The sequence below is a fragment of the Cupriavidus taiwanensis genome (assembly GCF_900250075.1).
Lineage (GTDB): Bacteria > Pseudomonadota > Gammaproteobacteria > Burkholderiales > Burkholderiaceae > Cupriavidus > Cupriavidus taiwanensis_C.
Window position 1 is genome coordinate 3253381 of sequence record NZ_LT977070.1, and the last position, 50999, is coordinate 3304379.

General features: G+C 67.9%; 44 protein-coding genes (1 of these 44 running past the window's edge). 10 read left to right on the top strand and 34 right to left on the bottom strand.

The window, feature by feature from the left end; genetic code table 11:
* Together zapD and CBM2588_RS15200 are read left to right on the top strand one after the other, a co-directional pair.
* On the top strand, positions 1–545 hold the 3' portion of the coding sequence (gene zapD, locus CBM2588_RS15195) for a cell division protein ZapD (protein WP_115681185.1). Its footprint begins 214 nt before the window's first position; 545 of the gene's 759 nt are visible here — the last part of the coding sequence; the start codon falls outside the window, past its left edge; it ends in the stop codon at positions 543–545.
* Between the two features lie 17 nt (positions 546–562).
* The gene (locus CBM2588_RS15200) at positions 563–751 is read left to right on the top strand and encodes a DNA gyrase inhibitor YacG (protein ID WP_111519102.1); all 189 of its coding nucleotides are present in this window, start codon (positions 563–565) and stop codon (positions 749–751) included.
* Positions 752–773: 22 nt separating this feature from the next.
* Here the strand turns inward: CBM2588_RS15200 and CBM2588_RS15205 are convergent, their stop codons facing one another.
* The 5 genes from CBM2588_RS15205 to secA form a co-directional block, all read right to left on the bottom strand.
* The gene (locus CBM2588_RS15205; protein WP_115681186.1) at positions 774–2813 is read right to left on the bottom strand and encodes an OPT family oligopeptide transporter; all 2040 of its coding nucleotides are present in this window, start codon (positions 2811–2813) and stop codon (positions 774–776) included.
* Positions 2814–2904: 91 nt separating this feature from the next.
* Positions 2905–3351 carry an NUDIX domain-containing protein gene (locus CBM2588_RS15210; protein ID WP_115681187.1) on the bottom strand — a complete coding sequence of 149 codons (447 nt, stop codon included), beginning with the start codon at positions 3349–3351 and terminating at the stop codon, positions 2905–2907.
* On the bottom strand, positions 3348–4253 hold the full coding sequence (locus CBM2588_RS15215; protein ID WP_115681188.1) for an ATP-binding protein: 906 nt from the start codon (positions 4251–4253) through the stop codon (positions 3348–3350). The genes CBM2588_RS15210 and CBM2588_RS15215 overlap by 4 nt, the downstream gene beginning before the upstream one ends.
* An 85-nt stretch (positions 4254–4338) precedes the next feature.
* Positions 4339–5577, bottom strand: a complete 1239-nt coding sequence (argJ, locus tag CBM2588_RS15220) for a bifunctional glutamate N-acetyltransferase/amino-acid acetyltransferase ArgJ (RefSeq protein WP_115681189.1) — start codon at positions 5575–5577, stop codon at positions 4339–4341.
* A gap of 140 nt (positions 5578–5717) precedes the next feature.
* Positions 5718–8495, bottom strand: coding sequence for a preprotein translocase subunit SecA (secA, locus tag CBM2588_RS15225; RefSeq protein WP_115681190.1), 2778 nt, complete (start codon positions 8493–8495; stop codon positions 5718–5720).
* Positions 8496–8752: 257 nt separating this feature from the next.
* On the opposite strand from secA, the gene CBM2588_RS15230 reads away from it, so the two are divergent.
* Positions 8753–9256: a DciA family protein gene (locus tag CBM2588_RS15230; RefSeq protein WP_111519096.1), complete on the top strand. Its 504-nt coding sequence runs from the start codon at positions 8753–8755 to the stop codon at positions 9254–9256.
* Positions 9257–9325: 69 nt separating this feature from the next.
* Here CBM2588_RS15230 and lpxC read toward each other — a convergent pair whose 3' ends face one another.
* From lpxC to coq7, 18 genes are all read right to left on the bottom strand, one after another.
* Complete coding sequence (gene lpxC / locus CBM2588_RS15235; protein ID WP_018006242.1) at positions 9326–10243, bottom strand: UDP-3-O-acyl-N-acetylglucosamine deacetylase; 918 nt, start codon at positions 10241–10243, stop codon at positions 9326–9328.
* 153 nt (positions 10244–10396) lie between these two features.
* The gene (locus CBM2588_RS15240) at positions 10397–10903 is read right to left on the bottom strand and encodes a peroxiredoxin (RefSeq protein WP_115681191.1); all 507 of its coding nucleotides are present in this window, start codon (positions 10901–10903) and stop codon (positions 10397–10399) included.
* Positions 10904–11379: 476 nt separating this feature from the next.
* Positions 11380–12573 carry a cell division protein FtsZ gene (ftsZ, locus tag CBM2588_RS15245; RefSeq protein WP_092306216.1) on the bottom strand — a complete coding sequence of 398 codons (1194 nt, stop codon included), beginning with the start codon at positions 12571–12573 and terminating at the stop codon, positions 11380–11382.
* A 179-nt stretch (positions 12574–12752) separates the two neighbouring features.
* Positions 12753–13985 (bottom strand): cell division protein FtsA, encoded by a 1233-nt coding sequence (gene ftsA / locus CBM2588_RS15250; RefSeq protein WP_012353950.1) that lies wholly within the window; start codon positions 13983–13985, stop codon positions 12753–12755.
* On the bottom strand, positions 13982–14920 hold the full coding sequence (locus CBM2588_RS15255) for a cell division protein FtsQ/DivIB (RefSeq protein ID WP_115681192.1): 939 nt from the start codon (positions 14918–14920) through the stop codon (positions 13982–13984). Before CBM2588_RS15255 ends, ftsA begins: the two co-directional genes overlap by 4 nt.
* A gap of 24 nt (positions 14921–14944) precedes the next feature.
* Positions 14945–15928, bottom strand: a complete 984-nt coding sequence (locus CBM2588_RS15260; RefSeq protein ID WP_115681193.1) for a D-alanine--D-alanine ligase — start codon at positions 15926–15928, stop codon at positions 14945–14947.
* The gene (gene murC, locus CBM2588_RS15265) at positions 15925–17349 is read right to left on the bottom strand and encodes a UDP-N-acetylmuramate--L-alanine ligase (protein ID WP_115681194.1); all 1425 of its coding nucleotides are present in this window, start codon (positions 17347–17349) and stop codon (positions 15925–15927) included. The genes CBM2588_RS15260 and murC overlap by 4 nt, the downstream gene beginning before the upstream one ends.
* Before the next feature lie 21 nt (positions 17350–17370).
* Positions 17371–18441 carry an undecaprenyldiphospho-muramoylpentapeptide beta-N-acetylglucosaminyltransferase gene (gene murG, locus CBM2588_RS15270; RefSeq protein WP_115681195.1) on the bottom strand — a complete coding sequence of 357 codons (1071 nt, stop codon included), beginning with the start codon at positions 18439–18441 and terminating at the stop codon, positions 17371–17373.
* Positions 18442–18550: 109 nt separating this feature from the next.
* Positions 18551–19792, bottom strand: coding sequence for a putative lipid II flippase FtsW (gene ftsW / locus CBM2588_RS15275; RefSeq protein WP_018006235.1), 1242 nt, complete (start codon positions 19790–19792; stop codon positions 18551–18553).
* Positions 19789–21300, bottom strand: a complete 1512-nt coding sequence (gene murD, locus CBM2588_RS15280; RefSeq protein ID WP_115681196.1) for a UDP-N-acetylmuramoyl-L-alanine--D-glutamate ligase — start codon at positions 21298–21300, stop codon at positions 19789–19791. The genes ftsW and murD overlap by 4 nt, the downstream gene beginning before the upstream one ends.
* Positions 21301–21365: 65 nt before the next feature.
* Positions 21366–22535: a phospho-N-acetylmuramoyl-pentapeptide-transferase gene (mraY, locus tag CBM2588_RS15285; RefSeq protein WP_012353957.1), complete on the bottom strand. Its 1170-nt coding sequence runs from the start codon at positions 22533–22535 to the stop codon at positions 21366–21368.
* Between the two features lie 13 nt (positions 22536–22548).
* Positions 22549–23949 carry a UDP-N-acetylmuramoyl-tripeptide--D-alanyl-D-alanine ligase gene (locus tag CBM2588_RS15290; protein ID WP_115681197.1) on the bottom strand — a complete coding sequence of 467 codons (1401 nt, stop codon included), beginning with the start codon at positions 23947–23949 and terminating at the stop codon, positions 22549–22551.
* A complete protein-coding gene (locus CBM2588_RS15295) occupies positions 23946–25511 on the bottom strand; it encodes a UDP-N-acetylmuramoyl-L-alanyl-D-glutamate--2,6-diaminopimelate ligase (RefSeq protein ID WP_115681198.1) in 1566 nt (521 codons plus the stop codon). Before CBM2588_RS15295 ends, CBM2588_RS15290 begins: the two co-directional genes overlap by 4 nt.
* 10 nt (positions 25512–25521) lie before the next feature.
* The gene (locus tag CBM2588_RS15300; RefSeq protein WP_115681199.1) at positions 25522–27327 is read right to left on the bottom strand and encodes a peptidoglycan D,D-transpeptidase FtsI family protein; all 1806 of its coding nucleotides are present in this window, start codon (positions 27325–27327) and stop codon (positions 25522–25524) included.
* Entirely contained in the window at positions 27327–27638 is a 312-nt protein-coding gene (gene ftsL, locus CBM2588_RS15305; protein ID WP_018006229.1) for a cell division protein FtsL, read from the bottom strand. The genes CBM2588_RS15300 and ftsL overlap by 1 nt, the downstream gene beginning before the upstream one ends.
* Positions 27635–28624, bottom strand: coding sequence for a 16S rRNA (cytosine(1402)-N(4))-methyltransferase RsmH (gene rsmH / locus CBM2588_RS15310; RefSeq protein WP_115681200.1), 990 nt, complete (start codon positions 28622–28624; stop codon positions 27635–27637). Before rsmH ends, ftsL begins: the two co-directional genes overlap by 4 nt.
* Positions 28625–28631: 7 nt before the next feature.
* Positions 28632–29060, bottom strand: a complete 429-nt coding sequence (gene mraZ / locus CBM2588_RS15315) for a division/cell wall cluster transcriptional repressor MraZ (RefSeq protein WP_018006227.1) — start codon at positions 29058–29060, stop codon at positions 28632–28634.
* Between the two features lie 437 nt (positions 29061–29497).
* The gene (coq7, locus tag CBM2588_RS15320) at positions 29498–30121 is read right to left on the bottom strand and encodes a 2-polyprenyl-3-methyl-6-methoxy-1,4-benzoquinone monooxygenase (RefSeq protein ID WP_111519086.1); all 624 of its coding nucleotides are present in this window, start codon (positions 30119–30121) and stop codon (positions 29498–29500) included.
* Between the two features lie 336 nt (positions 30122–30457).
* Here coq7 and CBM2588_RS15325 point away from each other — a divergent pair, with 336 nt between their 5' ends.
* The 4 genes from CBM2588_RS15325 to CBM2588_RS15340 all read left to right on the top strand — a co-directional run bounded on the left by CBM2588_RS15325 (position 30458) and on the right by CBM2588_RS15340 (position 33877).
* On the top strand, positions 30458–31591 hold the full coding sequence (locus CBM2588_RS15325; RefSeq protein WP_115681201.1) for a porin: 1134 nt from the start codon (positions 30458–30460) through the stop codon (positions 31589–31591).
* Between the two features lie 172 nt (positions 31592–31763).
* A complete protein-coding gene (locus CBM2588_RS15330; RefSeq protein ID WP_115681202.1) occupies positions 31764–32765 on the top strand; it encodes a Bug family tripartite tricarboxylate transporter substrate binding protein in 1002 nt (333 codons plus the stop codon).
* A 162-nt stretch (positions 32766–32927) separates the two neighbouring features.
* Positions 32928–33431: a MarR family winged helix-turn-helix transcriptional regulator gene (locus CBM2588_RS15335; protein ID WP_115681203.1), complete on the top strand. Its 504-nt coding sequence runs from the start codon at positions 32928–32930 to the stop codon at positions 33429–33431.
* Positions 33428–33877: a hypothetical protein gene (locus CBM2588_RS15340; RefSeq protein WP_115681204.1), complete on the top strand. Its 450-nt coding sequence runs from the start codon at positions 33428–33430 to the stop codon at positions 33875–33877. Before CBM2588_RS15335 ends, CBM2588_RS15340 begins: the two co-directional genes overlap by 4 nt.
* A gap of 76 nt (positions 33878–33953) precedes the next feature.
* Here CBM2588_RS15340 and CBM2588_RS15345 read toward each other — a convergent pair whose 3' ends face one another.
* The 4 genes from CBM2588_RS15345 to CBM2588_RS15360 all read right to left on the bottom strand — a co-directional run bounded on the left by CBM2588_RS15345 (position 33954) and on the right by CBM2588_RS15360 (position 39794).
* Positions 33954–35636 (bottom strand): long-chain fatty acid--CoA ligase, encoded by a 1683-nt coding sequence (locus CBM2588_RS15345; protein WP_115681205.1) that lies wholly within the window; start codon positions 35634–35636, stop codon positions 33954–33956.
* Between the two features lie 188 nt (positions 35637–35824).
* Positions 35825–36487, bottom strand: coding sequence for a TetR/AcrR family transcriptional regulator (locus tag CBM2588_RS15350; protein WP_115681206.1), 663 nt, complete (start codon positions 36485–36487; stop codon positions 35825–35827).
* A gap of 68 nt (positions 36488–36555) precedes the next feature.
* Entirely contained in the window at positions 36556–37689 is a 1134-nt protein-coding gene (locus CBM2588_RS15355; RefSeq protein WP_115681207.1) for an aminopeptidase, read from the bottom strand.
* Positions 37686–39794 (bottom strand): molybdopterin-containing oxidoreductase family protein, encoded by a 2109-nt coding sequence (locus CBM2588_RS15360; protein WP_115681208.1) that lies wholly within the window; start codon positions 39792–39794, stop codon positions 37686–37688. The genes CBM2588_RS15355 and CBM2588_RS15360 overlap by 4 nt, the downstream gene beginning before the upstream one ends.
* Before the next feature lie 288 nt (positions 39795–40082).
* On the opposite strand from CBM2588_RS15360, the gene CBM2588_RS15365 reads away from it, so the two are divergent.
* The gene (locus CBM2588_RS15365) at positions 40083–41285 is read left to right on the top strand and encodes an ABC transporter substrate-binding protein (RefSeq protein WP_115681209.1); all 1203 of its coding nucleotides are present in this window, start codon (positions 40083–40085) and stop codon (positions 41283–41285) included.
* Positions 41286–41462: 177 nt separating this feature from the next.
* Here the strand turns inward: CBM2588_RS15365 and CBM2588_RS15370 are convergent, their stop codons facing one another.
* The 6 genes from CBM2588_RS15370 to CBM2588_RS15395 form a co-directional block, all read right to left on the bottom strand.
* Positions 41463–42524 (bottom strand): ABC transporter ATP-binding protein, encoded by a 1062-nt coding sequence (locus CBM2588_RS15370; protein WP_115681210.1) that lies wholly within the window; start codon positions 42522–42524, stop codon positions 41463–41465.
* On the bottom strand, positions 42521–43519 hold the full coding sequence (locus CBM2588_RS15375; protein WP_115681211.1) for an ABC transporter ATP-binding protein: 999 nt from the start codon (positions 43517–43519) through the stop codon (positions 42521–42523). The genes CBM2588_RS15370 and CBM2588_RS15375 overlap by 4 nt, the downstream gene beginning before the upstream one ends.
* A gap of 13 nt (positions 43520–43532) precedes the next feature.
* Positions 43533–44465 carry an ABC transporter permease gene (locus CBM2588_RS15380; protein ID WP_062801832.1) on the bottom strand — a complete coding sequence of 311 codons (933 nt, stop codon included), beginning with the start codon at positions 44463–44465 and terminating at the stop codon, positions 43533–43535.
* A gap of 3 nt (positions 44466–44468) precedes the next feature.
* A complete protein-coding gene (locus CBM2588_RS15385) occupies positions 44469–45446 on the bottom strand; it encodes an ABC transporter permease (RefSeq protein ID WP_012353976.1) in 978 nt (325 codons plus the stop codon).
* A gap of 115 nt (positions 45447–45561) precedes the next feature.
* Positions 45562–47148, bottom strand: coding sequence for an ABC transporter substrate-binding protein (locus tag CBM2588_RS15390; protein WP_115681212.1), 1587 nt, complete (start codon positions 47146–47148; stop codon positions 45562–45564).
* Between the two features lie 66 nt (positions 47149–47214).
* Positions 47215–47415, bottom strand: coding sequence for a hypothetical protein (locus tag CBM2588_RS15395; RefSeq protein WP_147298416.1), 201 nt, complete (start codon positions 47413–47415; stop codon positions 47215–47217).
* A gap of 56 nt (positions 47416–47471) precedes the next feature.
* Here CBM2588_RS15395 and CBM2588_RS15400 point away from each other — a divergent pair, with 56 nt between their 5' ends.
* Both CBM2588_RS15400 and CBM2588_RS15405 read left to right on the top strand, forming a co-directional pair.
* A complete protein-coding gene (locus CBM2588_RS15400) occupies positions 47472–48665 on the top strand; it encodes a M20 aminoacylase family protein (RefSeq protein WP_115681214.1) in 1194 nt (397 codons plus the stop codon).
* Between the two features lie 87 nt (positions 48666–48752).
* Entirely contained in the window at positions 48753–49778 is a 1026-nt protein-coding gene (locus CBM2588_RS15405) for a DUF2891 domain-containing protein (protein WP_115681215.1), read from the top strand.
* Positions 49779–49799: 21 nt separating this feature from the next.
* Here the strand turns inward: CBM2588_RS15405 and CBM2588_RS15410 are convergent, their stop codons facing one another.
* The gene (locus CBM2588_RS15410) at positions 49800–50747 is read right to left on the bottom strand and encodes a DUF3047 domain-containing protein (protein WP_115681216.1); all 948 of its coding nucleotides are present in this window, start codon (positions 50745–50747) and stop codon (positions 49800–49802) included.
* Between the last annotated feature and the right edge of the window lie 252 nt (positions 50748–50999).

Genomic DNA, 50999 nt, shown 5'->3' on the forward strand with positions numbered 1-50999 from the left:
CGCCGCTGCGCGCCAATCCGCAGATCGACCAGGACGCGCTCGACTCGGTCATCGGCGAGATCGAGCAGGGCATCGCCATGCTCAACCAGACCGTGGGCAAGGCCGGGCAGCTGCTGACCGACAACGAGTGGCTGACCAGCATCCGCAGCCGCGCCATCATCCCCGGCGGCACCTGCGAGTTCGACCTGCCTGCGTACTATGCCTGGCAGCATCGCCCCGCCGAAGACCGCCGCGCCGACATCCTGAAATGGGCGCGTCCGCTGGTGTCGCTGCGCATGGGCACGACCATCGTGCTGCGGCTGCTGCGCGAAGCCGGCCAGAGCGGCAAGGTGATCGCCACCGGCGGCAGCTACCAGCAGATGCTGTCGGGCCGCAGCTACCAGCTGATGCAGGTCTGGCTGGACGACTCGCTGCTGGCCTTCATCCCCGAGATGAGCGCCAACAAGTACATGCTGTGGGTGCGCTTCACGCAGCAGGACGGCGACCTGCGCCCGCGCTCGGTCGATGCCGATATTCCGTTCCTGCTGAAACTCTGCAATTTCTGAAGCCTGCGCTGAACGCCATGCCTGCTGTCGTCAAATGCCCCACCTGCGGCACCGAGGTGGCCTGGGTAACCGAAAACAAGTTCCGCCCCTTCTGTTCCGAGCGCTGCAAGCAGATCGATCTCGGCGCCTGGGCCTCGGAGAAATACGTAATCGGCGGCAAGCCGGGCGAGACCTCGCCCGACCGGTCCGAAGACGAGGACGACTGAAGGCGCTCCGGCGCCGCCGTGCTCAGTGCGCCGCCGCCAGCACGCGCCGGTAGAAGCCCACACACACCAGCACGAACACCGCCAGGCCCAGCCACTGCGCGGTCGCTTCAAACCCACCACCGACCACGGCCAGCGGGGCATCGCTGCCTGACAGGCCGATCACCGCGGCCAGCATCACGCCGACCAGGCTTTCGCCGACGATCAGGCCGGACGCCAGCAGCGTGCCGCGCCGTTCGGCGTGTTCCAGCGCCAGCCGCACGTCGTCGCCGCGCGCGGTGGCGCGGCGGCGCTCGGCGCGCAGCAACAGCCACGACAGCACCGCCCCCACCACCAGCGCCGAGCTGATCGTCGGCGGCAGGTAGATGCCGATGCCCACCGCCAGCACCGGCAGCCGCGCCGCGCCGCCACGGCGGCGCAGGACCTCGTCGATGGCGATCAGCACCACGCCCAGCCCGATGCCGATCAGGATCATGGTCCAGTTGAGCTGGTGGGTGAAGATGCCGGTGGCGATCGCGGTCATCAGTGTCGCCTGCGGCGCGGCCAGCGCCTGGTTCGGGTCCATGCCGGCGCGCGGCAGCGCGCCGGCGAAGCCATAGGCGTTGTAGAGCAGCTCGAGCACTGGAGGAATCACCGCGGCGCCGACCACGCAGCCGATCAGCAGCGCCACCTGCTGGCGCCACGGCGTGGCGCCGACCAGCCAGCCGGTCTTCAGGTCCTGCAGGTTGTCGTTGGCGATGGACGCCACCGCCACCACAGCGGAGGTGGTGAAGATCGCCAGCGCGATCGCGAACTTGCCGCCCTCGGGCGTGGCCAGCAGGCCGTCGGCCTGGCCCGCCAGCAGGATCAGCAGCGACACCAGGATCACGGCGATGATGCCGATGCCCGAGATCGGGCTGGCCGACGAGCCCACCAGTCCGGCCATATAGCCGCACGCCGCCGCCACCAGGAAGCCGAAGATGAAGGCGAATACCACCGCGTAGACCACCAGGCGCCAGCGCGCCCCGCCACCCAGCGGCGCCGGTGCGAGGAACCAGGCGAACACCGTCACCAGCACCGCCAGCAGCGCCAGCATCACCAGCCCGATCCACTTCGCCGGCATGTCCTGCTGCGTGCGCGGCACGCTGCCCTGCCCCGCCGGGCCGGCCTGCAGCGCGCCGAACGAGGCGCGGATGCCATACAGCATGGGCCTGGCCAATGACAGCAGCGTCCAGATCGCGGCGATGCCGATGGTGCCGGCGCCGATAAAGCGCGCCTGCTGGCTCCACACCATGGTGCCGAAGGCCGACAGCGTGGCGCCGTCCGGGCGCGGCGTGACCGCGGTCAGCCACGGCACCGCGACGCCCCACGTCAGCACCAGCCCGAGCAGCATGGCCAGCCCGCCAACGATGCCGACCAGGTAGCCCGCGCCCACCAGCGCCAGCGAGAAGCCCATCGACAGCCGCACCACCGAGGCGCCCGCCGACAGCCAGAAATTGGCGCCCTCGGCCAGCACGCGCAGCCCGCCGGCGGCGAAGCTGAACAATCCCGCGACCAGCCCCCCGGCCATCAGGTCGGCCAGACCGGTCGCCTGCGGCTTCCGGCCCGGTGCAGCGCCGGCCGGGGCGGCGCTGCCCACGCGCAGGATTTCCGCCGCGGCCACGCCCTCGGGATAAGGCAGCTCGCTCTGCACCACCATGGCATGGCGCAGCGGAATGCTGAACACCACGCCCAGCATGCCGCCCGCCGCGCAGATCGCCAGCGTCTGCCAGAACGGGAAGCCTTGCCAGTGGCCCAGCATCACCAGCCCGGGCAGGATAAAGATGATCGACGACAGGGTGCCCGCGGCCGAGGCCTGGGTCTGCACCATGTTGTTTTCCAGGATGTTGGCGCCGGGGAAAAGCCGCAGCACGGCCATCGAGATCACCGCCGCGGGGATCGCCGACGAGAAGGTCAGGCCGACCTTCAGGCCCAGGTAGATATTGGAGGCGGTGAACACGACCGTGATCAGCGCACCGAGGATGATGCCGCGCAGGGTCAGTTCAGGCAGGGAAACGTCGTCGGCGATACGATCGACACGTAGCATGCAGGTTCCTTTCCTGTGGAACCGGGCCGCTGGCCCGGGCGGCGCACAAGCGGGCGCCGCGGCCGCTTGTCGGTGACGCGGGACGGCAGGGTCAGCCGTTGCGCGCTTCCTCGTCCAGCCACGCCACCACGGGAATGGTGGCCGGCAGCAGCGGCCCCACCGTCACCGGCGTGCCCTGCCACGAGAACGCCTGGCCTTCGCGGCCGACGGGCTCGCCCTGCCAGGCCGTGACCTTGCAGAAATGCAGCCGCACATAGGCGTGCGGGTAGTCATGTTCCAGGATGTGCCAACGCTCGCATTGCGTGACATCAAGCCCTAGCTCTTCATGCAACTCGCGCGCCAACGCTGCCTCCACCGACTCGCCCGGCTCCAGCTTGCCGCCGGGGAATTCCCAGTAGCCTTCGTAGGGCTTGCCGGCCGGACGCTGCGCCAGCAGGAAGCGGCCGTCGGGCTGCACCAGCACGCCGACCGCCACCTCGGTCACCTTGCGCGGCGGGTTGCCGCCGGTGGCGGCAGGGCTCTGCGTCGCCGCGCTCATGCCTTGGCGTCCCCGGCAACATCGGCGATGTACGGCTTGCCGTGCTTGCCGCCCCAGTCGCGCGCGAACTGCCAGGCCACCCGGCCCGAACGCGAGCCGCGCTCCAGTGCCCACACCAGCGCATCGCCGCGCGCGGCGGCGATGTCCTCGTCGGTGCAGCCGAAGTGCCGCAGCCAGTGACCGACGATGGCCAGGTACTCGTCCTGCTTGGGCGGGTAGAACGACAGCCACAGCCCGAAGCGCTCGGACAGCGAGATCTTCTCTTCCACCACTTCGCCGGGATGGATCTCGCCGTCGTCGGTGTGGCGGTAGCTCTCGTTGTCCTTCATGTACTCCGGCAGCAGGTGCCGCCGGTTCGACGTGGCGTAGATAAGCACGTTGTCCGACTGCGCCGCGACCGAGCCATCCAGCGCCGACTTGAGCGACTTGTAGCCCGACTCGCCTTCCTCGAACGACAGGTCGTCGCAGAAGATCACGAAGCGCTCGGGCCGCTGCGAGACCAGCTCGACGATATCGCCCAGGTCACCGAGATCGTCCTTGTCGACCTCGACCAGCCGCAGCCCGTCCCGCACGAAGGCATTGAGGCAGGCCTTGATCAGCGACGACTTGCCGGTGCCGCGCGCGCCGGTCAGCAGCACGTTGTTGGCGGGCAGGCGCTGCACGAACTGGCGCGTATTGCCGACGATGGCATCCTTCTGGCGCTCGATGTTTTTCAGGTCGTCCAGGTGGATCGGCGGCAGCTGGCGCACCGGCTGCAGGTAGCCGATATTGCCGAACAGGCTCTGGCGCTTGCGCCAGCGGAACGCGACCGCCTCCTGCCAGTCCGCGTCGCTCAGTTGCGGCGGCAGCCATTGTTCGAGTCGGGCGAGGAAGTTGTCGAGGCGGGCGGCGAGGTCAGACATGGCAGCGGGGCGTCAGGGAATGTAGGGTGCCGATGGTTTCTTGCTCCCTCTCCCCTCGGCGGGAGAGGGAAGCAAAGCGGCGGTGTCAGGAACGGTAGTCGGCGTTGATCGACACGTAGTCGTGCGACAGGTCGCAGGTCCACACGGTGGCTTCGGCATTGCCGCGGCCGAGCGCGATGCGCACGGTGATCTCGGCCTGCTTCATTACGCGCTGGCCGTCCTCCTCGCGGTAGTCGGGATTGCGGCCGCCGTCGCGGGCGACCCAGACATCGTCCAGCCACAGGTTGACGCGGCCGACATCGAGATCATCCACGCCGGCGTAGCCCACTGCGGCCAGGATGCGGCCCAGGTTGGGGTCCGAGGCATAGAACGCGGTCTTGACCAGCGGCGAATGCGCGACCGCATAGGCGATCTGGCGGCACTCGGCCACGTCCTTGCCGCCTTCGACGCGGATGGTCATCAGCTTGGTCGCGCCTTCGCCATCGCGCACGATCATCTGCGCCAACTCCTGCGCCAGGCCCGTCACCGCTTCGCGCAGCGCGTCAAAGGCCGGACCTTCGGCGCGGTCGATCACGGCGCCCGACTTGCCGGTGGAGATCAGCACGAACGAATCGTTGGTCGAGGTATCGCCATCGATGGTGATGCTGTTGAAGGAGTTGTCGGCGGCGTGCGTCACCAGTGCCTGCAGCACCGGCTGCGCCACGGCGGCATCCATGGCGATGAAGCCCAGCATGGTCGCCATGTTCGGGCGGATCATGCCGGCGCCCTTGCTGATGCCGGACAGCGTGACGGTCTTGCCGTCGATCTGCACCGTGCGCGACGCGACCTTGGGCTGGGTGTCGGTAGTCATGATCGCTTCCGCGGCGGCCAGCCAGTTGTCGGCCCTGGCGTTGGCGATGGCGGCGGGCAGCCCGGCCAGCAGGCGGTCCATCGGCAGCTGCTCGAGGATCACGCCGGTCGAGAACGGCAGCACCTGGCCGGCCTCAATGCCCAGTTGCGCGGCCAGCGCGTCGCAGGTGGCGCGGGCATTGGCCAGGCCCTGTTCGCCGGTGCCGGCATTGGCATTGCCGGTATTGACCACCAGCGCGCGGATGCCCTTGCCGGCCTTGTCCGCAGCCGCCAGGTGCTCGCGGCACACCTGCACCGGCGCGGCGCAGAAGCGGTTGCTGGTGAAGACGCCGGCCACGGTGCTGCCTTCGGCCACGCGCACCACCAGCACGTCCTTGCGGTTGGCCTTGCGGATACCCGCCTCGGCCCAGCCGAGCTCCACGCCGGCGACGGATTTCAGGTTCTCTGCCTGGGGCAGCGGAAGATTGACGGGCATGCAGGACTCCTCGATGTTGCTGCTAGCGACTTGCTGGTCTCAGACGAACATGCCCGCGAAGGGCGGGCATGTTCGATTCCTCTTGCGCCACTCCCGTGCTGCGGGAGCGGCGTCATACCGGATGCCCGGCCTGGCTCAGTTCAACTGAGCTTGCCGTGGCACTGCTTGAACTTCTTGCCCGAGCCGCACGGGCACGGGTCGTTGCGGCCGACCTTGGGCATGCCCGCCAGCGCCAGCTCGGCGGCGGCCATGGCCGTGCCGGTGCGCGGTGACGGCGCCTCCTCGACCGGCTCGCGGCCTTCGGCGAACTCGTCGTGCTTGTACTGCACGTTCTCCAGGTGCGACAGGCCTTCCTCGATCTGCTCGGAAGCCTGTTCCAGTTCTTCCGGCGACTGGATCTGCACATTGAAGGTCACGCGCGTGACTTCGTTCTTGATCACGTCCAGCAGGCGCGCGAACAGCTCGAACGACTCGCGCTTGTACTCCTGCTTGGGATCTTTCTGCGCGTAGCCGCGCAGGTGGATGCCCTGGCGCAGGTGGTCCAGCGCGGCCAGGTGCTCGCGCCAGTGCGTGTCGATGCTTTGCAGCATGACCGAGCGCTCGAAGCCGGCGAACGACTCGCGGCCGACCATGGCCACCTTGCTGTCGTAGCGCTCCGTCGCCGCCTTCATGATCAGGTTGAGCAGCTCTTCGTCCTCGATGCTCTGCGCGCCCTCGATGGTTTTTGCCAGCGGCACTTCCAGGCCCCAGTCCTCGCGCAGGCGCGTTTCCAGGCCGGCGATGTTCCACTGCTCTTCCATGGTGTCGGCCGGCACGTGGTCGCGGAACAGCTCGATCAGCACGCTTTCGCGCAGGTTGGTGACCATCTCGCCGACATCATTGGCCTCGAGCACGTCGTTGCGCAGCTTGTAGATTTCCTTGCGCTGGTCGTTGGCAACGTCGTCGTACTGCAGCAGCTGCTTGCGGATGTCGAAGTTGCGGCCTTCCACCTTGCGCTGCGCCGATTCGATCGAGCGCGTGACGATGCCGGCCTCGATCGGCTCGCCCTCGGGCATCTTCAGGCGCTCCATGATGGCGCGCACGCGGTCGCCGGCGAAGATGCGCAGCAGCTGGTCGTCCAGCGACAGGTAGAAGCGCGACGAGCCCGGGTCGCCCTGGCGGCCGGCACGGCCGCGCAGCTGGTTGTCGATGCGGCGCGACTCGTGGCGCTCGGTGCCGACGATATGCAGGCCGCCGGCGGCCTTGACCTGCTCGTGCAGCGACTGCCATTCATCCTTGAGCTGCTGGATGCGCGCGGCCTTGTCGGCGTCGGACAGGCTGGCGTCGACCTCGATGAAACCGGCCTGCTTCTCGACGTTGCCGCCCAGCACGATGTCGGTGCCGCGGCCCGCCATGTTGGTGGCGATGGTGATCATCTTGGGGCGGCCGGCCTGCGCCACGATCTCGGCTTCGCGCGCATGCTGCTTGGCGTTGAGCACCTGGTGCGGCAGCTGTTCGCGCTCGAGCAGGCCCGACAGGTATTCCGAGGTCTCGATCGAGGTGGTGCCCACCAGCACCGGCTGGCCGCGCTCGTAGCAGTCGCGGATATCGCGCACCACGGCGTCGTAGCGCTCCTTGCCGGTCTTGTAGATCTGGTCCTGCAGGTCCTTGCGCTGGGTCGGGCGGTTGGTCGGGATCACCACCACTTCCAGGCCGTAGATCTCCTGGAACTCGTACGCTTCGGTATCGGCCGTGCCGGTCATGCCGGCCAGCTTCTCGTACATGCGGAAGTAGTTCTGGAACGTGACCGTCGCCAGCGTCTGGTTTTCCTGCTGGACGGTGACGCCTTCCTTGGCTTCCACGGCCTGGTGCAGGCCATCGGACCAGCGGCGGCCGGTCATCAGGCGGCCGGTGAATTCGTCGACGATCACGACTTCGTCGTTCTGCACCACATAGTGCTGGTCGCGGTGGAACAGGCTGTGCGCGCGCAGGGCCGCATACAGGTGGTGCATCAGCGTGATGTTCTGCGGCGCGTAGAGCGATTCGCCCTCGCCGATCAGCCCCAGCTGCGACAGGATGTCCTCGGCCTTTTCGTGGCCGGCCTCGGTCAGGTAGACCTGGTGGCCCTTCTCGTCGACGTAGTAGTCGCCCGGCTTCTCGACCCCGGTGCCGTCGGCCTTTTCTTCGCCGATCTGGCGCTCGAGCAGCTTGGGGATGCCGTTCATGCGCTGGTACAGGTCGGTCTGGTTCTCGGCCTGGCCGGAGATGATCAGCGGGGTGCGGGCCTCGTCGATCAGGATCGAGTCCACTTCGTCGACGATGGCGTAGTGCAACGGCCGCTGCACGCGCTGCAACGGGTCGTAGACCATGTTGTCGCGCAGGTAGTCGAAGCCGAACTCGTTGTTGGTGCCGTAGGTGATGTCGGCGTTGTACGCCGCCTGCTTCTGGTCGTGCGCCATCTGCGACAGGTTCACGCCCACCGACAGGCCCAGGAAGTTGTACAGCCGGCCCATCCACTCGGCATCGCGCTGCGCCAGGTAGTCGTTGACGGTGACCACGTGCACGCCCTTGCCGGTGATGGCATTCAGGTACACGGCCAGCGTCGCGGTCAGGGTCTTGCCTTCGCCGGTGCGCATTTCGGCGATCTTGTTGTCGTTCAGGACCATGCCGCCGATCAGCTGCACGTCGAAGTGGCGCATCTTCATGACGCGCTTGCTGGCCTCGCGGCACACGGCGAAGGCTTCGGGCAGCAGCGCCTCGAGCGATTCGCCACCGGCGTGGCGCTGCCGGAAGGCCTCGGTCATGCCGCGCAGCTCGTCATCGGAGAGCTGCTCGAACTTCGGCTCCAGCGCATTGATCTGCGCCACCGTGCGGCGGTATTGCTTGATCAGCCGCTCATTGCGGCTGCCGAAGACTTTCTTGAGAAGGCCCGTGATCATCGATTGCTTTCACCTGCGCGGAACCGGGTGGCATCCCCAGGGAAGGCGGGCTGCCCCGGTGGCCGGGCGCGGTAATGGATAGATTGGCGCAAAACGCCGAGTTTATCATGTGCCGGGGTCACGCCCGGCGGCGCGGGGCGCTGGCGCGGGCCCTGCTGCAAGCAGTTTGGGATGGTTGCGCCGGCTTCAATCCGGCCGCCCTCGCTTTCGGCCCGCGCTGCCTGCGTGCATGCGCTGCCCCTTGCTAGAATGGACCCATGCGCCGCTTCACCCATCCCGCCCTGCAGACCCCCGCCGCCAAGCCGCTCAACGACTGGCTGGACAAGGCCGGCCCGGTGTCGACGCTGCTCCAGACCGCGCGCCAGCTGTCGGTGCTGGAGGCGGAAGTACTGGCGCTGCTGCCGGCCGGCATGCGCGCCGGCCTGGCCGTGGCCGGCATCAAGCGCGACCCGTCCGACCCCAACGGCCAGGTGCTGCTGTTGCTGGCGGCTCACGGCGCGGCCGCGGCGCGGGTGCGTCAGGTCGTGCCGACGCTGCTCGGACGCCTGCAGCAGCGCGGCTCGCCGGTCACCTCGATCCGCGTGCGGGTGCAGCCCGAGGTGCAGCGCCATTCCGACTGGGAGGTGGAGCCGGTGGCACGGCCGCGCACCAGCGGGCGCATGACGCCGACCGGGCTCGCCAATCTCGACCAGCTCGCGCGCAGCCTGCCCGATTCGCCGCTGCGCGACGCGCTCAATACGCTGCTGTCCCACCACCGCTGAGCGCCCGCGCCGCGTTCAAAGCAAAAGAGCCGACCTGTGCAGGTCGGCTCTTTTGCTTTGCGAGGCCGTTCAGGCGAAGGCCGGCTGGGCTTGCGGCAGGAACGCCGCCGGGGCTTCCTCGACGCGCTCGAAGGTGACCAGCTCGTACGCTTCCTGGTCCGCCAGCAGCGCGCGCAGCAGCTGGTTGTTCAGGCCATGGCCGGACTTGTTCGCCACATAGGCGCCGATCAGCGGATGGCCGACCACGTACAGGTCGCCGATCGCATCGAGGATCTTGTGGCGCACGAACTCGTCGCCGTAGCGCAGTTCCTCGTTGTTGAGCATGCGGTGCTCATCCAGCACGATCGCGTTGTCCAGGCTGCCGCCGCGCGCCAGGCCCATCTCGCGCAGGGCCTCGACCTCGTGCGCGAAGCCGAAGGTGCGGGCGCGGGCGATCTCGCGCACATAGCTGGTATCGGCGAAATCGATCGAGAAGGTCTGGCCGGTCTTGTCGACCGCCGGGTGGCGGAAGTCGATGGTGAACGACAGCTTGAAGCCGAAGAACGGCTCCAGCCGCGCCAGCTTGTCGCCTTCGCGCACTTCCACCGGCTTCTTCACGCGGATGAAGGTCTTGGGCGCGTTCTGTTCTTCGATGCCGGCCGACTGCAGCAAAAACACGAAGGACGCCGCGCTGCCGTCCATGATCGGGATTTCTTCGGCGTCGACGTCGACATAGAGGTTGTCGATGCCCAGGCCGGCGCAGGCGGACATCAGGTGCTCGACGGTGGAAACGCGCGCGCCATCCTTCTGCAGCACCGACGCCAGGCGCGTGTCGCCGATGGCCGACGCGGCCACGGGAATCTCGACGGCCTCGGGCAGGTCGACGCGGGTGAAGACAATGCCGGTACCCGCCGGCGCCGGTCGCAGCGTCAGCGTGACCTTGCGGCCGGAGTGCAGGCCGATGCCGACGGTCTTCACCAGGGATTTGATCGTGCGCTGTTTGAGCATGACAGCCTCAACAATTATAAAAATCTATCGTGTTATTTTTTTGATTAAGGGATTTTACCACCACATCCGGGACGCTGCAGCCGGCTTTTGTTTCCGGCTGTTAACACGCCTGTCACAAGTTACGTATTATCCACGTTTACCCGGATGACTGTGTCAGCCGCGCAACGCCGCCAGCACCGCCTCGGCGCTGCTGACACGGAATTCGCCCGGCGCCTCGACATCGAGCCGGGTTACCACGCCGTCCTCGACCACCATGGCGAAGCGCTTGGCCCGCACGCCCATGCCGCGTGCGCTCAGGTCCTGGTCCAGGCCAAGCGCGCGGGTCCACTCGGCGCTGCCGTCGGCCATCATGCGGACCTTGCCGGCCACCTGCTGGTCGCGGCCCCAGGCGCCCATCACGAAGGCATCGTTGACCGAGACGCACCAGACCTCGTCCACGCCCGCCTCGCGCAGTGCCTCGGCATGCTGCACGAAGCCCGGCACATGCTTGGCCGAACACGTCGGCGTGAAGGCGCCGGGCAGGCCGAACACCACGATCTTGCGCCCGCGGACCAGGTCGGCCACCTTGAACGCATTGGGGCCGAGCGCGCAGCCGTTGCTTTCGGTCTCGAAGAATTCCTGCAGCGTGGCGTCGGGGACGCGGGAACCGACAGTGATCATGGCTTTCCGGTTTTCCTTGGGTGTCTGGGCGGGTCTATGAAGGATAGGACGAATGCGGGGCCGCATGGCGGCGCGTTGCCACTGGGCAACCTAACGATCATAGGCGCCCGGCCCGCGCTGCCAAAGCCGGATCACATCCGCTTACGGTCGAACCAATATTCGGACGAATTCCGATACACCTGAAGACGCTACAAAGACGTCCGCGCGGCGCACTTTTTGGGTGCGCCGCGCGGACGGCGATACATCCCGACCGGGAAGGCGGGAAACCAGTCCGGGGAGGCGGCCAGCGGCACGCCCGAACCCGGCAACGGGATGCGGGTGAAGTCAGTCCGGCGCAGGCGCGGCGCCGCCGGCAGCCCGGCGGTTCACGTCAGCCATGCAAGGCACGCGCGGATGGGGAGCGCACGTGCATCGCGACCAGGCGACGCGTTCCGTCAGGCGGCCGGTGGAGGCACCGATGCCGCGCCAGGCAGGCTTCAGTCTGCCTGCTTGCGCAGGAAGGCCGGGATATCGTACGTATCCACACCCTTTTCCTGCAGCGCCGCCACGTGGGCCGATGCCGACTCACGCGAGCTGCGCCACACTGCCGGCGTATCGAGGTTGCTGTAGTCCGGCGAACTGTGCTGCGCGGCGGTGGCGGCCATGTTGGCCATCATCTGAACCGGCATGTTGTCGGTGCCGGTCTTGAGCAGCGTCATCGGCTGTTGCTTCTTGGCCGAACGGCCCAGGCCGGTCGCGACCACGGTCACGCGCAGCGCATCGCTCATCGAATCGTCGTACACCGTACCGAAGATCACGGTCGCATCTTCCGCGGCGTAGCTGCGGATGGTGTTCATGACTTCCTTGGTTTCCGACAGCTTCAGCGAACGGCTGGCGGTGATGTTGACCAGCACGCCGCGCGCGCCGGACAGGTCCACGCCTTCCAGCAGCGGGCTGGCCACGGCCTGCTCGGCCGCCAGGCGGGCGCGGTCGACGCCCGACACGGTGGCCGTCCCCATCATGGCCTTGCCCTGCTCGCCCATCACCGTCTTGACGTCTTCGAAGTCGACGTTCACCAGGCCGTCAACGTTGATGATCTCGGCAATGCCGGCCACCGCGTTGTGCAGCACGTCGTCGGCGCACTGGAAGCACTTGTCCATCTCGGCGTCGTCGCCCATCACTTCGAACAGCTTCTCGTTGAGCACCACGATCAGCGAGTCGACGCTCGATTCCAGCTCGCTGGAACCGTGCTCGGCCACCTTGGCGCGGCGCGCGCCTTCGAAGTCGAACGGCTTGCTGACCACGCCCACGGTCAGGATGCCCATCTCCTTGGCCACCTGCGCGACGATCGGCGCGGCGCCCGTGCCGGTGCCGCCGCCCATGCCGGCAGTGATGAAGACCATGTGCGCGCCGCGCAGCGCGTCGGCGATCTGCTCGCGGGCCTGATCCGCGCAACCGCGGCCGACTTCCGGCTTGGCGCCAGCGCCCAGGCCCGTATTGCCGAGTTGAAGCACGCGCGAAGCGGTGGAACGCTTGAGCGCCTGGGCGTCGGTATTCATGCAGATGAATTCAACGCCCTGGACACCGCGGCTGATCATGTGCTGCACGGCGTTACCGCCCGCGCCGCCCACGCCGACCACCTTGATGATGGTGCCGTCCATCACTTCCGTTTCGATCATGTCAAAGTCCATCACTGCCTCCGAGAAAAATCAGTCCCCAGACGATGCGGCCTCCCCGCCGCAACCCCTGGTTTCTGAACAAGAAACCAAAAAAAGAAAATCAGAAAACTTCCATCCGGCACGCCGGCCTGTCCGGTAGACCGCCCTGCCCGCGCGCCGTTGCATCGTTAGCGCGTCAATTTCCGCATCGATCAGAAATTGCCGACAAACCATTCCTTCATGCGGGTCCACACCTGCTTGACCGACCCGCTCTGCACCGCCACCTTGCGCCCGCGCATGCGCTGCACGCGGCCTTCCAGCAGCAGGCCCATCACCGTCGCGTAGCGCGGACTCTTCACCACCTCGTGCAGATTGCCGCGATACTCGGGCACGCCGACGCGCACGGGCTTGAGGAAAATGTCCTCACCCAGCTCGACCATGCCCGGCATCATCGCGGTCCCACCGGTGATGACCACGCCCGACGACAACAGTTCTTCATAGCCGGACTCGCGCACCACCTGGTGCACCAGCGAGTACAGCTCTTCGATGCGCGGCTCGATCACCGCGGCCAGCGCCTGGCGGCTGAGCGTGCGCGTGCCGCGGTCGCCCACGCCGGGCACCTCGATCATGTCTTCCGGGTCGGCGATCGCCTGCTTGGCGATGCCGTACTGGATCTTGATGTCCTCGGCGTCCGGTGTCGGCGTGCGCAGCGCCATCGCGATATCGTTGGTGATCTGGTCGCCGGCGATGGGGATCACGGCGGTATGGCGGATCGCGCCTTCGCTGAAGATGGCGATGTCGGTGGTGCCGCCGCCGATGTCGACCAGCACCACGCCCAGTTCTTTCTCGTCCTCGGTCAGCACCGCCAGGCTCGACGCCAGCGGCTGCAGGATCAGGTCGTGCACTTCCAGCCCGCAGCGGCGCACGCACTTGACGATGTTCTGCGCGGCGCTGACGGCGCCGGTGACGATATGCACCTTCACTTCCAGGCGGATGCCGCTCATGCCGATGGGCTCGCGCACGTCTTCCTGGCCGTCGATGATGAATTCCTGCGTCAGGATGTGCAGGATCTGCTGGTCGGTCGGGATATTGACCGCCTTGGCGGTCTCGATCACGCGCGCCACGTCGGTCTGCGTGACCTCCTTGTCCTTGATCGCCACCATGCCGCTGGAATTGAAGCTGCGGATATGGCTGCCGGCAATGCCGGTGAAGACCTCCGAAATCTTGCAGTCGGCCATCAGCTCGGCCTCTTCCAGCGCCTTCTGGATCGACTGCACGGTGGCCTCGATGTTGACCACGACCCCTTTCTTCAGACCCTTGGACTCAGACTGGCCCATCCCGATCACCTCGTAGCTGCCGTCGGGGCGCAGTTCCGCCACCACGGCCGCCACCTTCGAGGTGCCGATATCGAGACCGACCAACAGGTCCTTGTATTCCTTGCTCATCGGGTTTTCTCCGCGTTCTTGCTCTTCAGTCGCGTCGGATTGTTGTTGGATGTACCTGAAACCGTTGCGGCCGCCCCCGGCCGGGCGGCGCTGGTCGCCGCGCTCGCCGCCTTCGCCTTGGCCGCTCGCTCGGCCTTTTCGGCCCGCACCGCCGCCGCGATCTGCGCCTCGGTCAGGAAGCGCGCGTTGGCGGCACGGATGGCAAAGCCGTTGGGATAGCGCAGGTCGGCATATTCGATCTGGCTGCCCCATTGCTGCGTAACCTGCGGCCAGGCCGCGACGAAGCGGCGCACGCGCTGGTCCATCGCGGTGCGGTCCTCCTCGTTCTGCTCCCGGCCCAGCTCGACCTCCATGCCGTTGGACAGGCGCGCGCGCCAGGCGTAGCGACCGGACAGGGCCACCGCCAGCGGCTCGGCCTTGAGCGGCTTGAACCACTGGCGCATGACCTCGAGCTTCTCGATCACATCGCCTTCGCTGTCCGGCGGACCGTCCAGCGCCAGCAGCTGCGCGTCCTCTTCCGCCTCGGCGGTGTTGGCGACAAAGATCTCGCCATAGGTGTTGATCAGGCGGCCGCTGTCGGGTGCGCCCCAGGTGCCCAGCGCCTCGTGCTCCTCGACCTCGACCGCCAGGCCGTTGGGCCATTCGCGCCGCACGCTGGCGCGCCGCACCCACGGCACCGACTCGAACGCCTGGCGCGCCGCGTTGAGGTCCAGCGTGAAGAAGTTGCCGCTCAGCTTGCCCAGCGCGCTGGCGCGCACGCTCGGCGCATTCACGTGGCGCAGGGCGCCGCCGTCCATCGGGCCGATCTCCACGTGCGTGATGGCAAACACCGGCCGCTGCGCCAGCCATAGCAGGCCCGCCGCGAGCGCCATCAGCGCCACCACCGCATACAGCGTGGAGGCGATCAGGTTGAGCAGGCGTGCGTTATGCCACATGGTCCGGTGCGGTCTCGGGTGAAGTTATTCGGGTTTCCAATGCTCGTTGGGATGCAGGTCCAGCGTGGCGGCGGCCACCACCTGCAGCACGAAGTCCTCGTAGCTGATGCCGACCGCGCGCGCCGCCATCGGCACCAGTGAATGGCCGGTCATGCCGGGCGAGGTATTCATCTCGAGCAGGAAAGGCGTGCCGTCGGCGCGCAGCATCACATCGGCGCGCGCCCAGCCGCGGCAGCCCAGCACGCGGTAGGCCTGCACCGCCAGCGCCTGTACCTGCCGTTCGACTTCGGCATCCAGGCCCGACGGACACAAGTATTGGGTATCGTCAGTAAAGTACTTATTTTGATAGTCGTAGTTGGCTTCGGGCGCGACGATGCGGATCACCGGCAGCGCTTCGGCGGTATCGCCCTCGCCCACCACCGGGCAGGTCAGTTCGGCGCCGTCGACAAAGGTCTCGGCGATGACGTCGTTGTCCAGCGCCGCGGCCTTGTCGAAGGCGGCGCGCATCTGGTTCGCGGCGGTGACCTTGGTCAGGCCGATCGACGAGCCTTCGCGCGCCGGCTTGACGATCAGCGGCAGGCCCAGGTCGGCCGCCACGGCGTCAAAGTCGGTGTCGGCATGCAGCATGGCGAAGCGCGGCGTGGCCAGGCCGTGCGTCATCCACAGGCGCTTGGTGGCCTGCTTGTCCATGGCCAGCGCCGAGGCCAGCACGCCGCTGCCGGTGTACGGCACGCCCAGTTGCTCGAGCAGGCCCTGGATGGTGCCGTCCTCGCCGTAGCGGCCGTGCAGCGCGATGAAGACGCGGTCAAAGCCGGCCGCCGCCAGTTCGGCCACGCCCTGCAGGCCGGGGTCGAAGCCGTGCGCGTCGACGCCGCGCGACTGCAGCGCGGCCAGCACGCCGTTGCCCGACATCAGCGAGATCTCGCGCTCGGCCGAGCGACCGCCGAGCAGCACGCCGACCTTGCCCAGCGACTTGGGATCGATATTGGGATGGGCGACGAAGCTCATGCCTGGCTCCCTTGCAGCGGTTGCTGGTGCGACACCAGTTGGCCGGGCACACCGCCGATCGAGCCCGCGCCCATGGTCACGACCACATCGCCGGGCCGTACGGCATTCAGGATGGCCTGCGGCATCTCTTCCATCTGCTCCACGAAAACGGGTTCGACCTTGCCGGCCACGCGCAGCGCGCGGGTCAGCGCACGGCCGTCGGCGGCGACGATCGGGGTCTCCCCGGCGGCATAGACCTCGGACAGCAGCAGGGCATCGACCGTGCCCAGCACCTTGACGAAGTCTTCAAAGCAATCGCGCGTCCGGGTAAAGCGATGCGGCTGGAACGCCAGCACCAGGCGGCGCCCGGGGAAGGCGCCGCGCGCGGCGGCCAGCGTGGCGGCCATTTCCACCGGGTGGTGGCCGTAGTCGTCCACCAGCGTGAAGGTGCCGGCGCCGTCCGGCGTAGCCACCTCGCCGTAGCGCTGGAAGCGGCGGCCGACGCCATGGAACTCGCGCAGCGCCTTGACGATGGCGGCGTCGGGCACCTCCAGCTCGGTGGCGATGGCGATTGCCGCCAGCGCGTTCTGCACGTTGTGCATGCCGGGCAGGTTCAGCACGATCTCCAGCGGCGGCTCGGCGTGCTGGTTCAGCTGGCGCAGCACGGTGAAGTGCATCTGGCCGTCGACCGCGCGCGCATCGACGGCGCGGATCTGCGCGTCTTCGGCAAAGCCGTAGCGCACCACCGGCTTGGACACGAACGGCAGGATCTCGCGCACGTTCGGGTCGTCCACGCACAGCACCGCGATGCCGTAGAACGGCAGCCGCTGGGTGAATTCGATGAACGCCTGCTTGAGCCGGGCGAAGTCGTGCCCGTAGGTGTCCATGTGGTCGGCATCGATATTGGTGATGACCTCGATGACCGGGAACAGGTTCAGGAACGACGCATCGGATTCGTCGGCCTCGGCCACGATGAAATCGCCGGTGCCCAGGCGCGCGTTGGCGCCGGCCGAGTTCAGCCGGCCGCCGATGACGAAGGTCGGATCCAGGCCGCCTTCGGCCAGCACCGATGCCACCAGGCTGGTGGTGGTGGTCTTGCCGTGCGTGCCGGCGATGGCCACGCCCTGCTTCAGCCGCATCAGCTCGGCCAGCATCACCGCGCGCGGCACCACCGGGATGCGCTGGCTGCGTGCGGCCAGCACTTCGGGGTTGTCGCCGCTGACCGCGGTCGACACCACCACCGCGTTGGCGCCGCTCACGTTCGCGGCGTCATGGCCATGCATGACGGTGGCGCCAAGCGACGCCAGGCGCCGCGTGGCGGCATTGTTGCCCACGTCCGAGCCCGAGACCTTGTATCCCAGGTTCAGCAGGACCTCGGCGATGCCGCTCATGCCGGCGCCGCCGATGCCCACGAAGTGGATGTTCTTGACGATATGCTTCATTGGATTGCTGCTTCGCTCACTTCAGTCCCTGGCCAGCTCGCTGCATACCTCGGCGACGCGCCGGGTTGCCTCAGGCTTGGCCAGTCCGCGCGCCAGGCGCGCCATGTCCTTTAACTGCGGCCGGGTCAGGCTGGCAATGGTCTGCGCCAGGCCCGCGGCCGTCAGGTCTTTCTGCTGCACGAGCAGGGCCGCGCCCTGGCTCGACAAAAACTGTGCGTTGGTGGTCTGGTGGTCGTCCACCGCATGCGGGAACGGCACGAACAGCGCCGCCACACCTGCGGCGGCCACTTCCGACACCGTCATCGCGCCGGCGCGGCAGATCACCAGGTCGGCATCGGCATAGGCGCGCGCCATGTCGTCGATGAACGGCAGCGTCTGCGCCGGCACCTGCGCCGCGGCATAGTTGGCGCGCAGCGTGTCGATCTGCTTTGCGCCCGCCTGGTGCGTCACCACCGGGCGCTGGTCCTGCGGCAGCAGCGCAACGGCCTTCGGCACCACCTCGTTCAGCGCCGCGGCGCCCAGGCTGCCGCCCACCACCAGGATGCGCAGCGGGCCGGTGCGCTGGTCGTAGCGGGACTCGGGCGCGTCCAGGCACGCCAGTTCCTCGCGCACCGGATTGCCGGTCCATTCGCCGCCGGGGAGCGTATCCGGGAACGCGCACAGCACGCGGTCGGCCACCTTGGCCAGCACCTTGTTGGCCAGCCCGGCGATCGAGTTCTGCTCGTGCAGCACCAGCGGCCGCCCCAGCAGCGAGGCCATCATGCCGGCCGGGAAGGTGATATAGCCGCCCATGCCCAGCACCACGCTCGGACGCACCCGCCGCAGCGCGGCGATGCTCTGCCAGAACGCGCGCAGCAGGTTCAGCGGCAGCAGGAACTTGGTCACCAGCCCCTTGCCGCGCAGCCCGCCGAACTGGATGAATTCCATCGGGATGTCGTGCTTCGGCACCAGCGTGGCTTCCATGCCGGTGCGGTTGCCCAGCCAGACCACTTTCCAGCCCTGCTCGCGCAGCGCGTGCGCGACCGCCAGCCCCGGGAACACATGTCCCCCGGTGCCGCCGGCCATTACGAGCAGGGTGCGCGGCTGCGTCATACCTTGCCTCCGCGCATCATGACTCTGTTTTGGCTTCGGCCGCTGCGCTTAACTTCCTGCAGTCGCAGGAAGTTAGCCTTCGCCGAAATCGCGTGCTGCTGCGTTCCGGTCATACCTTCCCTCCACGCATCAGCACGCGATTTTCATAATCAATGCGAAGAAGGATCGCCAGCGCCACGCAATTCATCAGGATGCCCGAGCCGCCATAGCTGACCAGCGGCAGCGTCAGCCCCTTGGTCGGCAGCAGGCCCAGGTTCACGCCCATGTTGATAAAGGTCTGCCAGCCGATCCACACGCCGATGCCCTTGGCCACCAGGCCGGCAAAGGTGCGGTCCAGCTGCAGCGCGGTGCGGCCGATATTGAAGGCGCGCCGCACCAGCCAGTAGAACAGCACGATCACCACCAGCACGCCGATAAAGCCGAATTCCTCGCCGATCACGGCGAGGATGAAGTCGGTGTGCGCTTCGGGAAGGTAGTGCAGCTTTTCGATGCTGCCGCCCAGCCCCACGCCGGTCCACTCGCCGCGCCCGAACGCGATCAAGGAATGCGTCAGCTGGTAGGCCTTGCCCAGCGCGTTGCTCTCTTCCCATGGATTCAGGTAGGCAAAGATCCGCTCGCGCCGCCAGGGCGACGCGGTGATCAGCAGCGCGAACGCGCCCACCGCCACCCCGACCAGCCCGGCGAACAGCTTGCCGTTGATGCCGCCCAGGAACAGGATGCCCATCGCCACCGCGGCGATCACCAGGAACGCGCCCATGTCGGGCTCGAGCAGCAGCAGCAGGCCCACCACCACCACCGCCACGCCCATCGGCAGGAAGCCCTTGGACACGGTCTGCATCCACTCCTGCTTGCGTACGGTGTAGTTGGCGGCGTACAGCACCACCGCCAGCTTCATCAGCTCGGACGGCTGGAAGTTCATCACCCCCAGCGGAATCCAGCGCCGCGCGCCGTTCACGCCCTTGCCCACGAACGGCACCAGCACGATCACCAGCAGGATCAGGGCAAGGATGAAAAGCTTGGGCGCGTAGCGGTCCCATACCTTGACCGGCACCTGGAACGCGGCCAGCCCCACCGACAGCCCGATCCCCAGCGCGAACGCGTGGCGCAGCAAGAAGTGGCTTTCGCGATAGTTGGCGTAGCGCGGCGAGTCCGGCAGCGCGATCGAGGCCGAGTAGACCATCACCAGGCCGAGCGCGAGCAGCACGATCGAGACCCACAGCATGGGCTGGTCGTACTCCATCATGCGCGAGCGGGTCGGCTTGACGCCCGACACCGCGTCGCGCAGGCCGCCCCAGGCATTGCCGATGGTGGCGCCGATAAAGCCGCTGCGCTTGACCTGTGCATCGCTCATGGCAGGATCCCCCGGGACAGCGCCAGTTCTTCCACCGCGCCGCGGAATACCTCGGCGCGGTGCACGTAGTTGCGGAACATGTCGAGGCTGGCGCACGCCGGCGACAGCAGCACCGCGTCGCCGGCCTGTGCCAGCGCGGCGGCCTGCGTCACCGCCTGTTCCAGCGTGGCGGCGTCGACCAGGCTGGCGCCGCTGCCCTGCAGCGCATCGCGCAGTTCGGCCGCGGCGCGGCCGATCAGCACCACCGCGCGCGCGTACTGCGCCACCGGCGCGGCCAGCGGCGAGAAATCCTGCCCCTTGCCCTCACCCCCGGCGATCAGCACCACGCGCTTGTCCAGGCCCGACAGCGCGGCCACGGTGGCGCCCACGTTGGTGCCCTTGCTGTCGTCGAAATACTCGACGTCGTCGATGGTGGCGACCCACTCCACCCGGTGCGGTTCGCCGCGGTATTCGCGCAGGCCGTGCAGCAGCGCGTTCAGCGGCAGGTCGATGGCACGGCACAGCGCCAGCGCCGCCATGGCGTTGGTGGCGTTATGCATGCCGCGGATATGCAGCGCATCGGCCGGCATCAGGCGCTTGTGGCGCACCGGCACCGCTTCCGGCGCGGCCTCGGCGGCCTTGCGGCGGCGCGGCTTGCCCTCCCCTTCCGCGTCGGGATCGGGCTCGGCCAGCACCAGCCAGGGCATGCCGCCCTCGCGCAGGATGCCGAAGCTGCCCGGCACTTCGGGCAGATCGATGCCGAAGGTCACGGGGGTCGAGCCCGGGCGCGTCATGTCCAGCGTCAGGCGGTCGTTGCGGTTCAGCACCTGCACGCACGCGTGGCCGGCCGGGCCGAAGATGCGCGCCTTCGACGCGGCATAAGCTTCCATCGAGCCGTGCCAGTCGAGGTGGTCCTGCGTCACGTTGAGCACGGTGGCGGCATGCGGCGCCAGCGTATGGGTGGTTTCCAGCTGGAAGCTCGACAGCTCCAGCACCCAGACCTCCGGCAGCGACGCCGAGGCGATGCAGGCCGACAGCTTGTCCAGCGCCGACGGGCTGATATTGCCCGCCACCGCCACGCTCTTGCCGGCGCGCTCGACCAGGCGGCCGGTCAGCGCGGTGGTGGTGGTCTTGCCGTTGGTGCCGGTGATCGCCAGCAGCTTCGGCGCATAGCCGGACTCGGCTTCGAGGTGGCGCAGCGCGCGCACGAACAGCTCGATCTCGCCCCACACCGGGATGCCGCGCGCCTGCGCCGCGGCCAGCAGCGCGCCGGTGGCGGCCTCCAGCGGCGACAGGCCGGGGCTGATCGCCACCAGGCCGATGCCGTCGAGCAGGCTCTCGGCGAACGGGCCGCCGACGAATTCGGCCGAAGTCAGTTCGGCCTGCAGGAACACAAGGTTGGCGGGCGCCTCGCGCGTGTCGGCCACGCGCACCGCGCAGCCGTTCAGGCCACACCAGCGCGCCATGGCCAGCCCCGACTCGCCGAGGCCCAGTACCAGCACATGAGGTTTTTGCAGCTCGCCAAACACTTCGATTTCCTGCCCTTTGGTTTCCTGTAACGATAAAGCCGCGCCTCGTCAGCGCAGCGTCTTCCTTAACGCAGCTTCAGCGTCGACAACCCGATCAGCACCAGCAGCATGGTGATGATCCAGAAGCGCACCGTGACCTGGGTTTCCTTCCAGCCGCCCAGCTCGAAATGGTGATGCAGCGGCGCCATGCGGAACAGCCGCCGGCCTTCGCCATAGCGCCGCTTGGTGATCTTGAACCACGTGACCTGCGCCATCACCGACAGCGTCTCGACCACGAAGATGCCGCCCATCACGAACAGCACGATCTCCTGGCGCACGATCACCGCCACCGTGCCCAGCGCGCCGCCCAGCGCCAGCGCGCCCACGTCGCCCATGAACACCTGGGCCGGATGCGCGTTGAACCAGAGGAACGCCAGCCCCGCTCCACCCAGCGCCGAGCAGAAGATCAGCAGCTCGCCCGCGCCCGGGATATGCGGGAACAGCAGGTACTTGCTGTAGACCGCGTTGCCCATCACATAGGCAAACACGCCCAGGCCACCGCCGACCAGCACCACCGGCATGATCACCAGTCCGTCCAGGCCGTCGGTCAGGTTGACCGCGTTGCTCGAGCCCACGATCACCAGGTAGGTCAGCACGATGAAGCCGGCCACGCCCAGCGGGTAGCTGATCTCCTTGAAGAAAGGCACGATCAGGTTGGACTTGTACGGCATGTCCAGCGACAGCCCGCCCTCCACCCAGTTCAGGAACAGCTCCCAGACCCGCACATTGCTGCTCTCGGACACCGAGAACGCCAGGTAGACCGCGGCCACCAGGCCGATCAGCGTCTGCCAGAAAAACTTCTCGCGGCTCGACATGCCGCGCGGATCGCGATACACCACCTTGCGGTAGTCGTCGACCCAGCCGATCGCGCCATAGCCGAACGTGACCAGCATCACCACCCAGATAAAGCGGTTGCCCCAGTCGCACCACAGCAGCGTCGACACGGCGATCGACACCAGCACCAGCACGCCGCCCATGGTGGGCGTGCCGGACTTGACCAGATGGGTCTGCGGGCCGATGGTGCGCACCGCCTGGCCGACCTTCAGCTCGGTCAGCTTGCGGATCACCCACGGCCCGAACGCCAGGCCGATCACCAGCGCGGTGACGTTGGCCATCACCGCGCGGAAAGTCAGGTAGTTGACGACCCGGAGGAAGCTGTAGTCGTTTTGCAGCCACTGGGCCAGAGCCAATAACATCGTGTTGTCTTATTTAGTGTGCGGAAGTGTCTGCGACCAGCGCCGCGACCATCCGTTCCATGCGCATGAAGCGCGATCCCTTCACCAGCACGGCGCCCGCTTGCGCCACCATGCCCCCGCTGTCTTCCTCCAAGGCCTTTGCCAGGTCTTGCGCGCTGCCGAAATGGCGGCCGTTGGCGCCGAACGCCTGCACCGCGTGCAGCGCCAGATCGCCGGTGGCCCACAGCACGTCGATGCCGCGCGCCTGGGCGTAGGCACCGATCTCTTCGTGGAACGCCGGCCCCTGGTCGCCCACTTCGCCCATGTCGCCCAGCACCAGCACGCGCGGCGCGGCAAAGCCGGCCAGCACATCGATGGCGGCGCGCATCGAGTCCGGGTTGGCGTTGTAGGTGTCGTCGATCACCACGGTGCCGGCCGGCGTGTACTTGACCTGCAGCCGCCCCTTCACGGGCTTGAACTCCGCCAGGCCCGCCTGGATGGCCGGCACGTGCACGCCCGCGGCGAGCGCGCAGGCGATCGCCGCCAGCGCGTTGCGCACGTTGTGCTCGCCCAGCAGCGCCAGCCGCACCTCGAAGGCATGGCCCGGCGCGCGCACCTGCATCACCTGCACGCCGTCGACCAGTTCCACGGTGGCATGCACGTCGGCCTGCTGCGAGGTGCCGAACGACAGCACGCGGCGCGTGCCCGCGGCCGCGCGCCACACCGGGGCGTAGGCGCCGCCGCTTTGCGCGTCGAGCGGGAATACCGCCACGCCGTCGGCAGGCAGCGCCGCGATCGCGGCGGCGTGCTCGTGCGCCACCGCTTCCACGCTGACCATGAACTCCTGGTGCTCGCGCTGCGCGTTGGTGATCACCGCCACGGTGGGCTGGGCGATGCCGGCCAGGTAGACCGTCTCGCCCGGATGGTTCATGCCGAGCTCCAGCACCGCCAGCTTGTGCGTGGCGCGCAGGCGCAGCACCGTCAGCGGCAGCCCGATATCGTTGTTCAGGTTGCCGCCGGTGGCCAGGCGCTGGTCTTCGCCGACGGCCGCGGCAAAGATCGCCGCGATCATTTCCTTGACCGTGGTCTTGCCATTGCTGCCGGTCACCGCCACCGTCGGCAGCGTGAACTGGCGGCGCCAGCCGGCGCCCAGTTCGCCCAGCGCCAGGCGCGTGTCCGGCGCGACGATGGCCGGCACCGCGGCGTCGACCTCGCGGCTGACCAGCACCGCGGCCGCGCCACGCGCGACCACGTCGGCAATGAAGTCGTGCGCGTCGAAGCGCTCGCCCTGCAGCGCCACGAACAGATCGCCGGGCTCGACGCTGCGGCTGTCGGTATGCACGCGCGCAAACGGCACGGTGCCGTCGCCGCGAATGCGCGCGCCGGCGATCCAGCCGGCGGCCTGCTGCAAGGTGGTCATGGTGGTCTGGCTCATGCCGATACTCCGCGCGTGGCCAGTGCCAGCCGTACGTGTTCGCGATCCGAGAACGGCCGCTTGCGGCCCTGGATCTCCTGGGTGGCCTCGTGGCCCTTGCCGGCCACCAGCACCACGTCGGCCGGCGCGGCGTGCCGCACGGCATAGAGGATGGCGGCGGCGCGGTCTTCGATCTGGCGCCCGCGCGCGCGCTCGGCCATGCCGTCGGCAATCGCGTCGAGGATGTCCTGCGGGTCTTCGCTGCGCGGGTTGTCGCTGGTCAGCACGACCTCGTCGGCCAGGCGCTCGGCCACGGCGCCCATCAGCGGGCGCTTGATCGGATCGCGGTCGCCGCCGCAGCCGAACACGCACCACAGGCGGCCGTTGCGCGCCTGCGCCACCGGGCGCAGTGCGGCCAGGGTCTGCTCGAGCGCGTCGGGGGTGTGGGCATAGTCGACCACGGCCAGCGGCGCCTGCGCGGCGTCATGGCCGGCGCCGAACAGCTCCATGCGGCCTTCCACCGGCGCGAGCGCGCGCAGCGCGGCAATCGCCGCGTCCCACGCCACGCCGTTGGCCAATGCCGCGCCCAGCACCGCCAGCAGGTTGCTGACGTTGAAGGCGCCGATCATCGGCGTCGCCATCTCGGCGTGGCCGAAGCTGCCGTCGATATGGAAGGCGGTGCCGGTTGCGGTGGCGCGCACGTTGGTGGCGCGCAGCCATGCGCCGCGCGGGCCGCGCACCGTGGCAGCGGCGGGGCCGTCGATGCCGTACTCGATCACGTGCGGCGCGGCCACGGCGGCGGCGTCGGCCGCCAGCAGGCGCTGGCCCATGCCGTCGTCGCGGTTGATTACCGCGGTGCGCAGGCCGTCCCAGCGGAACAGGCGCGCCTTGGCGGCCTCGTACTCGGCCATCGAGCCGTGGTAGTCGAGATGGTCCTGGGTCAGGTTGGTCAGCACCGCCACCGAGAAATGCGTGCCGGCCACGCGCTCCTGCTCGAGGCCGTGCGAGGACACTTCCATCGCCACGGCGCGCGCGCCGGCATCGTGCAGCGTGGCCAGGCTGGCCTGCAGCTGCACCGCGTCCGGCGTGGTGAAGCCGGTGGCCTGCAGTGCGTCGGGGAAACCGGTGCCGAGCGTCCCGATCGCCGCGCACGGCGTGCCGGCGGCCTGCAGCACGCGTGCCAGCCACTGGCTGCACGAGGTCTTGCCGTTGGTGCCGGTGATGCCGGTCACGGCCAGGCCGCGCGCCGGGTTGCCGTGCCAGCCGGCGGCGATCGGGCCGGCCAGCTGATGCAGGCGGCTCACCGCCAGGTGCGGCACCGCGTCGCCAAAGGGCCAGTCGAAGCCGTCGGCCTCGTAGACCACGGCGCCGGCGCCGGCGGCGATCGCCTGCGCGATATAGGGACGGCCATCGGTGGCCAAGCGGTCGTTGCCCAGCACGTAGGCGAAGAACACATCGCCGCGCGCCAGGCGCCGGGTATCGCCGCTCAGCTGCGCCGCGGCGGCCACGTTGGTACGCAGCCAGGCCAGCGCGTTGCTGGCCTGGGCGGTGACCTCGAGGGGGAGCAGGGGCTTGGCCGTCATCGGTTCGATCTCATTGGGTCGAGCTCCACGGTTCGCTTTCCTGCACCTTGTCGCTGACCACCAGCTGGCGGATCGGCGAATCGGGCTGGACGTTCAGCGCGCGCAGCGTGCCGCCGGTGATGGCGGCGAACGCCGGGCCGGCGACCAGGCCGCCGTAGTGGCTGCCGGCGGTGGGCTCGTCCACGCTGACGGCGACGATGATGCGCGGGTTGGACATCGGCGCCAGGCCGATGAACGAGGCGCGGTACTTGCTGCGGTTATAGCCGCGCCCTTCATGCTTGTAGGCGGTGCCGGTCTTGCCGCCGACGCGGTAGCCCATCACCTGCGCCTCGGGCGCGGTACCGCCGGGCGCGGTCACGGTTTCCATCATCGCGCGCACGTCGCGCGCCACCTGCGGCGACAGTATGCGCTCGCCGGTGGCGGGGCCGTTGGTGCGGAACATCGTCACCGGGATCAGTTCGCCGTCATGCGCGAAGATGGTGTAGGCATGCGCCATCTGGAACAGCGACACCGACAGGCCGTAGCCGTACGACATGGTGGCCTGCTCGATCGGGCGCCAGCTCTTGTACGGGCGCACGCGCCCCGCCACCGCGCCCGGGAAGCCGATCTTGGGCGCCTGCCCCAGGCCGATGCTGGTGTACATGTCCCACATTTCCTGCGGCTTCATCATCATCGCGATCTTGGTCGTGCCGATGTTGGACGACTTCTGGATCACGCCGGTGACGGTGAGCGCGCCGTAGTTGTGGGTATCGGTGATGGTGGCGCCTTCGAAGTTGTACTTGCCGGTGGTGGCGATCACCGTCGACGGCGACACGCGCTTGAGCTGCAGCGCCAGCCCCACCGTGATCGGCTTCATCATCGAGCCGGGCTCGAAGGTGTCGGTCAGCACGCGGTTGCGCAGCTGCTCGCCCGACAGCCGGGTGCGGTCGTTGGGGTTGTAGGTGGGCCAGTTGGCCAGCGCCAGCACTTCGCCGGTCTGGGCGTCGAGCACCACCGCGCTGGCGGCCTTGGCCTTGTGCTTGTCGACCACGGCCTTGAGCTCGTTGTAGGCCAGGTACTGGATCTTGGCGTCGATCGACAGCTGGATGTCCTCGCCGTCGCGCGGAGTCTTGAGCACGCCGATGTCCTCGACCACGCGACCGAGCCGGTCCTTGATCACCTGGCGCGCGCCGGCACGGCCGGCCAGGCCGCTCTCGCGCGCCAGCTCGACCCCTTCCTGGCCGCGATCCTCGACGTTGGTGAAGCCGACGATATGCGCCATCGCCTCCCCTTCCGGGTAGAAGCGCTTGTATTCGCGGGTCTGGTGGATGCCGTCGATCTTGAGCGCGGCGATCTTGTCGGCGACGTCGGGCAGCACCTGGCGCTTCAGGTAGACAAAGCCCTTGTCCTCGGACAGCTTCTTGCCCAGTTCCTTCTCGGACATGCCGAGCAGCCTGGCCAGCTGGCGGATCTTGGCCGCCTCGACCTGGTTGGGCACGTCCTCGGGCACCGCCCAGATCGCCTTGACCGGCAGGCTGGTGGCCAGCACCAGGCCGTTGCGGTCGAGGATCTTGCCGCGCGTGGCCGGCAGTTCCAGCGTGCGCTGGAAGCGCTTCTTGCCCTCGGCCTCGTAGAACTGGTTGCCCGGCCCCTGGATCCACGCGGCGCGCACGGCCAGCGCGACGAACGCGGCGAACATCAGGAACACCACCAGCTTGGAGCGCCACATCGGCAGGCGCAGGCCCAGCACCGGGCTGGCGGCGAACTGGCCGCTGCGCGGGCGCGAGGCGGTGCCGTTGCGGTCACGGCGGGGCGGGTTGGGGCGGGCCATGCTCATCAGCGCGCCTCCGCTGCGCTGGCCGGCGCGGACGGTGCCGGCGGCAGCACGATGCCGGACAGGTACTGGGTCTTGCCGGGGTTGACCGGCGCCATCTTCAGCTGCGCGCGCGCCGCATCGGCAATGCGCGCGCTCTTGCCCAGCGCGCTCTGCTGGTATTGCAGGCGCGACCAGTCGATATCGAGCTGCCGCTCTTCCGCCTGGGCGCGCTCGAGCGCGACGAACAGCGTGCGCGCCTGGTGCTGCGCGCTCACCAGCGACAGCGCGCACAGGATCAGCGCGGCCAGCAGGAAGAAGGTCAGGCGGTTCATGCGCGCGCACCTCCGCCGGCCGGCGCCAGCTTCTCGGCCACGCGCATCACCGCCGAGCGCGCGCGCGGGTTGGCGGCCACCTCTTCGGCGCCCGGCTTGTAGCGGCCGAGCAGGCGCAGCGTCGGTTGCGGCAGGTCGGCCGCGCGCAGCGGCGCCCGGCGCAGCGCCGGATCGGCATCCTGCTGGGGACGGGCGTGCGCCGCCATGAACCGCTTGACGATGCGGTCCTCCAGCGAATGGAAGCTGATCACCACCAGGCGTCCCCCTACCTGCAGCAGGTCATAAGCCGCCTTCAGCCCTCTTTCGAGGTCCTCAAGCTCTTGATTGACGTGAATCCGTAGAGCCTGAAAGGTGCGGGTCGCAGGGTCCTGACCCTTCTCGCGTGTTTTGACGGCTTTCGCCACGAGCGCGGCAAGGTCGGCAGTAGTGGCGACGGGTCCGCCATCGCCGGATTGGCTCCGGCGAGCAACAATCGCCTTTGCAATCTGTACAGCAAACCGTTCTTCCCCATAGTCTCGTATCACCCTGGCAATGTCCTGCTCATCCGCCTGCGCCAGCCACTGGGCGGCGGTGATGCCGCGCGTGGTGTCCATGCGCATGTCCAGCGGGCCCTCGAAACGAAAGGAAAACCCCCTCGCCGCCTCATCGATCTGGGGCGAGCTGATCCCCAGGTCGAGCAGCACGCCGGCGACATGGCCGCGCCCCGACAGGCGCTCGGCCATGGCCGCAAAGCTCGCGTGCTCAATGGAGAAGCGGGCATCCTTGATGGTGCCCGCTTCTGCGATTGCTGCTGGGTCCTTGTCGAACGCAACCAGGGCCCCGTCTGGCCCCAGCCGGGCCAGTACCGCCCGGCTGTGCCCTCCCCTGCCGAAGGTGCCGTCGACATACACCCCGTCGGGCCGCCAGACCAAGGCGTCGACGGCCTCGTCCAGCAGCACGGTGCGATGCTGCAAGGCGGGGGTTGCCGGGGTTCCGGTAGGACTCATGACCTCTTCAGAAAGAGAAATTCTTCAATGCTTCGGGCATGCCCTGCGCCATCGCCTGCTGTTCCTTGGCGGCGTACGTCGCGGCATCCCACACTTCGAAATGGCTGCCCATGCCGAGCAGCATGACTTCCTTGTCGAGCATGGCGGCACTGCGCAGCTCCGGCGCGATCAGCACGCGGCCCGCGCCGTCCATTTCCACGTCGGCGGCGTTGCCCAGGAAGATGCGTTTCCACCAGTGCGCATCCATCGGCAGCGCTGCAATGCGCGTGCGGAAGTTTTCCCACTCGGGCCGGGGAAACAGCAGCAGGCAGCCATCCGGGTGCTTGGTCAGCGTCACCCGGCCCTCGGCCTGCTGTTGCAGCGCTTCGCGATGCCGCGACGGAATCGACATCCGCCCCTTGGCATCCAGCGACAGCGCCGATGCTCCCTGAAACAAGCTCGCTCCCGGTCCACGCCGGCCCTGCGAACGGTTCGCCGGCCGGCCTGCGCGTGAATCCTTCCGTTCCGACTATGGTGAGAATCATCCCATGGCCGGGGCCCAATTTCACACAAAAATACACTTCCTCACACTATTTCCCACTTTAGAGGAAGCGATATGGCCGGTCAAGGCTGCAGGCGGGGCTGCAAACGAGATTTTTTTAATCAGAACAATGACTTAGCGCGCACACCTCACGCACCTCGAAAGTGAATCCTTAATGAAATGAAGATCTTAGGGAGGAAAGCAGAGAAACCACCTGAGAACCACTTGCGGAGGAACTGCCGACCGCGCGGAAAAGACCTGTCCCGGCGCGCGCCCCGAGGATACAACAATTGCCCGCCAGCCCTGCTGAATTCAGGGCTGGGCGGGAACCGGCCGGGCCCGGCCGGCGGGCGTCAGATGCGGTAGGCGGCGGTGGTCATCACGCGCGAGGCACCGCGCATCAGCGCGCGCACCGGCGCGGGCAGGGGCATGCCGCCGGCCTCGCGCGCGGCGTCGCCGTGGCGGATCTCGTCGTCGCGCATCTGCTCGAGGATGGCGCGCGAGCGCCCGTCGGACTCGGGCAGGCGGTCCAGGTGTCCGCCGAGGTGGTGCTCGACCTGGCGCTCGGTCTCGGCCACGAAGCCGAGGCTGACGCGGTCGCCGGCGCGCCCGGCGACCCAGCCGATGGCAAAGGCGCCGGCGTACCAGAGCGGATTGAGCAGGCTGGGGCGCGAGCCCAGCTCGCGCAGGCGCTCGGCGCACCAGGCCAGGTGGTCTTCCTCTTCGCGCGCGGCGGCGTCCATCTGGGCGCGCACGGCGCCGTTGCGCGCGGTCAGCTTCTGCGCCTGGTACAGGGCCTGGGCGCAGACCTCGCCGACATGGTTGATGCGCATCAGGCCGGCCACATGGCGGCGCTCGTCGGCGCTCATCTGTTCGGTGTCCGGCGCCAGCCGGTCAGCCGGGTTGGCGCGCGCCGAGCGCGTGGCGCCGGCAATGGCGCGCAGGGCCACGTCGAATTCTTTGATCAGGGTGTCCATGTCGCAGAGGCGGTTGGAATCGGTGCCCGGGCCAGCCCCGCCATGGTGGGGTGCGCGGCCGCGGCGCGGCACGCCGGGGCGCCATCGGGATTACCCGTATTGTAGCTTGCCTCTAATCGCCGCCAGCCCGCATCCCGCCTTGCGTTGATACGCCCGGCTACTCAGAAACCCTGAGTTGTTAAAACAAGACAAGGGGTTGGGCCCCAATGGTGAACGAAAAGTTGTTTGTTACAGTACTTCGCAACTTCGCAGGAAGTTTGACGCACGGGGGATGGAGACCATCAGGAGGTTCTCCCGCGCAGTCACCAATAATTCTTACAGTGGAGATCAACGAGCATGAAGAAATCGCTTCTGGCGCTGGCAGCGCTTGGCGCATTTGCTGGGGCGGCGCAGGCCCAATCGAGCGTGACCCTGTACGGTGTGGTCGATGCCAACATCGAATACGTGAGCAACATGTCCAGCGTCACGCCGTCGCTCGCCAACGGCCTCGCAGTCGGCCCGGCGGAAAACGTCTTCCGGCTGACCTCGGGCGGCCTGTCCGGTTCGCGTTGGGGTCTGCGTGGCGTGGAAGACCTGGGCAGCGGCATGAAGGCGCTGTTCGTGCTCGAAAGCGGTTTCGGTCTCGATGACGGCAGGTCGCAGCAAGGCGGCCGACTGTTCGGTCGTCAGGCTTACGTCGGCCTGGAAAGTGCCCAGGTCGGCCGCTTCACCTTCGGTCGCCAGTACACCACGCTGTTCGACATGATGGCCAACTTCTCGCCGACCGGCTACGCCACCCAGTATGAACCGGTGGTGGCGCAGCTGGGCCTGAACTTCCGCTCGGACAACACCGCCAAGTACACCGGCAAGTTCGGTCCGGTCACGGGGATCGCCCACTGGTCGTTCGGCAACGGCGTCGCCGGCGCCGGCGAGGTCCCGGGCCAGTTCCGCCGCGACACCGGCTACGGTGCCGGCCTGGCATGGGCAGCAGGCCCGTTCGGCATTTCGGCGGCCTACGACCAGTACAACCCGACCCTGAACGCCGCCGGCGGCACCGGCGACTTCAAGAAGGCGGCCGTCGCCGCCAGCTACGCCTTCGGCCCCGCCAAGCTGATGGCCGGCTACCGCTGGGGCATGAACAAGGCTCCCAACGACAACACCATCCTGAAGGACAACTACTACTGGGTCGGCGCCAACTACCAGGTCAGCCCGGCGCTGGGCCTGACGCTCGCCTACTTCTACGACGACGTCAAGAACCTGAACCTGGCCGCCACCGGCACCACCAACAACATCAAGAACCCCTGGCAGATCTCGTTTGTCGCGGACTACAACCTGTCCAAGCGCACCGACGTCTACCTGACCGCGGCCTTCTCGAAGAACGCCGGCCTGAACTTCGACACCTCGGCAATCAGCTTCGCCAACGGTTACTTCCTGGGTACCGGCGAAGACAAGATGATTGGCGCCGCCATCGGCATCCGCCACAAGTTCTAAGCAGTCCAAGCTCGAACTGGAAAGGCACCTCCGGGTGCCTTTTTTCATTGGCAGGACCGCGCCCCACGATACGCCATAGGGCATCACCTCATCGGCTCCGTCGCGGGTGCCAACTAGAATGCACTGACCATGCCGCCGTCAGGTGCCGCGGCCAATCCCAGGGAGACCAAGCATGCAACCCACTCGCCGGCGCGTCGTTGCGCTGCTGCTGTCCGCCAGCCTCGGCGCGCTCGCCGGCCAGCCGGCGCTGGCCGCCGACCCGTATCCGGCCAAGCCGATCCGGCTGGTGGTGCCCTTCGCCGCCGGCGGCACCACCGACATCCTGGCGCGCGCGGTGGCGGCCGAGCTGGCCAAGCTGCCGGGCTGGAACGTGGTGGTCGACAACAAGCCCGGCGCCGGCGGCAATATCGGCGCCGACATCGTCGCCAAGGCCGCGCCCGACGGCTACACGCTGCTGATGGGCACGGTCGGCACCCACGGCATCAACCAGTCGCTGTACGGCAAGCTGCCGTTCGACCCGATCAAGGACTTCGCGCCGATCACCGAAGTGGCGGCGGTGCCCAACGTGCTGGTGCTCAATCCGGCGTTTGCGCAGCAGCACAAGATCGACAGCGTCAAGGACCTGATCGCCTATGCGCGCGCCAATCCCGGCAAGATCAACATGGCCTCGAGCGGCAACGGCACCTCGATCCACCTGGCCGGCGAGCTGTTCAAGACGCAAACCCGGACCTTCATGGTGCACTTCCCGTACAAGGGCAGCGGCCCCGCGCTGACCGACCTGGCGGGCGGCACCATGCAGGTGATGTTCGACAACCTGCCGTCATCGATGGCGCTGATCAAGAGCGGCAAGCTCAAGGCGCTGGCAGTGACCAGCGCCAAGCCATCGCCGGCGCTGCCGGGCGTGCCGACCATCGCCCAGGCGGCGGGCCTGCCGCAGTACGAGGCCAGCTCGTGGTTCGGCATGCTGGCGCCGGCGGGCACGCCGCCGGACGTGATCCAGCGCATCCATCAGGAAGTGGCCAAGGCGCTGGGCGCCCCGGCGGTGCGCGAGCGGCTGCAGGCGCAGGGTGCCGAGCCGGTCGGCAACACGCCAGAGCAGTTCGCCGCCTTCATCCGCGCCGAAACCGCGAAATGGGCCAAGGTGGTCAAGGATTCGGGCGCCAAGGTGGATTGACGCTGGTTTGCGCCGGATCAGTTGAATTGATCGCCGGCAGGGCCGGGGCGTTTATCGGGTATATATCGCGCATATACTTGAGGCATCAAATGTCGGCCGCCCGCAGCGTGGGCGGCCCCTGGCGGCGCCTGCCGCACACTGCTACCCCAGGCCGCACTGAAGATGCCCAACCTGTCCCCCGCCACCGGCGCCGAGAGCGCGCCGGTCGACCTCGAAACCCGCGCCGACCACACCGAGCACGAGGCACTGCGGCTGTGGCTGCGGCTGCTGACCTGTACCAACCTCATAGAAGCCGATATCCGCTCGCGGCTGCGCCAGGACTTCGCCTGCACCCTGCCCCGCTTCGACCTGATGGCGCAGCTCGACCGCCATCCCGAGGGGCTCAAGATGGGCGAACTGTCGCGCCGCATGATGGTGACCGGCGGCAACGTCACGGGCATCACCGACCAGCTGCAGCAGGAAGGGCTGGTCTCGCGCGAGGCCCTGCCCACCGATCGGCGCGCCTATCTGATCCGCCTGACGCCGGCCGGGCGCGCCGCGTTCTCGCGCATGGCGCGCGCGCACGAGGACTGGATTGGGCAACTGTTCTCGGGCCTGGCCGAGACCGACCGGCGCGCCTTGTTCCGACTGCTGGGCCGGCTCAAATCCGGCCTGATCTCGCCATGAAACCGCTTGCCATCCTCACCCTGTGCGGCGCGCTGCCGGTGCTGGCCGCCTGCAGCAGCACGCCGCAGCCACCGCAGGTCACCCCGGTGAACGCCACCATCAAGCTTGGCCACGTCACGGAAAGGGTGTTCCTGACCCGCCTGGACGTGGCCCAGGTGCCTTCCTACTACGGCGGCGGCACCAGTGTCGGCGTGGGTGCGGCGAGCGGCAGCCACGGCGGCGGCGGCGTGGGCGTGGGCTTCGCCTTCGACCTGAGCCGGCTGTTCAGCAAGCCGGCGCCGGTGCAGCAGGTGGACCTGTTCCAGTACAAGGTGCGCACCCTGGACGGCGCGATGGTGTCGGCCAACGCACCGGCGGCGCCGGGGCTGGAGCCAGGCGCGTGCGTACGCGTGATCTACCCCGACGGCGGCCAGGAGGCGCGCCTGGCGCCGTCGAACGAGTGCTGAGCCTGAACGGCCCCGCCTGAACGCACAACGGCCTCCAGGGAGGCCGTTGTCGTTTGCCGTGGCGGGAGGGCCGGGATCAGGCTGCCGCGCGGCTGTCGCGCAGTTCGCGCCGAAGGATCTTGCCGACGTTGGTCTTCGGCAGCTCGGTGCGGAACTCGACGTACTTGGGCCGCTTGTAGCCGGTCAGGCGCTCCTTGCAGAATTCGATCACGTCGGCCTCGGTCAGCCCCGGGTCCTTCTTCACCACGAACAGCTTGACCACCTCGCCCGAGTGCGTGTCCGGCACGCCGACCGCCGCCACTTCCAGCACGCCCGGGCACTCCGCCACCACGCCTTCGACTTCGTTCGGATAGACGTTGAAGCCCGACACCAGGATCATGTCCTTCTTGCGGTCGACGATCTTCGTGTAGCCCCGCTCGTCCATCACGCCGATGTCGCCGGTCTTGAAGAAGCCGTCCGGAGTCATGACCTTGGCGGTCTCGTCCGGGCGGTTCCAGTAGCCGGCCATCACCTGCGGGCCGCGGATGCAGATCTCGCCGGGCTGGCCCAGCGGCACGTCGTTGCCGTCGTCATCGCGGATCACGACTTCGGTCGACGGCAGCGGCATGCCGATGGTGCCCGAGAACGCGTCGGTGTCGGTCGGGTTGCAGGTGGCCGACGGCGAGGTCTCGGACAGCCCGTAGCCCTCGATGATGGGGCAGCCGGTCTTGGCCAGCCATTGCTTGGCCACCGCCTCCTGCACCGCCATGCCGCCGCCGTTGGCCACGCGCAGGCCGGAGAAGTCGACCTTGCCGATCTCCGGGTTGTTGAGCAGCGCGTTGTACAGCGTGTTGACGGCCGGGAACATGTTGAACTTGTACTTCTGCAGTTCCTTGATGAAGCCCGGGATGTCGCGCGGGTTCGGGATCAGCACGCTGGTGCCGCCGCTGCGCATGCCCAGCAGGCAGCAGACCGTCAGCGCGAAGATGTGGTACAGCGGCAGCGCGGTGATGGTGATGGGCTGGTCGATATGGGCGCCCTTGTTCAGCGCCGGCTGCATCCACGCCTCGGACTGCAGCACGTTGGCGACCACGTTACGGTGCAGCAGCACCGCGCCCTTGGACACCCCGGTGGTGCCGCCCGTGTACTGCAGGAAGGCGATGTCGTCGGGGCCGGTGGTGGCCGGCTGCAGCGCCAGCTTGCGGCCCTCGGCCAGCACGCTGTTGAAGCGCACGCAGTTGGGCAACTCCCACGCCGGCACCATCTTCTTGACATTGCGCACGACGAAATTGACGATCGCGCCCTTCAGCCCGCCCAGCATGTCGCCCATGCTGGCCACCACCACGTGCTTGACCGGGGTCCGGGGCAGCACCTGCTGCAGCGTCGCGGCAAAGTTCTCCAGGATCACGATGGCTTCGGCGCCGCTGTCCTTGAGCTGGTGCTCGAGTTCGCGCGGGGTGTAAAGCGGGTTGACGTTGACCACCACGAATCCCGCGCGCAGCACCGCGGCCAGCACCACCGGGTATTGCAGCACGTTGGGCATCATGATCGCCACGCGCGCGCCGGGACGCAGCCCACGCGACTGCAGCCACGCCGCGAAATGTCCAGAGAGCCGGTCCAGTTCACCGTAGGTGATGGCCTTGTCCATGCAGATGAAGGCCTTGCGGTCGGCATAGGTGTGGAAAGACGCCTCGAGCAGCGCAGCGAGCGAGCGGAACTGGCTGGCATCGATCTCGGCAGGGACGCCAGCCGGGTAGTGTTTCAGCCAAATTCTTTCCATAGCACCGTCTCCTGAATTTCTGAATGGTCGTTCGATTTTTCCGAGATGCTAAACGTGCGTTCCGGTTAAAACAACAACTTAGACGAAGTCCTCAGGGTCTTCCGCCTATCCTTTGCGCCCATGGCGAGCATTATGCGCCACCGATCGGACATGGGCAGCGGGATAACCCCTAGGTGCCCGCGCCGCGCTCAGCCATCGCTGGGCAGCACCAGCTTCATCATGCTGGCGGCGAGTTCCTGCGCCAGCGTTTCGGGGTCGGTGCGCCCGGGTTCGTGCCAGGTGTAAAGGAACCCGACCACACTGCCGATCGCATGCGCGGTCACGCGTGCGTCGCCAAAGGCGAACACGCCCTCGCGCTTGCCTTCGTCCAGCAGCGCATAGAGGTCGCGATAGAAGTCCCTCGCCATGCTGTCGAGCCAGGCCACGGTGTCCGGGCGCAGGTACTGCCGGTCGCGGAAGCTCAGCGTGGCCGGCACGTGGCAAGCGATGCAGCGCCGCGCCATCTCGAGCAGGCAGGCATGCAGCCGGGCCAGCACGGGTTGCGCCGGATCCGCGGTCTCGCGGATCACGGGCAGGCAGGTCTGGGCCGACTCGCGACACAGGATGTCGAAGATCTCGTACTTGTCGGTGAAGTAGTAATAGACCGCCGGCTTGGTCACGCCCAGCGCACGGCACAGGTCGTTCATGGTCATGCCGGGGTAGCCCTTGCTGTAGAACAGCTGCGCGGCGGTATCGAGGATCTGCCGGCGGCGCGCCTCCTGACGCTCGGCGATATGCGGGCGGGCCGGCTGGGGCTCCGGCGGCGCGCCCGACGGCGGCGCCAGCGGTTCGGATCTTGGAGCAATCGACATGACGGCATTCTCGCACGCGGCGCGGGGAGCGCAGCACCGTGGTTACCCGCCCAGGGAGCGCCTGCGGCCTAGTTGACGGCGGCCTTGCCGCCCGCGGTCAGCGTGTCGGTGCGGGTCGCCGGCGGCGCCAGCCGGCGCAATGCCGCCTCGCGCTCGCGGGCGGGCAGCGCGCCGATGCGGCGCGCCTCGTCGTAGAAGCGCTGCCAGTCGCCGTCGCAGCGCGCCAGCAGCGCGGTAAAGGCCGGCACCCATTGCTGGTAGGTCGCCACCGCGGCCAGGTGGGCGTTGGTCAGCGGCTGGTCGAACCAGCGGTCATAGCCGCTATAGCCGCCCCACTCCACGCGCAACCGCGCATAGCCGGCGCGCAGGTCGGCAAAGATCTTCGCCTTGCCCTCGCGCTTGGCGGCGTCGTCGAGTGGGGTCTGGTACAGCGCCACCAGCCGGTCGCGCGTGCCCAGCAGCAGCGCGCGGAACTGCTGGCGCCGGGCATCGTACTGGCGATAGCTGGTACGCGCGTCCTCCGACGCATCCTGGTCCAGCCAGCGTTCCACGCCGGCCGCTTCGACCGCGGTGGCGAAGGACTCGTTGAACGCGGTGTCGTTGCGCACGTACACCACCTGGTGCGCCAGTTCATGAAAGATCAGCCGCGCCAGCTCGCCCTCGGGCAGGTAGACGAAGGTGTTGAGCAGCGGGTCATCGAAATAGCCCAGCGTCGAATAGGCGGGGACGCCGGCGACATAGGTCTCGAGCCCGTCGCGGCGCAGGCCTTGCGCGTACTGCTCGGCGTCGGACTGGGCGTAGTAGCCGCGGTAGCTGATGCAGCCGACGATGGGGAAGCACCACTTGCGCAGTTCCATCGACAGCTCGGGCGTGGCGAACACGCTCCACACCACGTAGGGCCGGTGCAGGTTGGCGTAGCGGCGGTAGCTGCCGTTGTCGGGCAGCTTCAGCTCGCGCGAGGCAAAATCGCGCATGCGGCCGGCCAGCGCCAGCCGCTGCGCCAGGCGCGCATCGTTGGCGTCGCGCGCGCTGGCGATGGCGTCGGTGAGCGGCTGCGCCTGGGCCATGACGCCGAGATGGCCGCCGATCGACTGCGCGTAGTAGCCGACCGCCTCGCATCCCGCCGTCACCACCACCAGGGCCGACAGCGCCGCCACGCCCACGAGTGCCGCCCAGCCGCGGCGGCCGCGCGGCCGCGTCATGCCGCCTCGACCGCCCCTTGTGCGCAGGCTTCGACCTGCACCAGGCAGTCGTAGAACACCGGCGCGCGACCCAGGTCGGTCAGGCGCTGGCTGGTCAGCTCATTGGCGTTCTTGCCGTCGGACGCAAGCTTCTTCCACCAGATCGACAGCCCTACCACCAGTCCGCGCCGGGCGCGATCGGTCACGCGCGCGCGCGCCACCATGCTGCCGCGGTCATTGAAGGCGCGCACCAGCGCGCCGTGCACGATGCCGCGCTCGGCGGCATCGGCCGGATGGATGTCCAGGTGCGGCTCGCCCTCGGTGGCGCGCAGGCTGTCGACGTTGACGAACGAGCTGTTGAGGAAATTGCGCGCCGGCGGCGAGATCATCGCCAGCGGATAGCGCGCCGCCAGTTCCGGCGCGGTCTGCGGCGCTTCGTATTGCGGCACGTAGTCGGGCAGCGGGTCGAAGCCGTCGCGCGCCATCGGCTCGGAATAAAACTGGCACTTGCCCGATGCCGTGGGGAAGCCGCCCTCGGCGAACGGCGCCGCCGGCAGCGCCAGCTTCTGCCAGCCCTGCGCTTTCAGCGAATCCCAGCTGATGCCGGCCGCGCGCGCATCGTCCGGCAGGATCGCCTGCGCGGCAATCGCCTCGTCGCTGTCGGCAAAGCAGGCCTCGGTAAAGCCCATGCGCTGCGCCAGCCGGCGGAAGATCTCGGTGTTGGGCAGGGCCTCGCCCAGCGGCGCGATGGCGGCGTTGTTGGCCAGGAAATAGGTATGGCCGTAGGCCTTGTGCACGTCGGTGTGCTCGAGCTGCGTGGTCGCGGGCAGGATGATGTCGGCATAGTCGGCGGTATCGGTGCGGAAATGCTCCAGCACCACCGTGAACAGGTCCTCGCGCGCGAAGCCCGCCGCGACCTTGCCCGATTCCGGCGCCACCGCCACCGGGTTGCTGTTGTAGACCACCACCGCCTCGATGCGCGGCGCGCCCGGCGCGCCCCCGGCCAGCAAGGCATCGCCGATGGTGCTCATGTTGACCAGGCGCGGCAGCTGCTGCGGCCATCCCGGCAGCAGGTCCGGGCGCTGCAGCGCGGCTTCGTTGATCGGGAAGAAACCCGAGGTCGACAACTGCAGGCCACCCGCCGGATGGCGCCAGGCGCCCACCAGCGAGGGCAGGCACGCCACCGCGCGCACCGCCTGGCCGCCGCCGTGGACGCGCTGCATGCCGTAGTTCAGCCGGATCGCCACCGGCTGGCGCTCGCGCACCGCCAGCTGGCCGTAGAGCCCGGCCAGCCATTCGATGTCCTCGACCGGGATGCCGCAGATCTCGGCGGCACGCGCCGGCGGATAGGCCTGCGCGCGCTCGCGCAGCGCCTCGAAACCCACCGTGTGGCGTTCGATGTAGTCGTGGTCGAGCAGGTCGTCGCGGATCAGCACGTGCATCATCGCCAGCGCCAGCGCGCCGTCGGTGCCGGGCATCGGGGCGATATGGCGGTGGCACTTCTCGGCGCTGAGCGAGCGGTACGGGTCGATCGCCACCAGCGTGGCGCCGCGCCGCTTGGCCTCCTGCGCGCGGGTCCAGAAGTGCAGGTTGGACGCAATCGGGTTGCCGCCCCAGATGATCACCAGCCTGGCATCGACCACGTGCTCCATGTCCATGCCCACGCTGGCGCCGTAGGTGTAGCGCAGCGCGGTGGCGCCGGCGCTGGCGCAGATGGTGCGGTCCAGCCGCGACGCGCCCAGCTTGTTGAAGAAGCGCGCCGCCATGCTCTCGCCCTGCACCAGCCCCATGGTGCCGGCATAGCTGTACGGCACGATCGCCTGCGGATCGCGTGCGGCGATCGCCTGCAGGCGCGTGGCGATGGTATCGAGCGCCTCATCCCAGGAGATCGGCGCGAACTTGCCCTCGCCCTTCTGGCCGACGCGCTTCATCGGCGTGAGCAGGCGGTCCGGGTGGTAGGTGCGCTCGGTGTAGCGCGACACCTTGGTGCAGAGCACGCCTTGCGTGCCGGGATGGTCGGGATCGCCCGCTACCTTGACGGCGCGGCCGTCCTCGACGGTGACGAGCAAGGCACAAGTATCGGGGCAGTCATGCGGGCAGGCGGCGCGGACGATGCGGGAAGCCATGGGGTCTCCGGGCGGGGCTGTGTTGTTTTCGTTCGGTCGTACGGAACGGGAGATGCCGGCGCAGGCCGCGGATGGCAGCGCCTGCGTCGCGCCGGCCGGCGGCGCATTCCCCCGGGCGTGCGGGGCGACGGCGGGGAGTATCTCGTCCCGATTGTATTCGATTATGATGTGCCGGCGCGCTCGCGGCACAGACCGGGACGCGCACCATGCCGCACGATCCAGCAGCTCGCCGGCGCAGACCGGCCAACGCGGCGAACGGGTAACCGAACCATCATTCGCGGGGGGTTTATGTCTTTCCGATCCGGGGTCAACGGCCGGCTTGCCGGCCTGCTGGTGGCGTGCGCCATCGGCACCGGCGGCGCGTCCTGCGCCGCCTTGGCGGCTAACACTGCAACCACTGCTGCCACATCCGAGCAAGGCGTCACCGCCGACACCATCCTGCTGGGCCAGTCCGCCGCGCTGACGGGCCCGACCGCCGTTCTCGGCAAGCAGATGAACTCTGGCGCGCGGCTGTACTTCGACCACATCAACCAGCAGGGCGGCATCCACGGGCGCAAGATCCGGCTCGAGGCGCTGGACGACTATTACGAACCCGAACCAGCGGCCAAGAACACGAAGAAGCTGATCGAAGAGGATCGCGTCTTCGCCCTGTTCGGCTATGTCGGCACGCCCACCAGCCAGGCCGCGCTGCCGCTGGCGATCCAGGCCAGGGTGCCGTTCTTCGGTCCATACACCGGCGCGCAGTCGCTGCGCGAGCCGCGCAGCCGCTACGTGTTCCATGTGCGCGCCGGCTACAACGAGGAAACCGCGGCCATCGTGCGCCAGATCCAGACCACCGGGCTCAAGCGCGTGGCCGTGGTCTACAACGAGGATGCCTACGGCAAGGCCGGCCTGGACGGGCTGGAGCGCGCGCTCAAGGCCGCGCCCGACAGCGGCGTGCAGATCGTCGCGCGCGAGCCCGTGGTGCGCAACACCACGGAGATCGGCGACGCCATGCAGGGCTCGATGAAGGCAAAGCCCGACGCGGTGGTCATGATCAGCGCCTACCGCACCGCCGGCGCGTTCGTGAAGGAAGCGCTGCGCCGCGGCTACAACGGCCAGTTCTACAACGTCTCCTTCGTCGGCACGCAGGCGCTGGCCAACGTGGTCGGCGCGCAGGGCAGCGGCGTGATCATCTCGCAGGTCATGCCGCACCCGGGCAACGCCACGCTGCCGATCGTGCGCGAATACCTGCGCCTGCTGCAGGCCGCGGGCAAGCCCAGCGAATTCGACTATGCCAGCATCGAGGGCTTCATCGCCGCCAAGACCTTCACCGAAGGCCTGCGCCGCGCGGGCAAGGACCTGACGCGCGAGAAGCTGGTGACCGCACTGGAATCGATGCGCAACTATGACCTGGGCGGCTTCATCGTCAACTTCACGCCCGAGAACCATGTCGGCTCGAAGTTCGTGGAGATGACGATCATCAATTCGAAGGGCCAGGTGATCCGCTGACGCGCTCAGCGTGACCGCATGTTGTCTCCCCTCTCCCGCTTGCGGGAGAGGGGCCGGGGGAGAGGGCAGGCGCATGGCAAGCATCAAGGCGCCTCACTCCGTCGAGACTCCTGCCCTCTCCCCCGCCCCTCTCCCATAAATGGGAGAGGGGAGCAAACCAACGCCGGTTGAAACGCCCTACTTCATGTCATTCAAATGACATGCCGAGAACCGCAGCGGCGCAATCTCCTTGAGCAGCGGCTGCTCTTCGCGGCAACGCGGCATCGCGTGCGGGCAGCGCGGATGGAAATGGCAGCCGCTCGGCGGGTGCAGCGGCGACGGGATCTCGCCGCGGATCGCGACGTAGTTCTTGCGCGCCACCTCCAGCTTGGGCGCCTCCGCCAGCAGCGCCTGCGTATAGGGATGGTTGGGCGCGGCGAACACGTCCTCGGTCGGCGCGGATTCGACCACCCGTCCCAGGTACATGATCACCACCCGGTCGCTGATGTGCTTGACCACGCCCAGGTCGTGGCTGATGAACAGGTAGGTCAGGTTCAGTTCTTCACGCAGGCGCATGAACAGGTTCAGCACCTGCGCCTGGATCGACACGTCCAGCGCCGCCACCGATTCGTCGCAGACCAGGAACTCCGGCTTCACCGCGAGCGCGCGCGCGATGCCGATGCGCGCGCGCTGGCCACCGGAGAACTGGTGCGGAAAGCGGCGCAGCACGGTCGGGTCCATGCCCACGCGCACCAGCATGTCTTCGACATAGCCCTTTTGCGCGCCGCGTTCGACCATGCCGTGCACCACCGGCGCCTCGCCGACGATATCGAGCACGCGCAGCCGCGGGTTGAGCGAGGCGTACGGGTCCTGAAAGATCATCTGGATCGCCAACTGCTTCTCGCGACGCTTGTCGGGAGGCAGGTGATCCAGGTTGGTGCCGCGCCACAGGCGCTCGCCTTCGGTCAGCGAGTGCAGGCCCACGGCCATGCGGCCGAGCGTGGACTTGCCGCAGCCGGATTCGCCCACCAGCCCCACTACCTCGCCGGCGCGGATGCTCAGGTCGACCCGGTCCACCGCATGCACCACCTCTTCGCGCGCATGCGCGCCGAACAGGTTGGCGATGCGCGCCGCGGCATCGAGCGACTTGACGAAGCGCTTGGACACGCCGCGCAGTTCAAGGATCGGCGCAGCGGGCGTCGCGCCTTCTTGCCCGGCCGGTTCGGTCATCGGGCGGGATTGCAGTGCAGTGGCGTTCATGCCGCCTCCTGGTTGGCGAGCACCGGATGGAAGCAGCGCAGGCGGCGCCCGTCCGCGGCGGTTTCCAGCGGGGGTTCGGTCTTGCAGGCCGCGGTCGCATAGGGACAGCGCTCGCGGAACGAGCAGCCGCCCGGCAGGTTCAGCAGCGATGGCGTCATGCCCGGGATCTGCCGCAGCGGCGCGCCGCGCGGATTGCGCGACGGCGCCGAGCTGATCAGCCCGTGCGTGTAGGGATGTTCGGGGCGCTCCAGTACCTGGCGCACGTCGCCGGCCTCGACGATCTTGCCGGCATACATCACGCAGACGGAATCGGCCAGTCCCGCCACCACCGACAGATCGTGCGTGATCCAGATCAGCGCAGTGCCGGACTCGCGGCACAGGGTCTGCATCTCGTACAGGATCTGGCCCTGGATGGTGACGTCGAGCGCCGTGGTCGGTTCGTCGGCAATGATCAGGTCGGGCTTGTTCAGCAGCGCCGTGGCAATGGCCACGCGCTGGCGCATGCCGCCCGAGAACTGGTGCGGATAGGCCTGCAGGCGCTCGTCCGGCGACGGAATGCCGACCCGTGCCAGCGCATTGCGCGCGCGCTCGCGCGCCACCGCCTTGCTCACGTTCTCATGTGCCAGCACCGCCTCGATCATCTGCGTGTCGATGCGCAGCACCGGGTTGAGCGTCATCATCGGATCCTGGAAGATCATCGCGATGCGGTTGCCGCGCACGTCGCGCTGCTGCGCCGGCGTGAGCGCGCGCAGGTCGCGCGTGACGCCGTCGCGGCTGGTCAGCGCGATGCGCCCGTCGACGATCTTCCCCGGCGGGTCGATCAGGCCCATGATCGAATAGCCGGTCATGGACTTGCCCGAGCCGGACTCGCCCACCAGCCCCATGATCTCGCCGCGGCCCACGGTGAAGGACACGTCGTCGACGGCCCGGGCGATGCCGCCGCGCGTATAGAAATGCGTTTTCAGGTGTTCTACCACCAGTGTCGGTTGTGCCATGTTGCGCTCCCCGTTATTGCGTCTGCAGGCGCGGGTTCAGCACATCGCGCAGCTGGTCGGCGACCAGGTTCATCGCCACGATGGTGACCACCAGCGCGATGCCCGGGAAGAAGCTGATCCAGTACTTGCCCGACAGCATGTACTGCTGGCCGTTCGAGATCAGCGAACCGAGCGACGGCTCGGTGATCGGCACGCCCAGCCCGAGGAAGGACAACGTGGCCTCCAGCGTGATCGCCGAGGCCACCTGCAGCGCCGCGATCACGATCAGCGGCGGCAGGCAGTTGGGCAGCAGGTGGCGGAACATGATGCGCGCGGGCGGCAGGCCCAGGCAGGTGGCGGCTTCGATGTACTCCTTGCGGCGTTCGACCAGCGCGGCGCTGCGCGTGGTGCGCGCATAGTAGGCCCACTGCACCGCGACCAGCGCGATCACGATATTGCCCAGCCCCGGGCGCAGGAAGGCCAGCAGGATCAGCGCCAGCAGGATCGGCGGGAACGACAGCTGCAGGTCCGCCACACGCATGATGAAGGCCTCGGTGCGCCCGCCCAGGAAGCCGGCCAGCAGGCCCAGCGTGGCGCCCAGCAGCAGCGCGATCAGGGTGCTGACCACGCCCACGCCGATGCTGATGCGCAGCCCGTACATCACCGCCGACAGGATGTCGCGGCCCTGCTCGTCCGAGCCCAGCAGGAAGGTCATGCCGCTGCCAGCCTGCTCGCCCGGCGCCAGGCGCGCGTCGAGCACGTCCAGCGTGGCCAGGTCATACGGGTTCTGCGGCGCCAGCCACGGCGCGAAGATGGCGATCAGGATGATGGTCACCAGCGTGGCCAGCCCGGCCACGGCGATCTTGCTGGCGAAGAACTCGGCGGCAAAGCGCCGCCACGGGGACTGCTCGCGCGCCGCGGCGCGCGGCGGCGTCTTGTCTTCGGGTTCGACAGTTACTGCGGTCATGGCTCAGCCCTTGTTGTCGGCAATGCGCACGCGCGGATCGAGCATGCTGTAGATGATGTCCACCACCAGGTTGATCAGGATGAACAGCGTCACGATCACCATCAGGTAGGCGACGATCACCGGCCGGTCCAGCAGCTGGATCGAGTCGATGATGAGCTTGCCCATGCCGGGCCAGGCGAAGATGGTCTCGGTCACGATCGCAAAGGCGATGATCGAGCCGAACTGCAGCGCGATCACGGTGACGATGGGGATCAGGATGTTCTTCAGCACGTGCACGCCGACGATGCGGGTGTTGGACAAGCCCTTGGCGCGCGCGAACTTGACGTAGTCCTGCAGCATCGCCTCCTGCGTGCCGGCGCGCGTGAGCCGGATCACCATGGCGATGTTGAGCAGCGACAGCGTCACGGCGGGCAAGATCAGGTGGCGGATCCCGTCCGCGGTCAGGAAGCTGAGCGGGATGCCCAGCACGCGCACGGTCTCGCCGCGGCCGTTGGACGGCAGCCAGCCCAGCTGCACCGCGAACACCATGATCAGCATCAGCCCGACCCAGAAGGTGGGCAGCGAGAAGCCGAGGATCGACACCGTCATGATCGACTTGCCGGCAATGCCCTTGGGCCGCAGCCCGGCCCACAGGCCCAGCGGGATGCCCAGCACGATCGCCAGCAGGATCGCGCAGACCGCCAGCTCCATGGTCGCCGGCATGCGTTCGAAGATGAGCTTGAGCGCCGGCGTGCCATGCGCGAACGACGTGCCCAGGTTGCCTTGCAGCGCGTTCTGCAGGAACACCCAGTACTGCTCCCACAGCGGCTTGTCCAGGCCCAGCGCCGCGATGGTGCGCTTGATGTCCTCCTGGTCGGCCTGCGGATTGATCAGGATGTCGACGGGATTGCCGATGGCAAAGACGCCGAGGAAAACCAGCAGCGACATGACGAAGAGCACGACCACGCTCTGCATCAGGCGCCGGATGATAAAGACCAGCATATTCGAACCACTTTCCTTTCGCGCGGGAATGCGCACGCCGCCCGGGAGCGCGTGGCGCTTCCAGGCGGCGCGGCAGCCATGCGCGGCACCGCGAACTCAGCAGCAGGCAGCCTGCTTACTGGGGCTTGAAATTATGCGCGTACGTGCGCTCGTCGGTGCGCGGCACGTAGACGATGCCCTTCTGCGTGGCCCAGGTGGTCACCTGCTGGTGGATCGGGATGATACCGCCATCGTTGATCGCGATCGCGGTGGCTTCCTGCAGCAGCTTGGAGCGCTCGGTGTCGTCCACCGTCGACAGCGCCTTTTCCAGCACCACGTCCATCTTCGGGTTGCAGTACTCGCCCCAGTTGGTGGTGCCGAAGCCCTTCTTGCTGTCTTCGCACGCCAGCAGCGCGCGCAGCGGCGAGCTGACCTCGCCGGTCTGGGCGCCCCAGCCGAGCAGGCCGAACGACCACTCGTGCTTGATGCCCTTGGACGAGTACGTTGCCATCGGCATGCCCTCGACCTTGGTGGCGATGCCGATGCGGGTCAGGTTCTGCGCGATGGTCTGGGCAATCTTCTCGTCGTTGACGTAGCGGTTGTTGGGCGTGTGCAGCGTCACGCCGAAGCCGTTGGGGAAGCCCGCCTCGGCCAGCAGCTTCTTGGCGCCCTCGGGGTCGTACTTGACCGTCTTCAGGTTGGGGTTGTAGCCGAACAGCGTGGGCGGCACCAGGTTGTTGGTCGGCTCGGACAGGCCTTCCATCAGCCGGTCCTTGATGCCCTGCCGGTTGATCGCCATGCTGATGGCGTTGCGCACGCGCGTGTCCTTCAGCGGGTTCTTGTCCAGTGGCGCGCCTTCCTTGGTGGTGACGTAAGGCGACTTGTCGCGCTTGGCATCGAAGTACAGGTAGATCACGCGGTGCGAGATCTTGGAGAAGAACGCCAGCTTGGGATCGTTGCGCACCTTGGGCAGGTCGGGCGTGGGCACGTTCTCGATGGCCTGCACATCGCCCGACAGCAGCGCCGCCAGGCGCGTCGCCGGGTTGGGGATGAAGCGCAGCGTGACCTTGTCCCAGGCCGGCTTGTTGCCCCAGTAATCGTTGTTGCGCACCAGCTCGACCCGGTCGTCGCGCGCATAGCTGACGAACTTGAACGGGCCGGTGCCGACCATGCCCTTGCCCTGCGCGAAGTCATCCGAGCTCAGGCCCTGCGTGGCCTTCTTCTGCACGATGAAGATCGAGGTCAGGTCGTTCAGCATCAGCGGATACGGCTGGGCGGTGGTGAGCTGGATGGTGTGCTTGTCGATGATCTTCTTGTTGACGATCGCCTTGGTGTAGACGTCGAACTTGCCCGGGCTGTTCTGGATCGTGGCGGGGCGGTCGAGCGACCAGATCACGTCCTCGGCGGTCAGCTCGGAGCCATCGTGGAACTTCACGCCCTTGCGGATCTTGAATTCCCACGTGAGGTTGTTGACCAGCTTCCACGACTCGGCCAGGCCCGGGATGATGCGGCTGTCCGGGTCCATCTTGGTCAGCGAGTCGAAGATATGCTCGGAAACATTGATGTTGGAGAACAGGTTGTAGAAGTGCGGATCCATCGAGGTCGGCGGCGAACTCATGGCCAGTTTGAGGTCCGCGGCCTGGGCGGTGCCGGCCAGCGCGAGGCCAAGGGCCCCCGCCACCGCGACCGCGCCAATTGCCTTCTTGAAAGTGCGAAGGGACATCGCGCAATTCTCCCTGTAGGAAGTGAAGCAGACGTTTTAGGATCGGCAATGCGCGCGCGCAGCGGGTCACGAGCGGCGCTGCTTTTTGGTGCGATGGGGCATCACAAAGCGACGGTATTGCCGGCCGGGCACTTCAAGCATGAACTGTTCCAGCAGTGCGCATGCCACGGCAATGCGGGGAAACCCACCCGCGCCGGCATATTGCACTGCGCCAAGGCGACGATCGCGCAGCAAATCGCCGCGTTTTGGCGCTTTCGCGACAGGCATCGTATGATCCGGGTATCCCATTGCTAACGCCTTCGACCCCAAGGCCGCCCGGCATCATGAAGCTGATCCCCGAAATCCTGCAGGCGCAAGCCGAAATCCGCGCGATCCGGCGCGACATCCACGCCCATCCTGAACTCTGCTTCGAAGAGCAGCGCACCGCCGACGTAGTCGCGCGCAACCTGGAAGCGTGGGGCATCGAAGTCCACCGCGGGCTGGGCACCACCGGCCTGGTCGGTGTGATTCGCAATGGCAGCAGCACGCGCACCATCGGCCTGCGCGCCGACATGGACGCATTGCCGCTGCAGGAAGCCAACACCTTCGACCACCGCTCGCAGCACACCGGCAAGATGCACGCGTGCGGCCATGACGGCCACACCGCCATGCTGCTGGGCGCAGCGCGCTACCTGGCACAGCACAAGCCCTTCGACGGCACCGTGCACCTGATCTTCCAGCCGGCCGAGGAAGGCGGCGGCGGCGCGCGCGAGATGATCAAGGACGGCCTGTTCGAGCGCTTTCCGTGCGACGCGGTGTTCGGGGTGCACAACTGGCCGGGCATGCCGGTGGGTGCCTTCGGCACGCGCGCGGGCCCGCTGATGGCCTCGAGCAACGAGTTCCGCATCGTCGTGCGCGGCAAGGGCGCGCATGCGGCCATGCCCAACAACGGCAACGACCCGGTCTTCACCGCGGCGCAGATCGTGTCTGCGCTGCAGGGCATCATCACGCGCAACAAACGCCCGATCGATACCGCGGTGATCTCGGTCACGCAGTTCCATGCCGGCGATGCCACCAACATCGTGCCGGACCAGGCCTGGATCGGCGGTACCGTGCGTACCTTCACGGTGCCGGTGCTGGACCTGATCGAGCGGCGCATGGAAGAGGTGGCGCGCGCGGTCGCGGCCGCATTCGACTGCACCATCGAATACGAATTCCACCGCAACTATCCGCCCACCATCAACAGCGAGGCCGAGACCGGCTTTGCCGCCGCGGTCGCCGCCGAGCTGGTCGGCGCGGACAACGTCGACAGCAACGTCGAGCCCACCATGGGCGCCGAGGATTTCTCGTTCATGCTGCAGCACAAGCCGGGCTGCTATCTGTTCCTGGGCAATGGCGACGGCGGCCATCGCGATGCCGGCCATGGCATCGGGCCTTGCATGCTGCACAACCCCAGCTACGATTTCAACGACGAACTGCTGCCGGTCGGCTCGACCTTCTTCGTGCGGCTGGTGGAGAAGTGGCTCGCTCCTGCCTGATGGCAGGTAGTTGACGGCATAGACCAGAGCGTGCCCGAGCACGCCTGCCTGAGCAGGGCAATACGATCACAAAGGGGAGCTTCGGCGATGGGGCGTTCGGCGCTGGATCGCGAGACCGCGCGCAGCTTTGCGCGCGTGGCGCTGGAGAATATCCTGCGCCGTTATCCGTACAAGCTGGACCACATGATGGCGGGCGCCGGCGATCTCGCCGGGCCGGCCGCCTGGCATCCGGTGTTTTGCGGCAGCTACGACTGGCACTCCAGCGTGCATATGCACTGGCTGCTGGTGCGGTTGCTGGCACTGCATCCGGACCTCGACGAAGCGCCGCGCATCCGCGCCATGCTGGACGCTCAGCTGCGCCCAGACGCCATGGCCGCCGAACTCGCGTACTTCCGCCGGCCGGAGGCCCGCACCTTCGAGCGCCCCTACGGCTGGGGCTGGATGCTGAAGCTGCAAGCCGAGCTGCTGGCGCTGGCACGGCACGACCCGCATGCCACGGCCTGGGCCGAAGCCTGCGCACCGCTGGCCTCGCACTTATCGCAACAACTGGCGGATTTCCTCGATGCGGCAGCGTTTCCGGTGCGCACCGGGACCCATTTCAACAGCGCCTTCGCGCTGGTCATGGCCCTTTCCTATGCGCGCGCGCATCAGGATCTGGCCTTGCGGCGCGCCATCGTACGGCGCGCCCACCGCTGGTTCGGCCACGACCAGAAGTATCCGGCCCGCTACGAGCCCGGCGGTGACGAGTTCCTGTCCGGCGGACTGACCGAAGCCGTGCTGATGCACGCCGTGATGGACGGCTGCGCGTTTTCGGAATGGTGGGAGTTGTTCGTGCCGGGCCAGGCCGAACTGGCCAACTGGCTGACGCCGGTCACGGTGACCAACCGCGGCGACCCCAAGGCCGCACACCTGGACGGCCTGAACCTGTCACGCGCGTGGTGCTGGCGCATGCTGGAACCCGCCCTGCCCGATCCGCTGCGGCCGCTGGCAATCCGCGCGTGGTCGGACCATATCGAGGCGTCGCTGCCCCAGGCGGTGGAGGGCGAGTATGTGTCCACGCACTGGCTGGCCTCGTTCGCGGTGCTCGCGCTGGCCGAGCCGATCGGCGGCTGAGGGCGCCGCCGGCGCGGCAACCTAGTCCAGCGCGATGTCGCCGTACCAGGCTTCGGCCTTGCTCTTGGTATTGTCGGTATCGGTCATGATGCCGACCGCGATGACGCGGCCGGGATCGGTCCCGAACGCCTTGCGGTAGTCGGCGCGCAGATCGCGCTCGTGGCAACGCCACTCATTGGCGTGCTTCATGCCGCTATCCACTACGATCATGCGCACGCGATCGGTATGCGGGTTCTTCACCACCGCGCCTTCCGCGCGCTGCCCGCCCCAGATATACATCAGCGTCGCGTACGGCATCTCGCGCCCGGTGGTCAGCCGCGCCATCTCGTACATCAGCTGGTCCTTGAGCGGCAGTGCGCCCTTGTCGCCGTCGAACGCGACAAACAGGCGCAGCGGCGAATCCTCGCGCGGGCCATGACTGTTGTCGGCGTTGCGGATGATGCCGCTGGTCTTCCAGGTCCAGCGCAGCATGCCGGCGTCGCGCTCGCGCAGCGGCACATAGAGGCCAGAGGCCGAACTGTCGGCCTTGGCGTGCACCACGACACGCTGGTCGACCTCGGCCATCGAGTAAGTGGTGGGAATCTTGTTGCGGTTGATGGTCCACGGCTGCCAGCCAACGGGCAGCCGGTTGCCGCGTGGGGAAACCGAAAACAACGGCAGCGTGGCGAGGGTGGCCGGCGAAGCGTCGGCGGGTTCGCCATCGTCCCCTGCTTCCGCATCGGCCGCCAGCGGGTTGGCAGCGGCCAGGGCGTCGGGTTCAATGACCGCGGTCTCGGCCTGCGCGGCGGCGTGGGCGGCCATGCGCTCGGTGAAGGCCTGGCAATCAATGGCGGAGCCGGAGGCAATCGGGGCGGCGGGAGCCGAGCCGCCTTGCGGTGGGGAAGGTTGAGGGGAAGTGGAAGCGCACCCTGCCAGCAGCAGCGCGCCGGCGGCGCCAGTCAAAACCAGCCGGAACCTCTTGGCCGTCATGTAACCCCTCGAAACCCGAAATCGCGGACCCGCTCTGTCGGCATCGGCCCGCTCTATTGCTCACTGCTTGCTGCAAACGCGTGTTGCAACCGCCTTCGTGCCACCCGTTGGCACTTGAGGGTCGAACATAGCAGAAGGCGGACCGGTCAGGAATGCGCCACGACCCGCAATGCAGCATGAAAACAACGGGGTTCGGCGTGCCGGCGTCAGGGCAATAGCGAGCGCAGCGTTTCCGCTACGCCAAAGACAAAA

What these genes read in the sequence shown, in the direction of transcription:
- murC (WP_115681194.1), bottom strand. Translation starts at nt 17,349, where the DNA reads ATGAAGCATATCGTCAAGAACATCCACTTCGTGGGCATCGGCGGCGCC.
- mraY (WP_012353957.1), bottom strand. Translation starts at nt 22,535, where the DNA reads ATGTTATTGGCTCTGGCCCAGTGGCTGCAAAACGACTACAGCTTCCTC.
- CBM2588_RS15290 (WP_115681197.1), bottom strand. Translation starts at nt 23,949, where the DNA reads ATGAGCCAGACCACCATGACCACCTTGCAGCAGGCCGCCGGCTGGATC.
- CBM2588_RS15295 (WP_115681198.1), bottom strand. Translation starts at nt 25,511, where the DNA reads ATGACGGCCAAGCCCCTGCTCCCCCTCGAGGTCACCGCCCAGGCCAGC.
- CBM2588_RS15335 (WP_115681203.1), top strand. Translation starts at nt 32,928, where the DNA reads ATGCCCAACCTGTCCCCCGCCACCGGCGCCGAGAGCGCGCCGGTCGAC.
- CBM2588_RS15230 (WP_111519096.1), top strand. Translation starts at nt 8,753, where the DNA reads ATGCGCCGCTTCACCCATCCCGCCCTGCAGACCCCCGCCGCCAAGCCG.
- CBM2588_RS15255 (WP_115681192.1), bottom strand. Translation starts at nt 14,920, where the DNA reads ATGTGGCATAACGCACGCCTGCTCAACCTGATCGCCTCCACGCTGTAT.
- CBM2588_RS15200 (WP_111519102.1), top strand. Translation starts at nt 563, where the DNA reads ATGCCTGCTGTCGTCAAATGCCCCACCTGCGGCACCGAGGTGGCCTGG.
- CBM2588_RS15325 (WP_115681201.1), top strand. Translation starts at nt 30,458, where the DNA reads ATGAAGAAATCGCTTCTGGCGCTGGCAGCGCTTGGCGCATTTGCTGGG.
- CBM2588_RS15360 (WP_115681208.1), bottom strand. Translation starts at nt 39,794, where the DNA reads ATGGCTTCCCGCATCGTCCGCGCCGCCTGCCCGCATGACTGCCCCGAT.
- CBM2588_RS15355 (WP_115681207.1), bottom strand. Translation starts at nt 37,689, where the DNA reads ATGACGCGGCCGCGCGGCCGCCGCGGCTGGGCGGCACTCGTGGGCGTG.
- ftsA (WP_012353950.1), bottom strand. Translation starts at nt 13,985, where the DNA reads ATGAGCAAGGAATACAAGGACCTGTTGGTCGGTCTCGATATCGGCACC.
- ftsW (WP_018006235.1), bottom strand. Translation starts at nt 19,792, where the DNA reads ATGAGCGATGCACAGGTCAAGCGCAGCGGCTTTATCGGCGCCACCATC.
- CBM2588_RS15345 (WP_115681205.1), bottom strand. Translation starts at nt 35,636, where the DNA reads ATGGAAAGAATTTGGCTGAAACACTACCCGGCTGGCGTCCCTGCCGAG.
- CBM2588_RS15210 (WP_115681187.1), bottom strand. Translation starts at nt 3,351, where the DNA reads ATGAGCGCGGCGACGCAGAGCCCTGCCGCCACCGGCGGCAACCCGCCG.
- CBM2588_RS15410 (WP_115681216.1), bottom strand. Translation starts at nt 50,747, where the DNA reads ATGACGGCCAAGAGGTTCCGGCTGGTTTTGACTGGCGCCGCCGGCGCG.
- murG (WP_115681195.1), bottom strand. Translation starts at nt 18,441, where the DNA reads ATGACGCAGCCGCGCACCCTGCTCGTAATGGCCGGCGGCACCGGGGGA.
- CBM2588_RS15380 (WP_062801832.1), bottom strand. Translation starts at nt 44,465, where the DNA reads ATGACCGCAGTAACTGTCGAACCCGAAGACAAGACGCCGCCGCGCGCC.
- rsmH (WP_115681200.1), bottom strand. Translation starts at nt 28,624, where the DNA reads ATGAGTCCTACCGGAACCCCGGCAACCCCCGCCTTGCAGCATCGCACC.
- CBM2588_RS15205 (WP_115681186.1), bottom strand. Translation starts at nt 2,813, where the DNA reads ATGCTACGTGTCGATCGTATCGCCGACGACGTTTCCCTGCCTGAACTG.
- CBM2588_RS15240 (WP_115681191.1), bottom strand. Translation starts at nt 10,903, where the DNA reads ATGATCACTGTCGGTTCCCGCGTCCCCGACGCCACGCTGCAGGAATTC.
- CBM2588_RS15370 (WP_115681210.1), bottom strand. Translation starts at nt 42,524, where the DNA reads ATGAACGCCACTGCACTGCAATCCCGCCCGATGACCGAACCGGCCGGG.
- CBM2588_RS15395 (WP_147298416.1), bottom strand. Translation starts at nt 47,415, where the DNA reads ATGCCTGTCGCGAAAGCGCCAAAACGCGGCGATTTGCTGCGCGATCGT.
- CBM2588_RS15350 (WP_115681206.1), bottom strand. Translation starts at nt 36,487, where the DNA reads ATGTCGATTGCTCCAAGATCCGAACCGCTGGCGCCGCCGTCGGGCGCG.
- ftsZ (WP_092306216.1), bottom strand. Translation starts at nt 12,573, where the DNA reads ATGGACTTTGACATGATCGAAACGGAAGTGATGGACGGCACCATCATC.
- CBM2588_RS15390 (WP_115681212.1), bottom strand. Translation starts at nt 47,148, where the DNA reads ATGTCCCTTCGCACTTTCAAGAAGGCAATTGGCGCGGTCGCGGTGGCG.
- secA (WP_115681190.1), bottom strand. Translation starts at nt 8,495, where the DNA reads ATGATCACGGGCCTTCTCAAGAAAGTCTTCGGCAGCCGCAATGAGCGG.
- CBM2588_RS15385 (WP_012353976.1), bottom strand. Translation starts at nt 45,446, where the DNA reads ATGCTGGTCTTTATCATCCGGCGCCTGATGCAGAGCGTGGTCGTGCTC.
- CBM2588_RS15405 (WP_115681215.1), top strand. Translation starts at nt 48,753, where the DNA reads ATGGGGCGTTCGGCGCTGGATCGCGAGACCGCGCGCAGCTTTGCGCGC.
- coq7 (WP_111519086.1), bottom strand. Translation starts at nt 30,121, where the DNA reads ATGGACACCCTGATCAAAGAATTCGACGTGGCCCTGCGCGCCATTGCC.
- argJ (WP_115681189.1), bottom strand. Translation starts at nt 5,577, where the DNA reads ATGCCCGTCAATCTTCCGCTGCCCCAGGCAGAGAACCTGAAATCCGTC.
- CBM2588_RS15400 (WP_115681214.1), top strand. Translation starts at nt 47,472, where the DNA reads ATGAAGCTGATCCCCGAAATCCTGCAGGCGCAAGCCGAAATCCGCGCG.
- CBM2588_RS15215 (WP_115681188.1), bottom strand. Translation starts at nt 4,253, where the DNA reads ATGTCTGACCTCGCCGCCCGCCTCGACAACTTCCTCGCCCGACTCGAA.
- CBM2588_RS15300 (WP_115681199.1), bottom strand. Translation starts at nt 27,327, where the DNA reads ATGAGCATGGCCCGCCCCAACCCGCCCCGCCGTGACCGCAACGGCACC.
- CBM2588_RS15330 (WP_115681202.1), top strand. Translation starts at nt 31,764, where the DNA reads ATGCAACCCACTCGCCGGCGCGTCGTTGCGCTGCTGCTGTCCGCCAGC.
- CBM2588_RS15340 (WP_115681204.1), top strand. Translation starts at nt 33,428, where the DNA reads ATGAAACCGCTTGCCATCCTCACCCTGTGCGGCGCGCTGCCGGTGCTG.
- CBM2588_RS15375 (WP_115681211.1), bottom strand. Translation starts at nt 43,519, where the DNA reads ATGGCACAACCGACACTGGTGGTAGAACACCTGAAAACGCATTTCTAT.
- ftsL (WP_018006229.1), bottom strand. Translation starts at nt 27,638, where the DNA reads ATGAACCGCCTGACCTTCTTCCTGCTGGCCGCGCTGATCCTGTGCGCG.
- CBM2588_RS15365 (WP_115681209.1), top strand. Translation starts at nt 40,083, where the DNA reads ATGTCTTTCCGATCCGGGGTCAACGGCCGGCTTGCCGGCCTGCTGGTG.
- lpxC (WP_018006242.1), bottom strand. Translation starts at nt 10,243, where the DNA reads ATGCTCAAACAGCGCACGATCAAATCCCTGGTGAAGACCGTCGGCATC.
- CBM2588_RS15260 (WP_115681193.1), bottom strand. Translation starts at nt 15,928, where the DNA reads ATGAGCTTCGTCGCCCATCCCAATATCGATCCCAAGTCGCTGGGCAAG.